The organism is Microbacterium sp. NPDC090014, from assembly GCF_044748285.1.
In the GTDB taxonomy this organism is placed as follows: Bacteria; Actinomycetota; Actinomycetes; order Actinomycetales; family Microbacteriaceae; genus Microbacterium.
In genome coordinates, this window is sequence record NZ_JBIVFS010000002.1 from 1 (window position 1) to 57671 (window position 57671).

Below are 57671 nucleotides of genomic sequence, written 5' to 3' on the forward strand. Positions count from 1 at the left end.
GTTTACATTCCGAACCCGGAAGCTAAGCCTCACAGCGCCGATGGTACTGCAGGGGGGACCCTGTGGGAGAGTAGGACACCGCCGGACTTCTTTTACACAGAAAAGCCACCCAATGTTGGGTGGCTTTTCTGCGTTAACGTGTGCGCAAGCGCAAGCGCAGTCGTCGACTGACCGGGCGCAGCAGAGAATGCGCAGCGTCAGCGCTTGAGCCGTGACTCGAGTACGGACGCCGTCTCGATCACGGCGTCCGCGAGGATACGCTCATCGAGCTCGCCGCCGGCCCAGGTCACTGCGACCGCGGCCACAGGCCAGCCCGCATGATCGCGGACGACGGCGCCGACGCTGCGCAGTCCGTCTGCCACCTCGCTGTCCTCGGTCGCATAGCCGCGTTCACGAACGGTGCGCAGCAGCTCGCGCAGTTCGCCCGGCTTCCTGGGGCCGCGTCCCGTACGGTCGGGGAACGCAGACGCGCTCGGATATAGCGCACGCACCTGCTCGCGGGGGAGCGCAGCCAGCATGGCCCGCCCCGAGGCGGTGAGGTGCGCAGGCAAGCGGACGCCGACATCCGTCACGAGAGCCTGCCGTCGGGGAGCGCGCTCCTCGACGATATAGAGCACGTCGCCGCCGCTCATCACCGCCAGGTGGGTGCTCTCCCCGAGACGATCTGAGAGGGCGGCCACAAGAGGCCGCCCGATGCGCGCGAGCGGCTGCTGCCGCGCGTATCCGCCGGCGAGTTCGAATGCCGAGGTGCCGAGGCCCCAGCGCCGGTCTTCCTTCATGTGCAGCACGAACCCGTGCGCAGCGAGGGTCGTGAGCAGGTGATAGATGGTCGACCGGGGCAGCTCGAGTTCGCGGGCGATCGCCGAGGCGGCGACGGGCGCGGGGCGTCCGGCCAGATAGCTCAGGATCCGCAGCGTGTTGTGGGCGGCGGGCACCTGCGCGGCGGCCTCCATGTTGTCTGGGATCACAGACACAGGATGTCACGATCGCCTGCCACGCGCGACCCGTCGGGTGTGGAATCGAGACATGACCGATCTTCCCGCCGTCCTCATCGGCGATGCACCCCTGAGCCCCGCCGACGTCGTCGCGGTGGCGCGCCATGGCGCGAGCGTCACGATCAGCTCCGCCGCTCTCGACCGGGTCGCGGGGACGCGGCGCGTGATCGACGGACTCGCGGCAGATCCGCACCCGCACTACGGCGTCTCGACGGGTTTCGGCGCGCTCGCGACGACGTTCATCGCCCCCGACCGCCGCCTTCAGCTGCAGGCGAGTCTCATCCGCTCGCACGCGGCCGGCACCGGCGCCGAGGTCGAACGCGAGGTCGTCCGCGGCCTGCAGCTGCTGCGCCTTCAGACGCTCTCCTCCGGCCGCACGGGTGTTCGCCCCGTCGTGGTCGAGACCTACGCTGCTCTGCTGAACGCGGGCATCACCCCGATCGTGCGCGAATACGGATCGCTGGGGTGTTCCGGTGACCTCGCCCCGCTCGCGCACATCGCACTCGCGGCGATGGGAGAGGGCGATGTGCGTGACGCCGAGGGCACGCTCATCCCGGCATCCGACGCGCTGGCCGCAGCCGACATCCACCCCCTCACTCTCGTCGAGAAGGAGGGCCTCGCGCTCATCAACGGCACCGACGGCATGCTCGGCATGCTCGTGCTGGCGCTGCACGACCTCGAGACGCTGCTCGTGACGGCCGACATGGCGGCGGCGATGTCGGTCGAGTCGCAGCTGGGCACGGATGCCGTCTTCGCGGCCGACCTCATGGCGCTGCGTCCCCAGTCCGGCCAGGCCGAGTCGGCGGCGAACCTGCGGGCCTTCCTGAACGATTCGCCGATCGTGCACAGCCACAAGGGACCGGAGGACGGGCGCGTGCAGGACGCATACTCCCTGCGCTGTTCGCCGCAGGTCCACGGCACCGCGCACGACACGATGGGCTACGCATCGACCATCGCCGAGCGCGAGCTCGCCAGCGTCATCGACAACCCGGTGATCACGGTCGATGGGCGCATCGAGTCGAACGGCAACTTCCACGGTGCACCGGTCGCAGCGGTGCTGGACTTCCTGGCCATCTCGGTGGCCGACGTGGCCTCCATCTCCGAGCGGCGCACCGACCGGGCGCTCGATCCGGCACGCAACCACGGGCTGCCTCCCTTCCTCGCCGACGAGGTCGGTGTCGACTCGGGGCTGATGATCGCGCAGTACGCGGCGGCCGGAATCGTCTCGGAGCTCAAGCGGCTCGCCGTTCCGGCATCCGTCGATTCCATCCCGTCCTCGGCGATGCAGGAGGACCACGTATCGATGGGGTGGGCTGCTGCTCGCAAGCTGCGCCGCGCGATCGACGGCCTCGGCCGTGTCATCGCGATCGAGGTGCTCACCGGTGCTCGTGCGCTGGATCTGCGCGCTCCGCTGCAGGCCGGCCCCGCGACCGGAGCGGTGCGCGACCTGGTGCGCACGGTCGCCGCGGGCCCCGGACCCGACCGATTCCTCTCACCCGACATGGAGGCCGTGACTGCACTCGTGCAGTCCGGCGCCATCGCCCGCATCGCAAAGGAGCACGCGAATGACTGACATCACGACGGATACGACTCCGACCACCGGGCCGCGCACGGTTCGCGCCGCCCGTGGCAACCAGCGCACCGCCAAGAGCTGGGGTGCGGAGGCGGCGAAGCGGATGCTGATGAACAACCTCGACGCCGAGGTCGCCGAGCACCCCGAAGACCTCGTCGTCTACGGCGGCACGGGCAAGGCGGCGCGCAGCTGGGAGGCGTACGACGCGATCGTCCGCACGCTCGATGAGCTCGAGCCGGACGAGACGCTGCTCGTGCAGTCGGGCAAGCCGGTCGGCGTCTTCCGCACGCACGAGTGGGCGCCGCGCGTGCTGATCGCCAACTCGAACCTCGTGGGCGACTGGGCCAACTGGCCCGAGTTCCGCAAGCTCGAAGAGCTCGGTCTGATCATGTACGGCCAGATGACCGCGGGGTCGTGGATCTACATCGGCACCCAGGGCATTCTGCAGGGCACGTACGAGACGTTCTCCGCGGTCGCCCGCTCGCTCGGCAAGGACTCGCTCAAGGGAACGCTGACGCTGACCGGCGGTGCGGGTGGCATGGGCGGCGCTCAGCCGCTCGCGGTGACGCTCAACGACGGCGCCGTGCTGATCGTCGACGTCGACGAGTCGCGTCTCGCCCGTCGTGTGCAGCACGGCTACCTCGACGAGTACACCACCGATCTCGATGCGGCGATCGCGCGGGTGGTCGCGGCGAAGGATGCGGGCGAAGCGCTCTCGGTGGGCGTGGTCGGCAACGCGGCCGAGGTCTTCCCCGAGCTGCTGCGCCGCGGGGTGCCGATCGACATCGTCACCGATCAGACCAGCGCGCACGACCCGCTCGCCTACCTGCCGGTCGGCATGGCCGTCGCCGACTGGAAGTCCGAGGCCGAGCGGGATGCGGAGGAGTTCACCCGCCGCTCGCGCGAGTCCATGGCTCAGCATGTCGCGGCCATGGTCGCGTTCCAGGATGCCGGGGCCGCGGTCTTCGACTACGGCAACTCGATCCGGGCCGAGGCGCAGCTCGGCGGATTCGATCGCGCCTTCGAGTTCCCGGGCTTCGTGCCGGCGTACATCCGCCCGCAGTTCGAAGAGGGTCGCGGACCCTTCCGCTGGGCGGCGCTCTCGGGCGACCCCGAGGACATCTACAAGACCGACCGTGCGATCGCCGAGCTGTTCCCCGAAGACAAGGCTCTCCACCGCTGGCTCGAGAAGGCCGGCGAGAAGGTGCACTTCGAAGGCCTGCCCGCGCGCATCTGCTGGCTCGGATACAAGGAGCGCCACCTCGCCGGCCTCAGGTTCAACGAGATGGTGGCCTCGGGGGAGCTGGCCGCGCCGATCGTGATCGGCCGCGACCACCTCGACTCCGGCTCCGTGGCGTCGCCGTATCGTGAGACGGAGGCCATGAAGGACGGCTCGGATGCGATCGCCGACTGGCCCCTGCTGAACGCGCTGCTCAACACGGCATCCGGTGCATCGTGGGTGTCGCTGCACCATGGCGGCGGAGTCGGCATCGGGCGCTCGATCCATGCAGGGCAGGTGAGCGTCGCCGACGGATCGGCGCTCGCCGCCGAGAAGCTCGAACGCGTGCTCACCAACGATCCGGGCACCGGCGTCATGCGCCATGTCGACGCCGGATACGAGCACGCTCGGGACATCGCCCGTGAGCGTGGACTCAAGGTGCCGATGCTGTGAGCACCTCGCTGATCACGCACATCGCCGAGCTGACGACCAACGTCGCCTCGCCCGACGGCGACCGCTTCGGCACGCTCGTCGACGCGGCCGTGCTCATCGACGGCGAGCGGATCGCATGGGTCGGGTCCGCCGCGGATGCGCCGGAGGCCGACGTCGTCCTCGACGCGGCGGGTCGCGCCGTCATCCCCGGTTTCGTCGACAGCCACAGCCACCTGGTCTTCGGAGGCGACCGCGCCGCGGAGTTCGAGGCCCGGATGGCGGGGCAGCGATACGCCGCCGGCGGCATCCGCTCGACCGTGGTCGCGACACGAGCGGCGAGCGACGACGAGCTGCGCGCGCGTCTGCGGGGATTCGTCGACGAGATGCTCGCCCAGGGCACCACGACGGTCGAGATCAAGAGCGGCTATGGCCTGAGCGTGCGAGACGAGGAGCGCCTGGTGCGCCTCGCGGCGGAAGTCACGCCCGAGGTCACCTTCCTCGGAGCGCACGTGGTGCCGGTGGAGTACGCCGACCGCGCGGACGAGTACGTCGACCTGGTGACAGGGCCGATGCTCGACGCGTGCGCTCCGCATGCGAAGTGGATCGACGTGTTCTGTGAGACGGGTGCGTTCTCGGTCGAGCAGTCGCGAAGGGTGCTCGAGGCGGGCATCGCACAGGGGCTCGTTCCCCGAGTGCACGCGAGTCAGCTCGGCCCGGGTGAGGGAGTACGCCTCGCCGTCGACCTCGGCGCGGCATCCGTCGACCACGGCACCTACCTGACCGACTCCGACATCGAGGCGCTGGCAGCATCCGACACGGTGCTCACGCTGCTCCCCGGGGTGGAGTTCTCGACGCGCCAGCCGTATCCCGACGCGCGACGACTCATCGACGCGGGCGTGACCGTGGCGATCGCCTGCGACACGAATCCGGGATCGAGCTTCACGTCGTCGATGCCGTTCTGCATCGCGCTCGCGGTGCGCGACATGGGCCTGACCCCCGCCGAAGCGGTGTGGGCGGCGACCGCCGGGGGCGCTCTGGCGCTGCGCCGCGACGATGTCGGCGTGATCACGCCGGGCGCGCGGGCGGACCTCGTGCTGCTGTCAGCGCCGACCCGCATCCATCTCGCCTATCGACCCGGAGTCCCGCTCGTCGAGCGGGTGTGGAAGGACGGCGTCGGGGTCTTCGCAGCATCCGGAACGGCAGAGGGGACGAATCATGGCACTGTCGCACGATGAGCTCTGGCCGCGCGCGGGCTCCTGGCCCGGGTTCGAGACAGGGGATGACGCGGATGCCGTGCTGCTCGGCGTGCCGACCTGGCGCACCTCGCTGTCACCGACCGGAGCACACGCGACGCCCGCCGCAATCCGCGAGGCGCTCACCCGGTACAGCGCGACGCTCATGGGGCCGCCCGTGGTCGATCTCGGGGCGGCACTCCGCGTGCTCGATGCCGGGGACGTCGACGAGCCGGACGGCGAGGACGGCATCGCGACCACCGTCCGGCGCGTGCGCGAGCTCGCTGACGCCACCCGTCTCGTCATCGCACTCGGGGGCGACAACGCCCTGACCTATCCGGTCGCGCGCGGTGCCGGGGCTACCGGACTCATCACCATCGACGCGCACTTCGATCTGCGTGACGGCATCTCGAACGGATCGCCCGTCCGTCGGCTGATCGAAGACGCGCCCGACGGCGAGAGGATCGACCCGACGAGGATCGTCCAGATCGGCATCGCGGACTTCGCGAACTCCGCCGCCTACGCGGCGCGTGCTGCCGGGTGGGGAATCCGCGTGATCACGCTCGACGAGGTTCGCCGCCGGGGCATCGAGGACGTCGTCGCGGAGGCGACGCGCATCGCCGGAGCGGGTGCCGCCGCCCGCATCCACCTCGACGTCGACGTCGACGCGGCCGACCGTTCCGCGGCGCCGGGCTGCCCGGCATCCGTTCCCGGCGGCTTCGCCGCGTGGGAGCTGCGCCACCTCGTGCGCGCGATCGTCGGCGACCCGCGTGTGGTCAGCGCCGACATCGCCGAGGTCGATGCGACCGCTGACACCGACGACCTGCGCACGGTGAGGCTCGCCGCGCTGTGCGTGCTCGAGATGCTCGCGGCGCTCGCGTCCCGCTGACACGGCGTCGGGAGAGCGCCACTCAGTTCAGCGCCGATGTCAGCCGGAACAGGCCGTCGAGGAAGGTCGACTTCGCAGGCTCGCGCAGCCACTCGTCGAGTGTCAGCTCCCGCCCGGCGGCGCGGTACTTCTGCTCGACCTGGCGCATCTGCGCGACAAAGGACCCGCCCCGCACCAGCAGCGACATCTCGGAGTTGAGGCTGAAGGAGCGGATGTCCATGTTGCTCGAGCCGATGACGGCGATGTCGTCGTCGATCGAGAAGTGCTTGGCGTGCAGGATGTACGGCGCGGGGTAGAGGAAGATGCGCACTCCGGCTCGCAGCAGCGTCTCGTAGTACGACCGCTGTGCGTGATAGACCATCGCCTGGTCGCCGAGCTCCGATACGAACAGCTGCACGTCGAGTCCGCGCTGGCATGCCGTGGTGATGGCATAGATCATCGCCTCGTCGGGCACGAAGTACGGGCTCGTCAGGATGACCTTCTCGGTCGCGCCGTGGATGAGCGAGAGGAACATCCGCAGGTTGTTCTCGGTGCCGTATGCCGGCCCGCTCGGCACCATCTGGCAGTGCAGATCGGCGGGTGGAGGTGCGGGGACGGCGGTGGCCGGTACGCGTTCGACCGCGGACAGGTCCTCGCCGGTCTCGATGAGCCAGTCCGACAGGAACACCGCATCGACCTGGGCGACGACCGGTCCGTCGACGCGGGACACCAGCTCCTGCCACATGAGGCCGCGTCTGATGTTCTTCTCCGAGTTGTAGTCGCGGGAGATGAGATTCTGCGAGCCGACGAAACCGACGTGGCCGTCGACGACGACGAGTTTGCGGTGGTTGCGCAGATCGGGGCGCTGGTACTCGCCCTTGAGCGGGCGAACCGGCAGCATCCATGCCCACGTCACGCCGACCCTGTCGAGCTCCGCGAAGGTCTCCTCCGACTTCGGGATCTTGCGCGAGGCGATGTAGTCGGCCAGCAGGCGCACCGTCACCCCGCGGGCGACGGCCCTCTCCATCGCGTCGAAGAAGCCGCGGGTCGTCTCGTCGCGCGCCGCGATGTAGAACTCCACGTGCACGTATCGCTCGGCGGAGTCGATGGCTGCGGCCATCGCGTCGATCGATGCCTGGTAGTCGTCGATCAGCTGCGCCGACGAGGCACCGACCATCGGCAGGCCGGTGAGGGCGTGATTCTGCTGCGCGACACGCTGCAGCCACCGCGGAGCCTCGGCATCCGGAAGGTCGAGGGCGCGCTCGGCGATCATCGCCGTGATGCGCTGCTGCTCGTCACGGCGCTTCTTCGGCAGCCGGAAGTCTCCGATCAGCAGGTAGAGCGCGATGCCGATGAAAGGAAGCAGGAACACGAGCAGCAGCCACGCCATCGCCGCGGTGGGCTTGCGATCGCGCGGGATGTAGATCAGCGCGAGCACGTTGATGCAGAACGCCGCGATCGCGAGCACCGACCAGACCAGGTTCGCGGAGAGCAGCGAGTCCATGACTCCTCCTTCGAGGGATGCCGGCATGCCAGAGGGGGTCCCCGTGCGACCTGCGCGAGTGAGGTGCACGCTAGCAGTGGCGCGGCCGCGCCTCCACAGGCCCTCACCCGGAGGGTGCGATGCCGTCCGCGCTGCTCAGACCCCGGGGATCAGCAGGTGCGCGATCGTGAAGATCGCCAGGCCCGCGAGCGCGCCGACGAACGTGCCGTTCAGACGGATGTACTGCAGGTCGCGGCCGACCATGAGCTCGATCTTCTCGGTCGTCTCGACCGGGTCCCACCGCTCGACGGTGTCGGTGATGATCGACGCGATGTCGTGGCGGTAGCGGTCGACGAGGAACACCGCGGCATCCGACACCCACGTGTCGACGCGGTGCTGCAGCGCGGCATCCGTCGTGAGCCTGTCGCCGATCTCCTGCAGTGCCTGCGCCGCGCGCACACGCAGACCGCTCTCGGGGTCGGCGAGGGCGGTGAGCAGTCCGTTCTTCGCCGTGTCCCAGGCCTCGGCGGCGAGGGCGCCCACGCGGGGGCTGTCGAACAGCGATGCCTTGGCGTTCTCGAGCTTGGCCCTCGTCGCGGGGTCGTTCTGCAGGCTGTCGGCGAGGCGGGCGAGGTAGCCGTCGACGGCGATGCGTGCCGGATGCTTCGGGTCGGCTTGCACGGCGCGGACGAACTTGACCGCCTCGTTGTAGGCGGTGTCGTCGACGAATCGGTGGGCGAGCTTCGGCACCCACCCGGGGAGCCTGCGCGAGATGAGTCCCGAGAACGACTCGGCGTTCGCATCCAGCCAGCGGCCGATGCTGTCGGCGGCGAGGTCGACCGCCCCGTGATGCGCATCGGCCTCGACGATCTTCTCGAGCCAGGCGCCGGCGGGCGGTCCCCACTCGGGAGAGACGAGGTGCTCGCGGGCGAGGTCGGTGATGAGGTCGCGCACGTCGTCGTCGCTGAGAGCGTTCAGGACGGCGGTCGCGATCGTCGCCCCCTCGGCCGCCACGCGTTCGGCGTGGGCGGGCTCACGCAGCCATTCACCGGCTCGCTTCGCGATCGCCGTGCTCGCGAGCTTGGTGCGCACGACGCTCGCCTCGAGGAAGTTCGTCTCGACGAACTCGCCCAGCGTGCGGCCGATCTCGTCTTTGCGGTTCGGGATGATCGCGGTGTGCGGAATGGGCAGCCCCAGCGGCCGACGGAAGAGCGCGGTCACGGCGAACCAGTCGGCGAGAGCACCCACCATGCCGCCCTCGGCGGCGGCGCGGACGTAGGCCAACCACGGCTGACGCTCCTGGAAGGCGAACGCGATCACGAACACGACGGCCATGAAGATCAGGGCGCCGAGAGCCACCGCCTTCATGCGTCGAAGAGCGCGAAGTCGTACCTGGTCTGCGGGCGACAGGAGCGCCATCGGGGTTCGCGGCATGACGTCATCCTTTCACGGGGAGTCCTCGCTGAGGTCGGCTTGCAGCGTCCGGTCCGTTCGCCCTTCACCGAGTCCACGCTGTGTAGTACTCTCACTACAGTTCGAAACGGGGTCCATCGTGTTCACCATGACCGCTCGAGAGTTCAACCAGTCCGTCGCGCGCGCTCAGCGCGTCGCCGACGGGCAGCCCGTGATGATCACGAGACGTGGCGAGCCCGCCTACGTACTGCTGAGCATCGGAGAGTACGAACGCCTCCGGCCCGCCGCTCTGACGGAGGACACGCGATGCTTCCTGGACGTCGTCCGGCCCCTCCCTGAGGGGGCGGATCCCGATGACGTCTTCGGTCAGATCATGGACGAGATCGCCGCCGACAGATCGCGTGACTTCGGACGAGAGATCGACCTGTGACACCGTTCCTGGTCGACACGAACGTGATCTCGGAGATCCGTCGGCCCAGGCCCGACCTCGGCGTGGCGCGGTGGTTCGGCGCGACGGCTCGGGAGTCCATGCACATCAGCGTGATCACCGGGCTCGAACTCGAGCGCGGCGTCCTCCTGGCGCGGAGACGGGATGCCGTCGCCGCCGCGTCTCTGGAACGGTGGCTGGACTCGGTCAGAAGCGGACTGGTGCACCCCGCTCTCGAGGTGACGCAGGCGATCGCTCAGATCACCGCAGCCATCCAAGTGCCGAACCGGCGTCCGCTCGGCGACTCGCTCATCGCGGCCACCGCGCTGCACCACGGACTGACGCTGGTCACCCGCAACGAGAGAGACTTCGACATCCCGGGACTCGCTGTCCTCAACCCGTTCTCGGGCCGACCGAGGCAGGATCCGAGTACCCTCGAATCGTGATCGAAGACATCAAGAAGCGTGCGCTGCACCGCACCAGCATCCTCGAGGGTCAGATGCGCGGAGTCGCGCGGATGATCGAGAGCGAGGAGTACTGCATGGACATCATCACGCAGTCCCGCGCGATCCAGCGCTCGCTCGAGTCCCTCAACCGCCTGCTGCTCGAGAACCATCTGCGCACGCACGTGACGCACATGTTCGACGAGGGCGGGGAGGAGCGCGACAAGGCCGTCGACGAGCTGCTCAAGGCGTTCGACTTCGACCGCAAGTAGCGCCGCGCTCCTCCCCCCCCCCGGGTCAGCGTCCGCCGCCGAACACCTCGCCCTCCATGGCGTCGTAGCCCTCGGCCTGCGGGTCGCCGTGCGAACCGCCTGACAGCGCGTACTCCTCTTCGGGCGAGAGCACGAGGCGGTGCCGGAAGAACAGGCCGAATCCGAGCAGGATGATCGCGTAGACGATCGCGATCGCGATGATCGCCGGGCCGAACGTCGGGTTGAGCAGGAAGCCCACGAAGATCAGTGCCGCGATCACCAGGGCGATCACCGCGCCGGGGATGCCCCACGGGCTGACGTACGGACGGTCGACGTTCGGGAACTTCTTGCGCAGGATGATGAACGACACGAGCTGCAGTCCATAGGCGACGACGGCTCCCCAGACGGCGATGTTCAGCACGATCGCGCCGGCGACCGTTCCGGCACCCTCCGAGTCGACGGCGGTGAGCACGTCGAGCACGATCAGGGCGACGAAGCCGACCGCCGCGCCGACAGTGAGCGCGACCCACGGGGTCTGCCGCTTTCCGGTGAGCGAGAGGAAGCGGGGGTAGTAGCCGGCGCGGGACAGTGAGTACATGTTGCGTCCGTAGGCGAACATGATTCCCTGCAGCGACGCGAGCAGGCCGATGAGGGCGAACAGCGCGAGCACGGCGGCGAGCTGGTCGCCGACGATCGCGCGGAAGCCGTCGAGCAGCGGCTCACCGGCGGTGCCGGTGGCCTCGGCGCCGATCACGCCGGTGTTCAGGAACAGCACCAGGAGTCCGGTGACGATCAGGGTGCCGCGGGCCCAGAATCCTGCCTTCGGGATGTCGCGGGTCGGGTTGTGCGACTCCTCGGCCGCGAGCGGGAGCTCCTCGATGCCGAGGAAGAACCACATCGCGAACGGCAGCGCGAACAGGATCGGCAGGACGCCGTGCGGAAGGAACGCGGTCTGGCCCTCGTCGGGGACGATGTCCCACAGGGCATCCCACGAGAACGCGCCGGAGAAGATCGCCATGGCGGAGAACACCAGGATGATGCCGATGGAGATCACGGAGACGACGATCGCGAAGCGGAACGAGATGGCGGCGCCCGCGGAGTTCAGGGCGATGAAGACGACGTAGAGGATGAGGTACCAGACCCAGCCTGGCAGTTCGAGGCCGAGCAGCTCGCTCGTGATGCCGTTGGCATACGACGCCGAGAAGTAGACGATCACCGCCGTGGTCGCGACGTACTCGATGGTCTCGGCGGCTCCGGTGACGAGACCGCCCCACGGACCCATGGCCGAGCGGGCGAAGGAGTACGCGCCGCCGGTATGCGGCATCGCGGCCGCCATCTCGCCGATCGCGAAGATCATGCCGTAGTACATCGCCACGAGGATGGCGAACGCGATCAGCATCCCGCCGAAACCCGCGAAGTCGATGCCGAAGTTCCAGCCGGAGAAGTCGCCCGAGATCACCGCGGCGACCGCCAGACCCCACAGGCCCCAGACGCCGGCCGACCTCTTCAGCGTCCGTTTCTCGAAGTAGTCACTCCCGGCACGTGTATAGGTCGCTCCGGCGACCTTGCGGGATTCATTGCTCTGCTGGGACATCCGCTCTCCGTTCGCATGCGTGCAGGCGCCGGGTGCACCTTGCGGATGATTGTGACAGTCAATGGTGGTTTCGTCTACCTTTAAACGACGAGTTGATCTACTCTGAGGGCGAAGCCGGTCGGCCGATCGCTTCACCGCACGAGAACGGAGCGTCAGATGTCGGGCAACCTGAGCATCGAACAGCTGGATGCCGGCATCGCCGCCGGTGAGATCGACACGGTGATCGTGGCCTTCGCGGATGCGCAGGGGCGACTGGTCGGCAAACGCGTGTCGGCGCGGCTGTTCCAGGAGGACATCCTGGCTCACGGGGCCGAGGCCTGCGACTACCTGCTGTCGGTCGACGTCGACATGAACACCGTCGACGGCTATGCGATGTCGGGGTGGGACCGCGGCTACGGAGACATGGTGCTGAAGCCCGACGTCGAGACCCTGCGCAACATCCCGTGGCTCGAGGGCACCGCGCTGGTCATGTCCGATCTCGTGTGGCAGAACGGCGAACCCGTCGGGCCCTCGCCCCGGGCGATCCTCGATCGCCAGCGCGACCGCCTCGCCGAGCGGGGCTGGACCGCGTACTCGGGCACCGAGCTCGAGTTCATCGTCTTCGACAACACCTACCGCGACGCCTGGGCGCGCAAGTACGACGGGCTGACACCCGCGACCGACTACAACGTCGACTACAACCTGCTCGCCTCGACCCGCATGGAGCCGCTGCTGCGCGACATCCGCAACAGCATGGATGGTGCCGGGCTCTATTGCGAGGGGGTCAAGGGCGAATGCAACTTCGGTCAGCAAGAGATCGCGTTCCGCTATGCGGAGGTGCGGGAGACCGCCGACCAGCACGCGATCTACAAGAACGGCGCGAAGGAGATCGCCGAGCAGCACGGCAAGGCGCTCACGTTCATGGCCAAGTTCAACGAGCGGGAGGGCAACAGCTGTCACATCCACCTGTCGCTCCGCGACGAGTCGGGTGCCCCGGTCATGGCAGGCGACGGCGAGCACGGCTTCAGTCCCGTCATGGAGCACTGGATCGCCGGCATCCTCGCCACTCTGCGCGAATTCACCCTGCTGCTCGCGCCCAACATCAACTCGTACAAGCGTTTCGCGAAGGGCAGCTTCGCGCCGACCGGTGTGGCATGGGGCATCGACAACCGCACCTGCGCTCTGCGGGTAGTCGGCCATGGATCGGGGCTGCGGGTCGAGAACCGGGTGCCCGGCGGAGATGTGAACCCGTACCTCGCGATCTCGGCGATCATCGCGGGCGGTCTGCACGGCATCGAGAACGAACTGCCGCTGCCCGAGCGCTTCACCGGCAACGCCTACGAGGATGCGGTCGACCACCTGCCGACCACCCTGCGCGAGGCGGCGAAGCTGTTCAGCGAATCGACCATCGCGCGGGCGGCGTTCGGCGACGACGTGGTCGAGCACTATCTGAACCAGGCCCGCATCGAGGTGGAAGCCTACGACGCGGCCGTCACCGACTGGGAGCGCATCCGTGGCTTCGAGCGCCTCTGACCCCGCGCCGCTGATCGGCGTCACGACCTATCTCGAGCGCGCGCAGCAGGGGGTGTGGGATGTCAAGGCCGCGTTCCTGCCGGAGCAGTACCTCACGAGCGTGACCTCCTCCGGCGGCATCGCCCTTCTTCTCCCGCCCCAGGATCCGGATGCCGCGGACGCGGCGATCTCGGGGATGGACGGACTCGTGCTCTCGGGTGGCGCGGACGTCGCCCCCGAGCTCTACGGCGAGGACCGGCATCCGCTCACCGACCCCGCGAGGGTGGACCGCGACGCGTGGGAGCTCGCGCTCTTCCAGGCGGCCGAGCGTCGTGGCATCCCGGTGCTCGCCATCTGCCGCGGTCTGCAGCTCGTGAACGTCGCCCGCGGCGGAACCCTGCAGCAGCACCTGCCCGAGTCGCTCGGCACCGAGAAGTACCGCATCGGCGGCGGTGTCTTCGCCGAGAACGACGTCGCGGTGTCGACCGACACCCCCCTCGCCGACATCATCGGCGAGACCGAGATGCGGGTGCACAGCTACCACCACCAGGGGGTCGACCGTCTCGGCGAGGGGCTCGTCGCCGCCGCGCATTCGGACGACGGCCTCGTGCAGGCCTTCGTCGACACGTCAGCCGGCCACATCGTCGGCGTCCAATGGCACCCCGAGGAGAACGCCGAGGATCGGCGGCTCTTCACCGATCTCGTCTCACAGGCCCGTGCGTTCGCCGCAGGGCGGAAGGAGGACGCCCGATGAGCGCGTTCACAGTCATCAACCCGTCGACCGGTGCCGCGATCCGTGAGATCGTGCGCGCCGACATCGGAGAGACGGATGCCGCGATCGCCCGCGCGGTCGCAGCGCAGCGCCGATGGGCCGCGCTCGCCCCGGTCGCGCGGGCTGACGCGCTGCGGTCCTTCGCTCGTGCGGTCGAGGCGGCCACGGAGGAGCTCGCACAGCTCGAGGTGCGGAACTCCGGGCATCCGATCGGCTCGGCCCGCTGGGAGGCCGGGCACGTCGCGCAGGTGCTCAACTACTACTCGGCCGATCCCGAGCGACTCTCGGGTCGGCAGATCCCGGTGGCCGGCGGACTCGACGTCACCTTCCACGACCCCTACGGCGTGGTCGGAGTCATCGTGCCGTGGAACTTCCCGATGACGATCGCGGCGTGGGCGTTCGCGCCGGCGCTCGCCGCAGGCAACGCCGTCGTCCTGAAGCCCGCGGAGCTCACGCCGTTGACAGCCATCCGACTCGGCGAGCTCGCCCGCGAGGCCGGGCTGCCCGCGGGACTCTTCGAGGTCGTCACCGGATCGGGTTCGGTCGTCGGGCAGCGGCTCGTCGAGCACCCCGACGTCCGCAAGGTCGTGTTCACCGGGTCGACCGAGGTCGGCATCGAGGTCGCCGCCGGATGCGCTCGCGCGCTCAAGCCCGTGACGCTCGAGCTCGGCGGCAAGAGCGCCAACATCGTCTTCGCCGACGCCGACCTCGAGAAGGCCGTCGCCGCGGTGCCCGGCTCGGTGTTCGACAACGCGGGCCAGGACTGCTGCGCCCGCAGCCGGCTGCTCGTGCAGCGATCGGTGTACGACCGGTTCCTCGAGATGCTCGAACCCGCGGTCAGGGCGTGGCGTGTGGGCGACCCGTCGAGTGCCGACACCGACATGGGGCCGCTCATCTCTGCCGCGCATCGCGACACCGTGTCGGGGTTCCTCGACGACGCGAACATCGCGTTCCGCGGCAGCGCTCCGAGCGGCGACGGATTCTGGTTCGCGCCCGCCGTGGTGCTCGCCGACCCGTCCGACCGGATCGCCCAGCAGGAGGTGTTCGGCCCGGTCGTCGCGGTGATGCCGTTCGAGGACGAGGCCGATGCGATCCGCCTGGCGAACGACACCGCCTACGGTCTCGCCGGGTCGATCTGGACCGAGAGCCTCGGACGGGCCGTGCGCGTCTCGCGCGGCGTGCAGAGCGGCGTGCTCTCGGTGAACTCGCACTCGTCGGTGCGCTACGCGACGCCGTTCGGCGGCATGAAGGCATCCGGACTCGGGCGCGAGCTCGGTCCCGACGCCGCAGAGCACTTCACCGAGACCAAGAACGTCTTCTTCGCGACAGACGAATCCTGACCAGCGACACCCGGCCCGACCATCCCCACCTGCAACGGAGAGCACACATGACCATCGATCTGACCCAGCGCCTCAAGGACCGCGTCGCGATCATCACCGGAGGGGCGAGCGGGATCGGCTTCGCCACCGCTCAGCGCTTCGCGGCCGAAGGCGCGTTCGTCGTCATCGCCGACGTCGACCCCGCCACGGGCGAGAAGGCGGCGGCCGAGGTGGGCGGTGCGTTCCGTCCCGTCGACGTGGCCGACGAGACCATGGTGAACACGCTCTTCGACGGCGTCGCCGCGGAGTTCGGCCGTATCGACATCGCCTTCAACAACGCCGGCATCTCGCCCGCCGACGACGACTCGATCGAGACGACCGAGCTGCCGGCCTGGGATCGCGTGCAGGACGTGAACCTGAAGAGCGTGTACCTGTGCAGCCGTGCGGCACTGCGCCACATGGTGCCGGCGGGTCGCGGATCGATCATCAACACCGCGTCGTTCGTCGCCCTGCTGGGGTCGGCGACCTCGCAGATCAGCTACACCGCGTCGAAGGGCGGTGTGCTGGCGATGTCGCGCGAGCTCGGCGTGCAGTTCGCGCGACAGGGCGTGCGGGTGAACGCGCTGTGCCCCGGGCCGGTGAACACGCCGCTGCTGCAGGAGCTGTTCGCCAAGGATCCCGAGCGTGCGCAGCGACGACTCGTGCACGTGCCGATGGGGCGCTTCGCCGAGCCGTCCGAGCTGGCCGCCGCTGTGGCCTTCCTCGCCTCGGACGACTCATCGTTCATCACCGCCAGCGCCTTCGTCGTCGACGGCGGCATCACGAACGCCTACGTCACCCCGCTGTGAAGCGGGACCATGTCACTGTGACAAGGTGAAAGCATGAGCGAGCACCCTTCCGACGGCGATCTCGTCGAGGTGCGCCGGGCGGTCTACCGGCCGCTTCGCCGAGGCAACGCCCTCGAGGATGCGGTGGCTCGCCTCGTGCAGACCATCCGCCTCGGCGTCGTCGCCCCGGGGGAGTCGCTGCCGCCGGAACGAGAGCTCGCCGCCTCGTTCGGCGTCAGTCGCGACACCGTGCGCGAGGCGATCCGCGAACTCGCCGACACCGGATACCTGGTGCCCAAGCGGGGGCGGTACGGCGGCACGTTCATCGCCGATCCGCTGCCCCAGCCCTCGGATGCCGGGGAGGTCACGGCGGACGAGATCGACGATGTGCTGGGGCTGCGGCGGGTGCTCGAGACGGGAGCAGTGCGGGCTGCGGCGAGCCGGACGCTGGATGCCGCGACCCGCGCCGACCTGTGGGCGCGACATGAGGCCGCGCTGCCCGCCGGGCCCGAGGAGTATCGGCGTCTCGACACGCTGCTGCACCTCGCGATCGCGGAGGCGGCCGGCATCCCCTCGCTCGTCGCGCTGGTCGCCGAGAACCGGGCCGACGTCAATGCGTGGCTCGACACGTTCCCGCTGATGCCGCGCAACATCCAGCACTCGGGTGAGCAGCATGAGCAGATCGTGACGGCGATCCTCGCCGGGCGGCCCGACGTCGCCGAGGCGGCGATGCGCGATCACCTCGCCGGTTCCGAAGCGCTGCTGCGCGGATTCCTGATCTGAACCCGCGCAGCAGCGGCTGCGCCTCACGGCACTGTCAGCTCGTGGCTGCCTCGTCGGCCACGGCGAGAGCCTCGTCGAGCACGGCCAGACCGCGCATGAGATCGTCCTCGCCGATCACGAGCGGCGGTGCCACGTGCATGCGGTTGAAGTGCGTGAACGGCCAGACACCCGCCTTCTTGGCGGCGGCGGCGAAGGCGGCGACGGGCGCGGCATCCGCTCCGCTGGCGTTGAACGGCACGAGCGGCTCGCGCGTCTCCTTGTCGCGCACCAGCTCGACGGCCCAGAAGAGCCCGCGGCCGCGCACCTCTCCGACGCTCGGATGGGTGTCGACCCAGCGGCGCAGGGTCGGCTCGACGATGCGCTCGCCGAGGTCGCGCACCCGCTCGAGGATGCCGTCGCGGCGGAACACCTCGAAGGTCGCGACGCCCGCGGCGCACGCGAGCGGATGCCCGGAGTACGTGAGCCCTCCCGCGAACGGCGTGGTGTCGAAGGCCTTCGCGATGCGCTCGGAGATGACGACGCCGCCGAGCGGCACGTACCCGGAGTTCACGCCTTTCGCGAAGGTGATCAGGTCGGGACGCCCGTCGTACGCGTCGATGCCGAACCACTCGCCAAGACGGCCGAAGCCGACCATGACCTCGTCCGCGATGTAGACGATGCCGTAGCGGTCGCACAGCTCGCGCACGCCCTGCAGGTAGCCGGGCGGCGGCACGAGCACGCCGTTCGTGCCGACGACGGTCTCGATGATGATCGCCGCGATCGTCGAGGGTCCTTCGAGCTGGATGGTCTGCTCGAGGTGGGCGAGGGCGCGCTCGGACTCCTGCTCCGGCGTCTCGGCGTGGAACGGCGAGCGGTAGAGGTAGGGCCCGAAGAAGCGCACGGCTCCGGAATCCGGTGTGCCGTTCGCCCACCGGCGAGGATCACCCGTCAGCGAGATCGCCGTGGAGGTCGACCCGTGATAGCTGCGGTACATCGACAGCACCTTGTGGCGGCCCGTCGACTGGCGCGCCATGCGCACGGCGTACTCGTTGGCCTCGGCGCCGCCGTTGGTGAAGAAGACCTTCTCGAAGCCCTCGGGCGCGACCTCGACGATGAGTCGGGCGAGCTCGCCCCGCACGTCGTTGGCCATCGCCGGCTGGATGGTCGAGAGGCGACCCGCCTGCTGCTGGATCGCGGCCACGAGGTCGGGATGCTGGTGCCCCAGGTTGAGGTTCACCAGCTGACTCGAGAAGTCGAGGTAGGCGTTGCCGGCGTAGTCCCAGAACGTCGAGCCCTCACCCGCGGCGACGGGCAGCGGATCGATGAGTCCCTGGGCGCTCCAGGAATGGAAGACGTGGCCGCGGTCGTCCGCCCGCACCTGCGCCTCGGCCTCGGGGGCGGGGAGCGGATGCGATGCGCCGTGGCGATCGATGAAGTTCGTCATGTCTCGTGTCTCGGTTCTCAGTGTCTGCTCGGGAGCTCAGTGGTTGCTCGGGAAGCCCAGGTCGATCTGCGAGGGCGTGTGGTCGGGCCAGCGCGTCGTGACCACCTTCGACCGAGTGTAGAAGTGCACCGACTCGGGTCCGTAGATGTGCGAGTCGCCGAAGAGCGAGTCCTTCCAGCCGCCGAACGAGTAGGCGCCGATCGGCACGGGGATCGGCACGTTGACGCCGACCATGCCGACCTCGATGTCGAACTCGTACTGACGGGCGGTGCCGCCGTCGCGGGTGAAGATCGCGGTGCCGTTGCCGTACGCGTTCGCGTTGACGAGCTCGACGGCCTCGGCATAGGTCTCGACGCGCACGACCGAGAGCACCGGGCCGAAGATCTCGTCGTCGTAGACCTTCATTCCGGGAGCGACCCGATCGATGAGGCTGACCCCGATGAAGAAGCCGTCGGAGTCGAACTCCTTCGTCGTGCCGTCGACCACGACGGTCGCACCCTCCGCGGTGGCGCCGGTCACGTAGGAGGCGACGCGGTCGCGGTGCTCGCGGGTGATGAGCGGGCCCATCTCGCTCGCGGCATCCGTGCCCGCGCCGATCGTGAGTCCGTCGATGCGCGAGGCGATCGCTGTGACCAGGTCGTCGGCGATGTCTCCCACCGCGACCAGCACCGAGACGGCCATGCAGCGCTCGCCGGCCGAGCCGTATGCGGCCGAGACCGCGGCGTCGGCCGCGGCGTCGATGTCGGCATCCGGCATCACGACCATGTGGTTCTTCGCGCCGCCCAGAGCCTGCACGCGCTTACCCGCGTTCGCCGCCCGCTGGTAGATGGAGCGGGCGATCGGGGTCGATCCGACAAAGCTGATCGCGTTCACCCGCGGCGACTCGAGCAGCGCGTCGACGGCCTCCTTGTCGCCGTTCACGACATTGAGCACGCCGTCGGGCAGTCCTGCCTCCTGGAAGAGCTTCGCGATCCAGATGGCCGCCGACGGGTCCTTCTCGCTCGGCTTGAGCACGACCGTGTTGCCGCAGGCGATCGCCGAGGCGACCATCCACAGCGGCACCATGACGGGGAAGTTGAACGGCGTGATCGCCGCGACGACCCCGACGGGCTGCTTGACCGAGTGCACGTCGACGCCGCGCGAGACCTGCTCGCTGCGCTCTCCCTTGAGCAGGTGCACGAGGCCGGCGGCGAACTCGACGTTCTCGATGCCGCGCGAGACCTCGCCGGCGGCGTCCGAGAGCACCTTGCCGTGCTCCGAGGTGACGATCGCCGCGAGCTCGGGTGTGCGCTCCTTGAGCAGCTGACGCAGGCGGAAGAAGACGTCGGCGCGCTTGATGAGGCTCGTCTCGCGCCAGGCGGGCAGAGCGGATGCCGCGGCGGCGATGGCCTGGTCGACCTCGGCGGTCGACGCGAAGGCGACCTGCTTCGACACCTGACCGGTGGCCGGGTCGAAGACCTGTCCCGTGCGCGCCGCGTCGGCGGTCTCTGCTCCATTGATGAGGTGACGGACGATGTCCACGGGGCTCCTTCGTGCTGCGTGATCCGTATCGAACACTCTGACCGAGCAGCGATACGCTGGGTTCTCTCCCATGATCACAGAGCACGAGAGGGCGAACAGGTGTCAGAACGTAGCGACTTCGAGCTGGGTCGGACAGAACGTCCGGACGGCAGCACGTTTCTCAGCGTCTCCGACGTGCTCTCCGAGCCCGCCGTGCAGCAGGGCGGCCCGTCGGTGCTCGTGGGGGGCGCCGCTCTCGATGTCGCCGTGCGGTGGGTGCATGTCTCCGACAGCCCGGACGTCGCGCGGCTTCTCGACGGCGGCGAGTTGCTGCTGACCACGGGAGCCGGGTGGCCGAGCGACGTCGAGCAGCTGCGGGACTTCGCGACCAGCCTGCACCGCGCGGGCATCGCCGGCATCGTGTTCGAGCTCGGCACAGCCCGGGAGGCGGTGCCCCAGCCGCTGGTCGACCTGTGCGCGACGGTCGGACTGGCGCTCATCGCGTTGACCCGAGAGGTCAAGTTCGTCGCGGTGACCGAGGCGGTGCATCATGCACTCATCGCCGCGCAGACGCACGCGCTGCACGAGCGTCAGCACCTGCACGAGCTCTTCACCGCGCTGAGCCTGCAGGGCGCGCCGGCCGATGTCGTGGTGTCCGAGACCGCGCGGGCGCTGCGCGCACCGGTGATCCTGGAGAACCTCGCAGGTGAGGTGATCGCGGCCGAGGGGCTCGACTCTCCGATCGCCGACGTCCTGAGCTCGCGTGGCGACGCCGAGCGGGTGCCGGTGCAGGCGCGGGGAGTGCGCTGGGGCACGCTGCTCGTCCAGCCGGGACCGGCTCACCCCGCCGGGCGGGTCACGGTGCTCGAACAGGGGGCGACGGCCCTCGCGTTCGGCTGCATCGCCGACGGCGGCGACACCGAATGGTCGCTGCTCGCGCAGCGCACGGTGATCGATGATCTGCTGGGGGCGCGCTTCGCGAAGGCCGACGACATCGACGCGCGGCTGCGTGCCGGCGGTTTCGCCCTCGCCGACCGGCAGTGCCACGGGATCGTCGCCCGAGGGTCGGCGTCGATCAGCGAGCTCGCGTATCGCGCACGGCAGGCGGGGTTCGCCGTCATGGCGGCCAGGGTCGAGGGCGACGACGTCGCTCTGCTGTCACTTCCGGCATCCGCAGTGCTGTCCGACGAGGTCGTGCTGCGCATCGCCGGTCCCGACCGCGCGGTGTTCGTCGGCCCGGTCGCCGATGACGTCGTCGGACTGCTCGGCTCGCTGCGCGCCGCGCGCGACCTCGCCGACAGCGACCGCGCCGAGGCGGGGGCCAGAGTGCGGCGGGTCGACGATCGCCCGCTCGAGAGGCTCGTCGCCACGCTGCGCGACGATCACCGGCTGCACGAGCACAGCGAGCGGATGCTGGCGCCGCTGATCCGTCACGACCGAGAGCGTCGCGGCGACCTGCTCGCCGTGCTCGCGGCTCTCGTCGCACACCCGGGCAACCGCTCGGCGGCGGCCGCCGCGAGTCACCTGTCGCGGTCGGTGTTCTATCAGCGCCTCACGCTGATCGGCGATCTGCTCGGTGCCGACCTCGACGACGGCGAGACGATCGCGGCGCTCCACCTCGCGCTCCTCGCGAGGCGGCGCACCGCGGTGACCGACTGAGTCAGAGCACCGACTGGGCGTCGGTGAGCACGCTCCGCAGGATCTGCTCGATCTGACGGAACTCCGCGGGTCCCACCGTCAGCGGCGGTGCGAGCTGGATCACGGGGTCGCCGCGGTCGTCGGCACGGCAGTAGAGCCCGGCCTCGAACAGGGCGGGGGAGAGGAAGCCGCGCAGCAGCCGCTCGGACTCGTCGTCGTCGAAGGTCTCCCGCGTCGCCTTGTCCTTCACGAGCTCGATGCCGAAGAAGTAGCCGTCTCCGCGCACATCGCCCACGATCGGGATGTCGAGGAGCTTCTCGAGCTCGGCGCGGAACAGGGGCGAGTTCTCGCGCACGTGCTCGTTGAGCCCCTCCTCGTCGAAGATCGCGAGGTTCTCGAGGGCCACGGCCGCCGAGACCGGATGCCCGCCGAACGTGTAGCCGTGCGGGAACGACACGTCGCCCTTCGAGAACGGCTCGTAGATCCGGTCGCTGATGACGGTCGCGCCGATGGGCGAGTAGCCGCTCGTCATGCCCTTGGCGCACGTGATCATGTCGGGCACGTAGCCGAGGCCCGTGCACGCGAAGGTGTGGCCCAGACGACCGAACGCGCAGATGACCTCGTCCGACACGAGCAGCACGTCGTGGCGGTCGCAGATCTCGCGCACTCTGGCGAAGTAACCGGGAGGAGGCGGGAAGCATCCGCCCGAGTTCTGCACCGGCTCGAGGAAGACCGCGGCGACCGTGTCGGCGCCCTCGAACAGGATCATCTCCTCGATGCGGTCGGCGGCCCAGCGACCGAAGGCCTCGAGGTCGTCGCTCGGGCCGCCCATCTCGGCCGCGCGGTAGAAGTTGGTGTTCGGCACGCGGAACCCACCCGGGGTGACGGGCTCGAACATGGACTTCATCGCCGGGATGCCGGTGATGGCCAGTGCGCCCTGAGGGGTGCCGTGATAGGCGACCGATCGCGAGATGACCTTGTGCTTGGTGGGCTTGCCCATCAGCTTCCAGTAGTGCTTCGCGAGCTTGAACGCGGTCTCGACCGCCTCGCCGCCGCCCGTCGAGAAGAACACCCGGTTCAGGTCGCCGGGCGCCTCGGCCGCGAGTCGGTCGGCGAGCTCGATGGCCGCCGGGTGCGCATACGACCACAGCGGGAAGAACGACAGCTCGGAAGCCTGCTTCGCCGCGGCCTCGGCGAGGCGACGGCGGCCGTGGCCGGCGTTGACGACGAAGAGTCCGGCGAGGCCGTCGAAGTACTCCTTGCCCTTCGAGTCCCAGATGCGGTGACCGTCGCCCTTGACGATGATCGGGACCCCGCTCTTCTCCATCGTGGACTGCCGTGTGAAGTGCATCCACAGGTGGTCCTTGGCCATGGTCTGGAGTTCGGCCTCGGACGGTGTCGGGCGTTGCGTGCTCATCTGGTCCCCCAGTTGTAGAGCTGCTTCTGCAGCTTGGCGTAGATGAAGGTCTCGGTCGACAGGACACCGTCGATCGGGCGGATGTGATCGTTGATGAGGGCGAGGAGGTCCTCGTCGTCCTCGCAGACGACCTCGGCGAGGATGTCGAACGAGCCGACGGTGATGACGACGTAGTCGATGGCGGCGATCTCGGCGATGGCCTCGGCCACGACCCTCGTGTCGCCCGAGACGCGGACGCCGATCATGGCCTGCCGGGGGAAGCCGAGCTGCATCGGATCGGTCACTGCGACGATCTGCATCACGCCGGACTCGGTGAGCCGCTGCACGCGCTGGCGGACGGCGGCTTCGCTGAGCCCCACCTCTCGCCCGATGTCGGAGTACGAGCGTCGCCCGTCCTCCTGCAGCAGTTCGATGATCGTCTTCGCGACATCGTCCAGTGGGGGGTGCTTCTTCGAGGACGCCATGATGCGATCCTCGCACCGCAGCGGCCGGTCTTCAACTGATTCCGCAGAATCGGCAGAGCCTCAGGGGTGAAACCGCAGAATATCGCGCTTATGCCTCGAGGGGTCCGAGCCAGGCGCTCGCCGCGGTGGAGTGCGCCGATTCGGGATCGGAGGGATGGAATGCGCCCGCGAGGACGTCCCGGTAGAGACGCGACAGCTCGTTCGACGAGAAGTACGAGCCGCCGCCGGCGACGAGCATCGCCTGATCGACGACGTGCTTCGACATCGTGATCGCCCGGTGCTTGACGCCCGACAGCAGGGTGAACCACCGAGCGCCGTTGTCGACCCTCTCATCGACATTGCGGGCGAGCACCGCGATCTGCGGTGGGAGCGCGTCGTACGCGAGGCCCATGTCGGCGATGCGCCAGCGGATGTCGGGATCCTGGCTGTACGTCGCGCCCGTCTTCTTCGAACGGCGCATCTGCGCGGTGAGCACCGCGAGGTCGAGGGCACGGCGTGCGATGCCCGTGTAGACGGAGGCGAGCAGGATCTCGAAGACGGAGAAGATCCCGAAGACGATGGGGTCGGGGTTCGGGCCCGGATCGATGCGACGCACCACGTGCGCGGCATCCGCCACGGCTCCGTCGAGACGCGTCGTGCGGCTCTGGGTGCCCCGCATGCCGAGGGTGTCCCAGTCGTCGCCCGTGACGACCGCGTCGGTGCGGTCGACGAAGGCGAAGACCAGCTTCGGAGCGTCGGTGCTCGTCGTGTCGAGGCCGTGCAGCCCGAGCCTCGTCCATACGGGCGCGAGTGAGGTGAAGATCTTCGTGCCGGTGAACGCGTAGCCTCCGTCGGCGGTGGGCGCGGCCTCGGTGTCGCTCCCGAACAGCACCAGGTCGTTGCCGCCCTCGCTGATTCCGAAGGCGAAGACCTCGCCCGCGACCGCGCCGTCCTGCACGAACTCGAGACCCGGCACGCCGCGGTCGGAGAAGACCTTCGCGACGCCGGTCCACACCAGGTGCATGTTGATCGCGAGCGCCGTGGCGGGAGCGGCGGTCGCGAGACGCTGCTGCAGGATCGCCGCCTCGGCGAGGCCGAGCCCCGCGCCCCCGCGTTCGGCGGGCACGAGGATCGACAGATATCCCGCGTCGCGGAGCTCATCGAGGTCCTGCTCGGGGAACGTGTTCTCGCGGTCGTGGATCGGGGCCCGCTCGCGGATGCGCTCGAGAAGGTCGTCGGGAAGGTAGGCGGTCGGATCGAAGGTGCTCACGCGAGTGCCTCTCTCAGCTGTCGGACGGTCTCTTCGGGCTTGTCGCGGTGCAGCGAGTGCCCGGCGCCCTCGACGACCGACATCGTGACGAGGGGGTTGGAGGCGAGGACGCCGGCCGCGACCTCGCCGGTGAAGATGCTGTAGACCGCGGGATCCGAGGCGATCACATGGGTGGGAACGGTCAGCCGGGCGGCATCCGCAGTGACGTCCCACGGAGTGTTCTGCGCACTCGTCTGCTCGACCGCCCAGGCGCTCGCGCGGTGCACCGCGTCGACCTTCAGCTCCCAGTCCTGCGGGTGCCAGTGCGGATGCTCCTGCTGCACCAGCTCCACCCTGTTGTCGGCGAAGGCGCGCTCCTGGCTCCTGCGGACGATCGCGGCATCCCGGCCGCCGACGAGGATCGCCGGATCGAGCAGCACGAGTCGGCGCGTCCACTCGGGAGCGGATGCCGCCGCCGCCGTGCTGGAGGCCCCGCCGAGCGAGTGGCCGACGACGGCATCCCAGGGTCCCCCTCCGTCGGGCGTCGTCGTGGCGAGGTCTGCCGCGTAGGCGGCGACCGAGTAGTCGAGGGCGCGCGGGGCGTCGCCGTGGCCACGCAGATCGACGGCGGTCGCGTGCCATCCGGCGTCGGCGAGGTCGGTGCCGACGCGCCACATGAGAGCCGCGGACGAGCCGAGCCCGTGCACGAGGAGAACGCGACGATCGGATGCCGGGTCGCCCCAGGAGATGCGGGGCAGCGTGAGCGGTGCGGGCATGCAGCAAGCCTACGACCGGCTCGCGGCGGTGAGGCCTGCGGAGTTCAGTCGAGGGGCGGCAGGTCGCCGTGCGTCGTCAGCACGCGGGCCGCTGCGGTGTGGCCCGCGGACAGCCGTGCCGACAGATCTGCGCCGTCGAGGGTCGCGGCGAGGAACCCGGCCGCGAACGCGTCTCCGGCGCCGACCGGCTCGACGACCTCGACACGGGGAGCGGGCACGAACACCGGCTCGTCGTCGCCGAGGAACGCGGTCGCCCCGACGTCGCCGTCCTTGACGATGAGCAGCCCGCAGTGCGGCAGACGGGTGCGGATCTCGGCGGCGGTCGCGGTGCCCCAGATGCGCTCGGCCTCGTCGCGTCCGACGAAGGCGATGTCGGCGGCGTCCGCGAGGCAGGCGAGGGTGTCGGCGGCATCCTGCATCGTCCACAGTGCGCGGCGATCATTGACGTCGAAGGACACGAGGGCGCCGGCGGCGCGTGCGTCGACGAACAGCTGATCGACCATCGCGCGGCAGGACGGCGAGAGCGCCGGGGTGATGCCCGTGGTGTGCACGATGCGGACGCCGGCGAGCTGAGCGACGTCGAGGAACCCCGGTGCCATCAGCGAGGCGGCCGAACCGCGCCGGTAGTAGTAGACCGACGACGACTCCACGCCGGGGTCCTTGAACATGACGCCGGTGGGAGCATCCGCATCCGTCGTCACCCAGAGGTCGACGCCGCGCCGCTCGAGCTCGGTCGAGATGCGCACGCCGATCGGGTCGTCACCGAGGCGTGAGGCCCACGCGGCGCGGTGCCCTGCCGACACGAGCCCGACCGCGACGTTGCCCTCGGCTCCCGCCAGACCGAGCGCAGCCGTCTCGGTCTCGGCGAGCGGGGCGCCGAGAGCGGTGACGAGTCCCATGGACTCGCCGATGCAGACGACCTCGGGGGCGGCGGATGCGGGGGAGGGGGCAGAGCTCATGAAGGGGTGACCGCCAGGGGTTCGGTGTCGGGGTGGGGACTCGCGTCGCGATGGCGCAGGTCGGGGAAGGAGCGGACGAAGACGATCGAGACGACGAGGCCGGCTGCGGCGAACAGCGTCGCGGCGAGGTAGGCGCCTCGCGGATCCGTCGCGTCGACCAGGAAGCCGGCGACCGCCGAGCCCGCCGCGGCACCGATGAGCTGTCCCGTGCCCGCCCAGCCGAACGCCTCGGCGGTCTCGCTGAACTTCACGCTCGCGGTCGTGATGGCGAACAGCACGGCGAGGGCCGGCGCGATGCCGATGCCGGCGAGGACCAGCGTGCCGCCGAGCCAGAACACGTTGAGGGAGAACATGGTGAGCGCCAGGCCGACGGTGACGATCGCGAGACGGCGGGCCATCGCCCAGGGGCCGATGGGGATGTGTCCGAACGCGAGTCCGCCGGCGAGGCTGCCGACCGAGAAGACGGCGAGCACGAGGCCGGCGGCGAGGCTGCCGTGCTCGAACGTGGCGACGACGCCGACCTCGACGGCGGAGCAGGCGCCGATGAGGAGGAACCCTATGACGGTGGCGAGCAGCACGGGCGGCTTGAGGACGACCTTGCCGAGGGCGTTGCGGCTGCGGGGGATGCGCACGCGACCGACCTCGGGCGAGAGGATGAACCACGCCCCGCCGCCCACCAGCACGACGGCGACGAGCAGGAGACCCTCGGCGGTGCCGACCTGGGTCGAGACGAGGGTGATCACGACGGGCGCGATGACCCAGATGATCTCCTGCAGCGAGGCATCGAGGGAGAACAGCGGAGTGAGCTGCTTCGAGTTCACGAGCTTCGGATAGATGGTGCGCACGGCGGCCTGCACAGGCGGGGTCGAGAGACCGGCGATCATGCCCAGGATCATGTAGCCGGGGATGCTGAGGGGGAGGAGCGCGAGCCCCAGCACGGCGACCACGCAGACGCTGAGCGTCAGGGTGAGCACGCGGCGCATGCCCCAGGCACCCATCCACCGACTAGTGATCGGGCCGGCGACGGCCTGCCCGACGCTCGTCGCGGCGAGCACGAGGCCCGCCGAGCCGTATGACCCGGTCTGCTGCTCGACGTGCAGCAGGATCGCGAGCGAGGTCATCCCGTTGGGGAAGCGAGCGGTCAGCTGTGCAGCGATCATGCGCGCCACTCCGGGCGTGCGAAGAAGGTCCCGATATCCCGCCACGGGTCAACGCTACCGGGAGGCGCGGACGCGGGTCCAAGCGGCTCCTCTGCGACACGCCGCGACACGCCCAAACCGAGTTTCCACAGAAAATCCGATGTCCGAGGTCGGCCGTATCGTCCCCCCTGTGGATGGATCTCTCACAGGTCGTTCCCAGCCGCGATTTCTCGCGGTTCGGAGGCACTGTCAAGGGGGCTGTGCCTGTGGAAGAAACGGTGGAGAACCTGTGTTGTAACAGTGGAGAGCGGTGGAAAACTACACGTATGTAACTACTACCCCTAGTGGTCACCCTGAATGTCCGTACCTATATGTAGTATTGAGATCCCGGTGAGGGTCTACCGGAAAACAGCCTGATTCAGATGCAGGCCAGAGATGTGAGGGGAAGCGAAAAGATGTCGATCACGGTCTACACGAAGCCGTCCTGCGTTCAGTGCAACGCCACCTACCGCGCGCTCGACGCCAAGGGCATCGAGTACGAGATCCTCGACCTGTCGGAGGACGCCACGGCGCTCGAGCAGGTCAAGGCGCTCGGCTACATGCAGGCACCCGTCGTCGTCACCGACGAGGGTCACTGGTCGGGCTTCCGCCCCGACAAGATCGACGAGCTCGCCTCGCGTCTGGCGTGATCCGCCATGAGCGCCGTCGCGACCGCCGCGCCGCTCCTGGTCTACTTCTCGAGCGCCTCGGGTAACACCGCGCGCTTCGTCGAGAAGCTCGGGCTCCCGGCCCGACGCATTCCCCTTCTCCGACAGCAGGAAGAACTCGTCGTCGACGAGCCCTTCGTGCTGGTCACCCCCACCTATGGCGGGGGTGAGGGGCGCGGCGTCGAACGAGGCGCGGTGCCCAAGCAGGTCATCCGGTTCCTCAACGACGAGCGCAACCGGCGTCACATCCGCGGAGTCATCTCGGCGGGCAACACCAACTTCGGCGACTCGTTCTGTCTCGCCGGTGACATCATCAGCCGCAAGTGCAACGTGCCTCACTTGTATCGGCTCGAGATCTTCGGCACACAAGACGATGTAGATCGCGTGAGCGACGGATTGGAGCGACGGTGGGTACCGCAGTTGACGAGCAGGCAGGAGCCGACTCAGTGACGGATACGGTGGCGTTCAAGATGAACCCGACCTACGAGGGCCTGGACTATCACGCCCTCAACGCGATGCTGAACCTGTACGACGCGAACGGCAAGATCCAGTTCGACGCCGACAAGCGGGCGGCGCGCGAGTACTTCCTGCAGCACGTCAACCAGAACACGGTGTTCTTCCACTCGCTCAAGGAGCGCCTCGACTACCTCGTCGAGAAGGAGTACTACGAGCCGGCCGTGATCGAGCAGTACTCGCTCGAGTTCATCCAGAAGCTCAATGACCTCGCCTACGGCAAGAAGTTCCGCTTCGAGACGTTCCTCGGCGCCTTCAAGTACTACACGAGCTACACGCTCAAGACGTTCGACGGCAAGCGCTACCTCGAGCGCTTCGAGGACCGCGTCGTGATGACGGCCCTCGGCCTCGCCGGCGGCGACGAGCAGCTCGCCGTCGCACTGGTCGAGGAGATCATCTCCGGCCGCTTCCAGCCCGCGACCCCGACCTTCCTCAACTCGGGCAAGGCCCAGCGCGGCGAGCTCGTCAGCTGCTTCCTGCTGCGCATCGAGGACAACATGGAGTCGATCGCCCGCGGCATCAACTCCGCCCTCCAGCTCTCCAAGCGCGGCGGCGGAGTGGCGCTGCTGCTCTCGAACATCCGTGAGGCCGGTGCGCCGATCAAGCAGATCGAGAACCAGTCCTCGGGCATCATCCCCGTGATGAAGCTCCTCGAAGACAGCTTCAGCTACGCCAACCAGCTCGGTGCGCGTCAGGGTGCCGGCGCGGTGTACCTCAACGCACACCACCCCGACATCATGCGCTTCCTCGACACCAAGCGTGAGAACGCCGACGAGAAGATCCGCATCAAGACGCTGTCGCTCGGCGTCGTCGTGCCCGACATCACGTTCGAGCTGGCGAAGAACGGCGAGGACATGTACCTCTTCTCGCCGTACGACGTCGAGAAGGTCTACGGCGTCCCCTTCGGCGACATCTCGGTCACCGAGAAGTACCGCGAGATGGTCGACGACCCGCGTATCAAGAAGACGAAGATCAACGCGCGCGAGTTCTTCCAGACGATCGCCGAGATCCAGTTCGAGTCGGGCTACCCGTACATCATGTTCGAGGACACGGTGAACAAGGCCAACCCGATCAAGGGCCGCATCAACATGTCCAACCTCTGCAGCGAGATCCTGCAGGTGAACACGCCGACCACGTACAACGACGACCTGTCGTACGACCAGATCGGCAAGGACATCTCCTGCAACCTCGGCTCGATGAACATCGCGCTGTCGATGGATGCCGATGACCTGGGCCAGACGGTCGAGACCGCGATCCGTGCGCTGAGCGCGGTGAGCGACCAGAGCCACATCCGCTCGGTCCGCTCGATCGAGGACGGCAACGACCGTTCGCACGCGATCGGCCTCGGCCAGATGAACCTGCACGGCTACCTCGCCCGCGAGCACGTGCACTACGGCTCCGAAGAGGGCATCGACTTCACGAACATCTACTTCTACACGGTGCTGTTCCACGCGCTGCGCGCCTCGAACAACATCGCGATCGAGCGCAAGCAGGCCTTCGACGGCTTCGAGGACTCGACCTACGCGTCGGGGGAGTTCTTCGACAAGTACATCGAGCGCGCCTGGGTTCCCGAGACCGAGAAGGTCAAGGAGCTCTTCGCGGGCAAGCACATCCCGACGCAGGAGGACTGGGTGGCGCTGAAGGCGTCGATCCAGGAGCACGGCATCTACAACCAGAACCTGCAGGCGGTGCCCCCGACCGGCTCGATCTCGTACATCAACAACTCGACGTCGTCGATCCACCCGATCGCGTCGAAGATCGAGATCCGCAAGGAAGGCAAGCTCGGCCGCGTCTACTACCCGGCGCCGTTCATGACGAACGACAACCTGGAGTACTACCAGGACGCGTACGAGATCGGCTACGAGAAGGTCATCGACACCTACGCCGCCGCCACCCAGCACGTCGACCAGGGCCTGTCGCTGACGCTGTTCTTCAAGGACACCGCCACGACGCGTGACATCAACAAGGCTCAGATCTACGCATGGCGCAAGGGCATCAAGACGATCTACTACATCCGTCTGCGTCAGATGGCGCTCGAGGGCACCGACATGGCGGAATGCGTCAGCTGCATGCTGTAATCGGCGAGAGATGATCATGCTGGAATTGAGGGATCGCGTAGGCGGATGGCCGATCATCGGTCTCGTCTACGCGGTCCGCCGCTACGATTCGCCTGAGTATCGGTATGTCGGCATGACAACGAAGTCCGTGGGAGTTCGCAGCAGGCAGCACCTGAAATCTGCGCGGGCGGGGAAGAGAACACCTTTTTACGACTGGATCCGTGCGCGCGATTCAGAGCAAGAAGAGGTGTATTTCGAACCCGTTGAGATAGTGATGGGCAGCCAACTTGAGGCTTTGGGTCTCGCCGAGCAGAGCTGGATTGCGAAGCTGCGAGCAGAGGGCCATCGGCTACTGAACCTTTCTGACGGCGGCCTGGGACCTCAAGGGCACGTCTGGACAGAGGCACAGCGTGAAGCCGCGGGTCAGCGATCGCGAGGAAGGAAACGACCGGATATAGGCTCCGGTCCGGATCATCCGAGCTGGGGGACTCGACGTTCCGAGGAGCAGCGAGCCAGTTGGTCCGCTCAGCGCAAAGGCATGAACGCTGGGGAGAGGAATCCGAACTTCGCGAAGTTCGGACCCGAGCATCCGAAGTTCGGACATCGGATGTCCGAGCAGGCAAAAGCGAGGCTCTCCGAGATGCGGAAAGGCGAGTTGAATCCCAACTTCGGAAAATCCGCGAGCGTCGAGACTCGACTCAAGATGTCGATGACCCGCGCAGGCAAGCCGATGCCATCCAGCAGGCGAAGCGCGCACACCAGGTATCACTCAAACAAAGGCGTGTTCAAGGACACGTGCGCATGCTGCGTCGATGACCGTCAGAATGCACAGGACGAAATGAGGAAAGACGAATGACAGGGCAGAAACTTCAGCTTGTCAATGAGGTTCAGGCGATCAACTGGAACCGCATCCAGGACGACAAGGACCTCGAGGTCTGGAACCGCCTGGTGAACAACTTCTGGCTGCCTGAGAAGGTGCCGCTGTCGAATGACGTCCAGTCGTGGAACACGCTCACGCCTGATGAGCAGCTGCTCACCATGCGCGTGTTCACCGGTCTGACGCTGCTCGACACGATCCAGGGCACCGTCGGCGCCGTCTCGCTGATCCCCGACGCGATCACGCCTCACGAAGAGGCCGTGTACACGAACATCGCGTTCATGGAGTCGGTGCATGCGAAGAGCTACTCCTCGATCTTCTCGACGCTCGCGTCGACGAAGGAGATCGATGAGGCGTTCCGCTGGTCCACCGAGAACCCGAACCTTCAGAAGAAGGCTCAGATCATCATGGACTACTACCAGGGCGACGACCCGCTCAAGCGCAAGGTCGCCTCGACGCTGCTCGAGTCGTTCCTGTTCTACTCGGGCTTCTACCTGCCGATCTACTGGTCGTCGAAGGCGAAGCTCACGAACACGGCCGACCTGATCCGCCTCATCATCCGTGACGAGGCCGTGCACGGGTACTACATCGGCTACAAGTTCCAGAAGGGTCTCGAGAAGGAGACCGAGGAGCGCCGCCAGGAGCTGAAGGACTACACCTTCAACCTGCTGTTCGAGCTCTACGACAACGAGGTGCAGTACACGCAGGACCTCTACGACGGCGTCGGCCTGACCGAGGACGTCAAGAAGTTCCTGCACTACAACGCCAACAAGGCGCTGATGAACCTCGGCTACGAAGCGATGTTCCCCTCGACCGTCACGAACGTGAACCCGGCGATCCTGTCGGCGCTCTCGCCGAACGCCGACGAGAACCACGACTTCTTCTCGGGCTCGGGATCGTCGTACGTCATCGGCAAGGCCGAGGCGACGGAAGACGACGACTGGGACTTCTGAGTCACCTGCTGAACATGACAAAGGGGGCGGATGCTGCGGCATCCGCCCCCTTCGCTATGCTCGGGCGCTCGTGGTCGCTGATGGCGAACAGGTGGTGCGCGACCGCCCCCAGCGCGAGAGACGCGAACGAGGAGGTACTCAGTTTGGTTCAATGGAACCAGCATCAGTCCGCGATGGTTGGCGGGCGCAGAAGTGTCGTCCAAGGCGAATCCAGCGGTGTTACCAACCGGCCGCAACAGCTTGATGCTGTCTAGCCTGCCGGGCCTACACCCGCTGACGGGCGAGAGTCACCTAAACGTCCTGAGACCAAGCGGAATCATCGAGTCCGAAATCTACTCGCAGTGAGACGACCGGGCCGGCAGCCCGCACGTCAGACCGAGCGGGCCCGGCTCCGCCAGAAAACCGCCACACGGTGGTCGCCCGATCGGTGACGAGTGAAGTGAGCAGAGCGCAAAGAGCAAACAGCTTCGGACCGAGGGGGATTATCGCGACACGAGCCTCGGGCCGCAGACCGTAGACCAGCGATTCAAGCCGCGTAAAAAGATCGAACGGGGCGAGAAGATCGTACGAAGCGTTGCGAACTACATAATCCGTCAAAAAGAAGGCGCGGTTAGCATCAGCCCCAAGTCGAACAAATTCGGGGTCTTCACCCTGGGGACTGAATGCATACACCGCTGAGACGTCCAGATGCTCCGCAACGCCGAGTGCGAGGTTCTCCTCAACACCGAGGCCAATGATCGCGGTCAGAGGCCAAAGAGGATCGTCGCTCCAAGAAGCGAAAGCAGGGTGTATGGGTTCCGCTACTTGTATGGGATTGCCATGCGTCTCCCAACCCGCGCTGCTGGCTGGAGCGTAGAAGAAGTCTACTGAGAAGCTATTCGAGGTATGGGACCGAAGGCAGTCGACAATCTGAGCCAAGTGGAATTTGGTAAAACTCGAAATATCGATGGCGACGCGTTGCGGTCGATCAACCAAGGACGAGAGCAGGGTATCAAAGTTCTCATTGAACATTTGATCTAAATGAAAAATGTCGAAACCGTTTGACTTCATGAAGTTCTCGTTCCTATCGAACGAGAACTGCCCGCGACTCTCGAACGAGAATGCAACTTTGCGTACCGCGCGCTCAGACAACCCCTTTGCGACGTGCAAGCTCCTTTCTTCATACCCCAAGGCGGCAACAAAGAGATCAAAGGACTCAGCCGGGGAACTGCTCCGAACTCGCACGCGATCAATCACGAAATAGCTCCAACGGTGTCTGGTTCGGAGTCTTGCTGAGGATCGCCCTCAGCGACCCGGCCCTCTCAAGGCGAAGAGGGAGCTGGTGTTTAGTGGCAAGAAGATAACTGAGCCGGAAACGTTTACCCTTCATCGAACTGAGGAGGCCCGCTCCCTTAGAATCGGGGACGTAGACGATCGCGCCGACATTCACCGCATTTCCTAGGGCTTCAATTAGCGCGGTCGAAGCGGTCTGATCGACTGTGAATGTCGCAACAGGGTCTGGATTGAAATCGTCGGCGATGATCGAGGCGCGGAAGGACTCGCCGATCAGATCCAGGAGCGAAAGGAGTCCGCGCCGCGTGTCGGAGGATTCGGGGACAGGAATTGTTGACAGCATGGCACGGAACCGATTGCGAGTGCGTGATATCTCCGCCGATTGCGCCGCAGGCGCCACTTTGCCGGGTCCGCCGTCCAGCAACGCAGACATCACGCCGATTATCCATCGAGGATTTCCCTCGAGGATCGCGGCGAGGGCCGTGGTTCCTGAGTATATGTGAGGATTCTTCCGTGTTCTGAACCTCCGCGCGCCCTTGGCAGCGTCGGAGTCGTCGGGCGTTCGAAAAGTCCCGCGAACAATAACTAGCGGGATGACTTTGCGTAGATTCTGTGAACGCTTCTGCCCGCTGCTTTGTAGTAGCCGTTCAAGGCTTCCCGAAACGCGCGTGACGTACTTTCGGAAACTGGCGTCACTGTAGTAGAGGTCTTCGACGTAGCCCTCCTGCGTTGAACTAACAACTTCGCTGCTGTCCTCATCGTCCGCATCGGGGAATATACCCTCCCCAAGCAATGACTCTAGTGACATATCTTGGCCGAAGCGATCCCGAACCATGGCTCGCATCAAATCGAAGCTAAACTTCTGCGCGTCCGCTTTTCGCTCGTAGGTCAACCAGATCTCATCGTGATCGTGACCGGGCATCGCAGCGACGGCTGAGACAAGCTCGGACAAATCTGACGAGTAGGGGGCGATGGCAAGCTTGAAAATAAGGCGTTCATCCACCGATCTCATCGACGACATCAGGGACTTTCTCGCCTCGGCGGGCGCCAACTCTAGTTCATCGAAAAGCAAGCACCATTTTTCGCCAACCAACTGAGGAACGAGCGCCTCGATCAGATCGAGGGCAAGCGTCAGCTGGGGGACCAGTGGACCTAGGAGCATCCCAGAATCGATATCGAGAGCGGTGCCTACTCGATGAAGGTTCGAGGCAAGCGCACCGAGTGCGACGATCCGCTCCGATGCGGCGGCACGAAGACCAAGCATGCTAGGCACCCGCAGATTCAGAGCCCAAAGCCCCGCCAATGCTTCGGCTACTGATGCCTCAAGGGCGGGCGTGATCTCGAGCTGAGGCACGTTCAGCCACGTCGCAGGAACGACTCGTGTAAATCTCTCATGTAGGGCCGCTGCGAAGTGCCGCAGAACCGATGTTGTGAAAGAGGCCTCGAAGAGCTCATTTGAAGTGGACTCTGGGAGGTTCCACTTGGAGAACATCTCCAGTTGCTTGCTCCAGGCAATATCAGAAGGGATAAATACGCCGGTGTAAGTTATTCCCGAATCGAGCCGGAAGCGTTTCAACTCGGAGGACTCTAAGAGCGCTTCGGGGGTCAACATTTTGAGGAGAGTTGTTTTTCCGCTACCCCTCGGGCCAACCATGACCGTGTGCGATGCTTTCGTGAGGCGGCGAAACTGTTCAGGTGGAATAAAACTCTGCGCGACGAGGCGGGGCGATCGGAATCGTGCGTTGGCTGTCGCGAACAGACTGGCATCTGTTTCAATCATGCCTTACTCCGTCCGATTTGGCTGGGCTGCTCTCGGTCATACAGCACCGAGAGGTTATGGGAGTTCTCGAGAACGTCGATGCACTGTTTCACATCGGAGGGCATGGAATATTTGAGATCGGGTAGTTCAGCGAGAATCGTCGAGTAAGGCAGATAGGGCTCTCCGTGCTGGGCGTACACTGCCGCGATTCTTGACGCCAGTTCTGCTCCGTTTAGCGTGCCCCCGAAGCCGCCGCGGTGAGGAAGCCCGGATCGCTCTCTCGCTGGAAGGAAGCCTTCGTCGATGATCCAATCCCACGCTCGGAACGTCCCTACAACGCGATGCCCCGGGTTGGTGTCGTCGATCTCCAATATGTAGAACTGATTTCGCGCCTTATCTTGCAGTTCATCCCAGAGTACTGCTGAAAAGCTACCGGCGGAGAAGACGACTGGCGCACCCTGGCTGCCGCTTGCTCTAGTCAGGCTTGGCCAATGACGGTGACCGTGAATTATAAGCCAACTCCCGTAATTGCCTGAATCCAAGATGTTTAGTAACGCCGGAGATTCTTTCATCGCGCTCATGTCTTCTAGATCGACTCCGCCATGAGCATAGAGGTGATGATGGGTGACTAGGACATTAATTCCAGGGTCCGGTGTGACGGTGAGAGCCTCTGTCAGATGCTGTCGCGTTCTCTGGGAGACCCGACCGTGCTTCCATTCATCTTGATATCCGTGGTACGCGGCGCTATTCAAGAGTACAGATCGGAACGTTCCATGTTGCTGGACGACGACGTTGTTCGCCCAATATTGGTTATTGAGTGCAACATCCGCGAATGGGTAGTTCTTCAAGCCCTGAAGTGCCCCGCGAGCGTCATATCCATTGAGCGCTCTAGAATCCATGTCATGATTTCCAGTCGCGGGAAGGAGTAGTTGAGCGCCTAGCGAAGACTGGAGCTTTCGCACCTCCGCCCAGGCGTAAGTAAGCGCCTGCGCCGAGCCTCGGTCGCCGAGGTCGCCCCCGGATATCAGGACATCGGCGCTCAGCTTCTCGCGCTCGATAAGGTGATGAACCGCGGCGAATGGGTTCACGGAAGGATTGTCGGGGTTTGAGATTTCCGCATGGGACGGGCGTGAGCCGCCCTCCTCTAGCTCAGCTTTCGAGTACGCGTGAACATCACTCAGGACGGCGATCCTAAGCAACCTTCGCCTCCTGACGGTAGTTGCGTGCCAAAATCTCTCCCCGCAGAGTAGTCCGGGAACCGGACTTTCCTGCGACTGAGCGGCGGCGCTCGATTCGCTCGATGTGCCAACCTTCCAGTGTGTCTCCGAGTTCGTGATCATCGTTGAATGAGAGCAGCACACGCGCTCCGAGGGAGTCGAGCCGTTTGAGCTCGGCGGCGAGCAGCTGAACGTCCTTGGCTGAGCCGAATGCGCCGTAGCCGTACTCGCCAAATGTCGGTCGAGTGTCATTTCTGTATGGAGGGTCTAGGTAGATGAAGTCCCCCGCAGTTGCTGGCTCCAGCGCCTCCCGCCAGTCGAGGCACCGGATTGATGTACCCGAAAGTTGCCGTGAAGCTTCTAGGAGCTCGCTAGACGACGGCAGCGCTCCGGTTCTCTTCCCTTGCGGCACGTTGAACTGACCCGCGCGATTTGTGCGATACACGCCGTTGAAGGCAAACCGATTCAAGTACAAGAATCGCGCCGCACGATCAGCAGGCGTCAGGGCTTCGCCACGCTGTGCTCTGACGTTGTAAAAGTCGCCGCCGAGGGGGTCGAGTTCCGCGAACGCGGTTGCGAGTGCCTCTACGTTCGATTGCAACTCATGGAAGAACTGGACCAGCTCATAGTTGAAATCGGATAGGGAGGCGGAGGTCGGGCCAGCGTCGAAGAAGACGCATGCTGAGCCCATGAAGGGCTCGAAGTAGTGGTCGACCTCCGTTGGCCATGCGGCGCGAATGTTGCTCATCAGACTGCGTTTGCTGCCTGCCCATCGAAGTGGCGAGTTGGCCATGTGTCTCCCGAAGTATAAGAAGGAAGCTACCAAACTCTATTGACTATCGGTCAATACTGAGCGTAGGCAAGGCAAGGCGGTTGCAGGTCGCCGCATCCGGTGAGAGCGCGGTGCTCGCAACAGCGAGGATTGAACGCTACCAGGCGATACAGTTTCGAGGAGCGATGGCGTCTGGCCCGGTCCGTGTGTTGACCTCGTGAACTGGTCGGCTTCAAGTCAGATGGTCGCGATACGTCGGGCCTCGCCGCGGGCGCAACGTCTAGCGGGAAGGGCGAAACTCTCGGATGCCGTCCCGCGTGCAGCACGCGCACGCCTCGGCGGTCGGGGTTGTGACGAGATCTCCTCCAGCTGCTCATCGGTGCAGGCCCTGAGGTCCCGGGGTTTGGTTCCGGTTTTGTCCGGGTGAGGGACGCGCTCACGAGCTATCGAGGATCCGCCCCGACCGGGGGGTGAAAACCAGGGGTGAATTCGGCTCATTCGGGCGGGGGTGAATCTGCCGGCACGGCAGTCTTTCGGAGGCCCGGTTCGAGCGCGAGGTCGATCGACAGCGCTCCGGGATGCCGCCGAAGGGGGTGGCGGGCCCCGTGTGCGCGAGTGCGCACCGGATGCGACAAGGGGAGACAGTCGTGATTATTCGTGGTGCGCGAAAGCGCCATCAACCGACCGAGACACAGCAGGCGACGCCACGCTGGGGGAGGACGGCGCGCAAGCTCGTCAGCGGTCTCGTCACCACAGCGGTCGTCGCGTCGTCGATGGTCTTGATCGGCGGTACGGTCACGGCCGCCCCCGCTGCGGCCGCCGACCCGTTCCTCTGCACGCCCGGGGCGGTCTTCGTGCAGAGCACGACGGAGATCCGCGAGTTCGCGGTGAACGAGCAGGGCGGCGCGCCCGGTGACGGCGGCGCCCTCGGCACGATCAGCTTCGGCACCGGCCACTCCGACAACGGTCTCGGCATCTCTGCCGGTGGCCGCTACGCCTACACGGTGACGAACACGTCGTCGAACAAGGTGCTGGCGAAGCACGACCGGGTCACCGATCAGACCACGCGCACCCCGTTCACGCTCAGCTCCGCCGTGCTGCGTGGGGCAGTGAACCCGGTGACCGGGGTCTACTACTTCGCGAGCGGCACTGCCGGCAACGCGATCAACATCTACGCCTGGAACGAGGGCGTCACCCCGCAGACCTACGTGCAGGTCGGCACGCTGCGTCCCACCGCAGGCAGCAGCGCCTTCGGTGCGAACGGCGACATGGCCTTCAGCGCCTCCGGCCAGCTCGTGCTCGTCGCAGATCAGGACATCTACGCCGCCGACCTGCCCACTGAACTCGTGTCGAGCACCGCCACCATCGACGCCAAGCAGGTGCATGACCTCGGCGACGGTGTGCAGGGCAACGGCATCGCCTTCGGCAACCTCGGCCACATCTTCGTCTCGGTCTCGAGCGGTGGCAACCGCATCATCGAGGTCGACCTTCCGCGAGGCGAGACGGTCAACACGACACTCCTCGGCAGCTTCTCGCCGACCGACATGTCGAGCTGCACCTTCCCGAACACCCTCACGCTCAAGAAGGACCTGCCGGAGGGGCGCCACGCGCCGACCGACCAGTTCGCGCTCAGCATCCAGTCGCCCGTCGGATACAGCGTCGCGCAGACCTCGGCCACGACGACCGGTGATGAGCCGGGCGTCCAGCGTGACTACGCCGGTCCGGTGTTCACGAATCAGGGCGACATGTTCGACCTCGCAGAGGCGGCCGCGGGCTCGGCCGACCCGACAGGCTACGACTCCTCTCTGGTCTGCGAGCAGATCAACGGAGACGGCTCGACCACACCCGTCGCCGTGAGCGACTCGGGACAGGTCACCCAGCCGGCTGGTCCTCTCGGCACCGACGTCACCTGCGTCTACTCCAACGTCCTCCTCACGCCCGGGCTCGACCTGCGCAAGACCTCTGACCCGGCAGACGGCACCGCCGTCCAGGCAGGGCAGCGGATCACCTACCAGGTCGCGGTGGAGAACACCGGAAACACGGTGCTGGATGACGTCGAGGTCGCCGACGACCTGAGCGGCGTCTTCTCGTTCGCCGAGTATCAGGATGACCTCGCGACGACCGTCGACGGCATCGATCTCGTCGACAGTGGAGCCGCCATCGCCGACGACATGCTGACGTGGACGGGCGCCCTCGAACCGGGGCAGATCATGACGTTCACCTATTCGGTGATCGTCGACGACGGCGTCGAGGGTGAGACCATCGCCAACAGCGTGACCGCCTCGGGCACGCCTCCCGGTGGCGACCCGATCGTCCCGCCTGCTGTCACGACCGAGCACCCGGTCGCGGGCTTCACCATCACCAAGACCGCCGACCCCGCCTCAGGCACCGTCGTGCAGCCGGGCCAGGTCATCGACTACACCGTGACCGGCGCCAACACCGGCGCGACCACTCTCGCCCCGGCATCCATCGCCGACGATCGCGCCGAGGTGCTCGCGCACGCGGACTACAACGCCGACATCGCGACCGCGATCGACGGCATCCCGGTGCTCACCGGGGGAGCCACCCTCACCGGCACCGACCTCGCCTGGAGCGGCACGCTGCAGGCCGGTCAGATCGTGACGATCACCTACTCGGTGACCGTCGCTGAAGACGCCTCCGGCCAGGTTCTCAGCAACGGCGCCTCAGGCACCGCCACCCCGACGACGCCGAATCCCGCAGACCCGACCGGCCCGCAGATCCCCGGCGAGCCCATCGTCCCTCCGACGGCGGTGACCCAGCATCCCGTGCTCGGGTCGGGCTTCACGATCAGCAAGACCGCCGACCCGGCATCGGGCACCGCGGTCTCGGCCGGCGACACGATCGAGTACACGGTCACCGGAACCAACACCGGCGACACCGACCTCTCTCCGGTGGCCATCACCGACGACCTCACGGCCGTGCTCGATGACGCCGCGTACAACGACGATGTGACTGCCGATCGCGGCAGCGCGATCGCGGCAGACGGCATGCTCACCTGGACGGGCTCGATCCCGCAGGGCGAATCCGTCACGATCCGGTACTCGGTCACCGTCGACGCCGGCGTCGAGAGCGCCCTGCTCCGCAACGTCGCGAACGGTGTGGCGACCCCGCGGATCCCCGCCGACCCGAGCGACCCCGAGGGTCCGTCGACTCCCGGCACGCCGATCACGCCGCCGCAGGTCGAGACCACGCATCCCGTCGTCGACACCGGCTTCGAGGTCATCAAGACCGCTGACCCGGCATCGGGCACGGCCGTGAGCCCTGGCGACACCGTCGAGTACACGGTCACGGGAACGAACACGGGCACCACCGTGCTCGACCCCGCGGCGATCACCGACGACCTGTCGGCCGTTCTCGCGAGCGCCGCCTACAACGGCGACGTGTCGGCGACGACAGGCACGGTCGACGTGACCGGATCCCAGCTCAGCTGGACGGGCGCGCTCGGTGCCGGCGATGACGTCGTGATCACCTACACGGTGACCGTGGATGACGACGCGACCGGTGTGCTGGTGCGCAACGTCGCCGAGGGTGCGGCCACGCCGCTGATCCCGTCGGACCCGACCGACCCGGAGAGCCCGACCACCCCGGGCACTCCGGTGTCGCCGCCGCCCGCGTCGACCCAGCACCCGGTCGTGAACCCCGGATTCGAGGTCAGCAAGACCGCCGATCCGGCATCGGGAACGGACGTCGACCCCGGCAGCGTGATCGAGTACACCGTGACCGGCACGAACACCGGCGACACCACGCTCGATCCAGCAGAGATCTCGGACGACCTCGCCGGTGTGCTGGTGAACGCCTCGTACAACGACGATGTGGATGCCACGCGCGGCACCGCCACGGTGGCCGACAGCGCCCTCGCCTGGACCGGTTCGCTCGAGCCGGGTGAGAACGTCGTGATCACGTACTCGGTGACCGTCGACGGCGACGCCGGTGGCGAGACCATCACGAACACGGTGACGGGCGAGGCGACCCCGCTGGTGCCGACCGATCCGAGTGACCCCGAGAGCCCGACGACACTGGGCACGCCGATCGTCCCGCCGACCGTGATCACCGAGCACCCGGTCAACGTGCCCGGCTTCGAGTTCTCGAAGACGGCCGATCCGGCATCCGGAACCGCGGTGGACCCGGGCGCCGTGATCACCTATGTGCTGACCGGAGTGAACACCGGCGAGACGGCGCTCGACAGCGTCGAGATCGTCGACGACCTCTCGAGCGTCCTGGATCACGCCTCGCTCGACGCCGATCCCGTCGCGACGATCATCGGCGGCGTGGAGACGCCTGTCGCGGTCGTCGACGGCGAGCTCTCGTGGACGGGTGCGCTCGCCGTCGGACAGACGGTCACCATCACCTATTCGGTGACGGTCGGACCGGATGCCGCCGGCGAACTGATCGAGAACTCGGCGACCGCCATCGCGACGCCTCCGGGCGGCGAGGAGATCACACCGCCCCCGGCCACGACGACGAACCCGGTCAACGAGCCCGGCTTCTCGGTGTCGAAGAGCGCCGCTCCCGCTTCGGGCACGGCCATCGACCCCGGTGCCGTCGTCACCTACACGGTGACCGGCGTGAACACCGGCGAGACCGTGCTCGACCCCGTCGACATCCGCGATGACCTCTCGGACGTGCTCGACGACGCCGGGTTCAACGACGACGCGATCGCCCTGGTGGACGGTTCACCGGCTTCTGCTCCGCAACTCGTGGGCGAGACGCTCTCGTGGACGGGCGCACTCGGGATCGGAGAGACCGTCACGATCACCTACTCGGTGACAGTGAACGCGGATGCCGGTGGCGGGACGCTCGAGAACTCGGTGACGGGCGGCGCGACTCCTCCCGGAGGGGTGCCTTCGATCGAGACGCCCCCGGCGGTCACGGTGAACCCGATCAACGAGCCCGGATTCGAGCTCGTGAAGACCGCCGACCCGGCCTCGGGGACGCGGGTCGACCCGGGAAGCATCATCACCTACACCGTGACGGGCATCAACACGGGTGAGACTGCGCTCGACCCGGTCGCCATCGGTGACGACCTCTCGAACGTCCTCGCCCACGCCGAATACAACGGCGATGTGTCGGCCGCTGTCGACGGCACGCCCGTCGCAGCGCCGATCGTGCAGGGCGATGAGCTCTCGTGGCACGGTGTCCTCGCGATCGGCGAGCGGGTCGTCATCACGTACTCCGTCACGGTGGATGGCGACGCGGGAGGGGACGCGATCTCGAACATCGCCGACGGCACCGCCACCGCCCCCGGCGGCGCCGAGCTCACGCCTCCTTCGGCATCGACGGAGCACCGTGTCGGCGCTCCGGGCTTCACGTTCGCGAAGACCGCGAACGTGGGTTCCGGGACGGCAGTGGCCGTGGGCAGCGTGGTCACCTACACGCTCACCGGCGTCAACACCGGGGAGACCGACCTCGACGAGGTCGTCGTCAGCGACGATCTCTCCAAGGTGCTGGACCACGCGGCACTGACCGGTGTCGTCACCGCGACCGTCGGCGATCACGAGGTCGCCGCACCCGTGGTCACGGACAGCGGGCTGCACTGGGTCGGCGCCCTCGCCGAGGGTGAGACGGTGACGGTCACGTACTCGGTGACCGTGGATGCGGGTGCCGCGGGGGCCACGCTGGAGAACGTGGCCACGGCGCTGGCGACGAGCCCGGGGGATGCGCCTCTCCCGGTCGTCGAGAGCGCGACCGTTCATCCGGTCCAGCCGCCTCTGGCGATCACGGGCGGTCAGCTCGCACCCTGGGTGCTGGTGCTCGCGCTGACCCTGCTCCTGGGGGGAGCAGCGCTCCTGATCCTGCGCCGCCGCGCATCGATCGACTGAGCGACCCGCACGAAGAGCGGCCCTCGGCACCTGCCCCCCCAGGTGCCGAGGGCCGTTCGGTGTCGTGATCCGACTCTGCTGTCCTGCCTCGACTCTGCTGCCGTCGAGGCTCAGCGGTCGGTGAGCAGGTCGTGCTTCGCGGCCTGCTCGATCGCGTCGGCGCGGTTGCGAGCATCGAGCTTGCGGTAGATGCTCCGCAGCTGCGTCTTGAGGGTGTTCTGCGACACGCTCAGGTCGGCCGCGATCGACGGCAGCGACGCACCCGAGGTGAGTGCGCGCAGCACGACGAGCTCGCGGGCCGAGAGACGCGGGCGATCGGATGTCGCGGGAAGCACCGCGGTCACCGGCCGCCCGGGGGCGTGGGTCGCCAGAGCGTCCTGCAGCAGCTCGACGTCGTCGGGGGCGAACAGGGTGGCCGGCGTCGTCAGCTCACGATCATCCAGTTGGATTCCCAGGGCGACCGCAGCCTTCGCGGCCGCGGTCGCGCCCGCCGTGCGGCGCAGGGCGACGACCTGGATCGCGGCCGCCTCGGCGCGCTGACGCGAGGTCTGCGGGATCTCCCGCTTCGGAGCCAGCAGCCGAGCCGCCTCGGAGGCGTCGCCCTCGACCACCGCGAGGCGTGCGCGTTCGATGGTCGTGCCGAACTCGTCGGGCCTCGCATCGTGCCGCAGCGTCGCTCGAGCCGCGGCCACGTCGCCGACGGCGAGATGCAGCAGGGTCCGGGCGCGGCTGAGCACGTGCCGTGCGTGGGTGCTCCCTGTCTCGCGCCGTCGCAGCCGTCGCAGAGACTCCAGCTGCTCGAGTCCGGCTGCGGCTCTGCCCTCGTGCAGAGCGACCCAGGCCTCAGCGAGCCCCATCGTCGCCCAGTGCTCGCTGGTCGGGCGGTGAGGTCCGAACACGCCCACATGCTCGCGAGCCGCGGCCACGTCGCCGTCCTCGACCGCGAGCAGCGCCTCCGCGACGCGATAGAAGGTGCCGCGGTAGCCGTCGCGCTGCTGCTGCTCCCACGAGCTCTCGCGGATCAGCTCGGCGTAGTGGCGTGCCTCTGGCATATCGCCGTTCAGCGCGTGGATGCCGCTGAGCAGCGCGATGCTGTGGAAGGCCTTGCTCAGGTCACGCGACGCCGCCATCGCCGCCGCGTTCTCGAAGCACTCGATCGCGTCATCCTCGCGCCCGCCGTAGTAGAGGGAGATGCCGAGATGCGTGCAGAGCAGCGGCATCTCCAGGGCGTACGGCTGCCACACCGATTCCGGCGTCTCGCGGTAGAGGCTCAGTGCTCGGGCAGCGACCTGAGCGGCGCGCTCCGACATCCCGATGACTCGCAGGGCCGCGCTCTCGGCAGCCCAGATGAAGACGCGCTCGGTCGTGGCCACATCAGTGCGGCGGGAGTTCGCTGCCGAGATCGCCACGCGCATCAGCTGCAGGCCGCGCAGACGCCTCAGCTTGCTGGCGTTGTAGCAGATGGCGAGCAGCATGGCGATGAGTGGCTGGTCCTTCAATCGGGACACCGGAAGCCTGCGCAGCAGGCGCACTGCGGCGGGCCCGTGGTGGTCGAGCAGCTGGCTCCACCCCGACATGATCACGTGCGATGCGAGCGGAAGATCGTCGTACTCCATCGCGAGCTGCAACGCCTCCAAGGGCGCTCGCCGCTGGAGCGCGCCCTCGACGGCCAGGTTCATGAGGCGCGGGAGCTCGTCCGCGTGCGACCTCACGAGTTCGCGGCGCAGCAGCGTCCGCACGACCGGAGCGAAGAGGAACAGGCGGTCGGTCGACCAGCTTCCGAGACCGAACGCCTCCGCGTCGTCGAGGGGACTCTCGATCTCGTCGACGCCCGACAGCGCGCGCGCCGAGGCGAGGTCGACGGCATCCGCGACACTGATGCGCACCAGCGCCTCGAGGACGTCGGGGTCGATGCCCGAGGCTTCGAGGCGTGACTGCATGTACTCCTCGACTGCGGGCGAGGCGGCCTCGATCGCCGCCGCCGGATCGTCGCCGAGTGCAGACCGCTTCGAGGCCGCGTGAATGAGTGCGGGGTATCCGCCCGTCGCCTGGAGCACGTCCGCCGCGTCCGACTCGTCGACCCGCAGGGCACGGGAGATCTCCTCGATGTCGAAGAGAAGGTCGTCCGGTCCTATCACCGTTCGATCGATCACCAGGCTCAACCCGTCGCGATCGAACGCGCTGCGCCGGTTCGTCGCTGCGATCGCGCGCGCTCGGGGCGCTGCGGCCACCGTCCGACACAGGTCGAAGATGCTGTCCGGCGACAGGGTGGCAGCGTCGTCGAGTACGAGGACGAGTTCATCCGTGGTTTCGCTGAGACACTGCGCGACGGCGCTCCACGGATGCAGACGGTCGTCGCCGGTCGGCGAGGTGAGTCCCGCACGGGACAGCGCGCGCAGAGCGGCGCGGGCGAGTTCGGTGCTGCTGGATCTCGTCGGATCGACAGTGACCCAGACGGTCGTCGACGCGGTGACGCGCGCCCATTCCGCGAGCGCGACCGTCTTCCCGAGTCCCGACGCGCCGCGGAGCACCGTCAGCGGACTGCGGTTCTCCAGCGCGGCCACCAGTCTCGGGCGCGAGGTGACATCGCTCGGCAGGCGGGGGACGTCCACATGCGCGAGCGCGGCAGAAGCTGGCATCGTCTCCTCCCCGGATGGTGTGCGTCTCTACGATATTCCGAAACATCGTCGGGGAGGCGCGTCAGGGTCTTCCTGCGACAGAGGGACGTCGGTCACGGATCCGCGCTGCAGTTGCACGGATCTAGGCTGGAGGGATGCATGAGGCCCGACTCCGAACCGTGAGGCGGGTGCCGACGAGCGCGCTGCTCATCAGCGCGGCATTCGCGGCGGTTCAGGCGCTGGTGTTCGTGATGGTCGTGCCCATCACCTCGTTGCTCGCCGTGTCGTCTCCGCCCGCGTACGCGCTCGTCGCCGCCGTGCACACCGCGATGCCGCTGCTCGCCCGTGTGGTCACCCGCGTGCCGGGCATGGCCACGTTCACCGCTGCGGTCACAGGGGTGCTGACGTCGGTGATCTCCCCGATCGGTCCGATCGCGGCGGTGCCGATGGTCTGCGCCGCCATCGCGCTCGATCTGGTCCTGCCGCTCCAGCGGGGAACGACAGCGAGCGCACGCCGCATCCTCCTTGCCGCTGCGGTCGCCGGCGTCGTGCTGTTCCTCGTCGCCTTGCCGGTGTTCTCCCCCGAGCACTTGGTGCCCGGCGTGCTGACGGCGACGTTCGGCGCGCGCATCGTCGGCGAACTGGCGGTGGCGGCAGGCGTGATCGGAGTGCGGCGGTTGCTCGTGCGGGCCGGGACGATTCGCTGAACGCCCTGTCAGACCGCCCCCTTCGTCGTTCCCGCGCGCTCAGGCCGGGGTGTCGTTCGGGTCCAGCGTGCGCAGGGTGTCCTGCTCGACCTCATTGTCGGCCGTCAGCTGGTCTTCGGTGTTCTCGTCGCCGCCGATGGCCGCGTCGCGGTCGGGGCTGGCGTCGCCCTGGATGGCGCCGCGGGGTGATTCGCCGTGCGAGCTGTCGCCCTGGATGGCGCCGCCCTGGGCAGCGCCCTGTGCGTTCTCCTCGTCGGCGTCGCCCTGGATGGCACCGCGCGGCGAGTCGCCGTGTGAGCTGTCGCCCTGGATGGCGCCGCCCTGAGTGGAGCCCTGGGCGTTTCCGTCGAGCTCGTCGGGCTGACGCCCGGCGTCTGCCGTCGACTGGCCGTCAGGAGCGGTGTTGTGCTCGGGGATCACGTCGGGGGAGCCTTCTGCGGGCTGCTCGGGGTGCGGGGTGCGTCCTGTGTTCTGGTCCATGACGTGACGGTACGTCCACCCCGCCTGCGCGTGGAGGGCATTGACAAACCGGTCTCACGCGTTCCGCCCGCGATGCCCGGTCAGAACGCGGTCAGTCCTTCTTCGAGGTGCGGATCGGCGTGGTGACGGCTGCCTCGTCGCTGAACTCGACCGGTTCGGCCTTCTTCTCGAGGATCTCGGCCTCGTCGACGATGTTCAGCGGTCGCGTCTCGTCGAGCGTCATGAGGAATCGGCTGCCCTCGGAGCGGTGCAGTCGTCCGGAGGTGAAGACCCAGATCGCGCCGATCGCGCACGCGACGAAACCGGCGGTGCCGCCGAGCATGATCGCCGTGCGCGGCCCGAAGGTGTCGGCCACCCACCCGGCGATCGGGGCGCCGACCGGCGTCGAGCCCATGATCACGGCCATGTACAGCGCGAGCACACGGCCGCGCAGGGCAGGCGCGGTGGTCATCTGCACGTAGCCGTTGGCGGTCGTCAGCAGCGTCACGATCATGAACCCGGTGAACGTCAGCGTGATCGCGTAGGTCAGATATGTGGGCATGGATGCGGAGACGAACGCCGCGACGCCGAATCCCCCGGCAGCCAAGATCACGACACGCACCCTGGCTCGGTCACGCCGGGCAGCCAGGAGCGCACCGGCGAGCGAGCCGATCGCGAGCACCGAGCTCAGCACTCCGTACCCGTCGGCGCCCGCCCCGAACTCGATCGCCATGGTCGAGGCGAAGATGGGGAAGTTCATGCCGAAGGCGCCGATCAGGAACACCGTCACGAACACGACGCGTAGATCGCTGCGCCCCCACACATAGCGGAAGCCCTCGGCGAGTCCGCCGGGGCGGCGGTTCTTCAGGCGCGGCGCGAGCTGGCCGGTGCGCAGCATCAGCAGCGCGACGAGCATCGCCAGGAACGTCACGGCGTTCGCGATGAACACCCATCCCGAGCCGATCGCGACGATCAGCAGGCCGCCGACGGCCGGGCCGATCATGCGGGCCAGGTTGAAGGATGCCGAGTTGAGGGCGACCGCGTTGGACGTGTCGCCGGCGGAGACCATGTCGGAGACGAACGCCTGCCGCGCGGGGGCGTCGAAGGCGTTGACGACACCGAACGCCGCAGCGAAGCAGAACATCATCGGCAGCGTCATCACGCCGTTGAGCAGCAGCACGCCGACGGCGATCGCGAGCATCAACAGGGCGCTCTGGGTGGCGAGCAGGATGCGGCGGCGCTCGAAGCGATCGGCGACCCATCCGGTGAGGCTCACGAGCACGAGCGGCGGACCGAACTGCAGCGCCATCGTGACGCCCATGGCCGCGGCGTCGTTGTCGGTGAGCTCGGTGAGCACGACCCAGTCCTGGGCGGTCGCCTGCATCCACCCGCCGATGTTCGAGACGAGGGCGCCGGCGAACCAGATGCGGTAGTTGATGTTCGAGAAGGAACGGAACATCGCGCTCATCGGTCGACCACCCTTCGCATCAGGGCGCTCGCTGCGCGCAGCGTCGCCAGTTCATCCTCCGTGAAGTCCAGTTCGCCGAGCATCTCGGCGAGCAGCTCGTCTCTTCGTCGGATGGTCTGCTCCACGATCTCGGTGCCTGCCTCGGTGATGTCGACCTGCACGCGGCGGCGATCTTCGGCATCCGGAGTGCGGAGCACGAATCCCTGCTCTTCGAGCCCGTTGATCATGTTCGTCATCGACGGCGCGGTGACCCGCTCGCGCTCGGCCAGGGCGCTGATGGTGCGGCGGCCGTGCATGCGCAGCGTCGCGAGCACCGCGAGCTGCGCGTCGCTCATCGCGTCGACGGCGCGAGCGCATCGCAGGCGCCGTGCGAGCCGGAACGTCGCCATGCGCAGGTCTGTCGCGGTGAGGTGGAGGGAATCATCAGGCGCAGACATTACTTAGACAGTCTAAGTAATTTGGGCCCGGATCGGAAGTCGGTGGCAGGATGCACCCGCCGCACAGGTCACAATGGACGGGTGACCCGAACCCCCGCGATCGAAATCGCCGTCCAGGATCCCGCCGGAGTGCGCATCGCCGGAGCCGTCGGCGCCGCGCGCGTCGAGCTGGCCCAGGCCCTCTCGCTCGGCGGCCTCACTCCGTCGCCGGCGACCCTCGACCTGTCGATCGACGCCGCGCATGCCGTCGGTGTCGAGGTGCACGTGCTCGTCCGGCCTCGGGCGGGCGGCTTCCGCTACTCCGCCGACGAGATCGCGATCGCCGAGAACGATGTCCGACGTGCGATCGAGGCGGGAGCCGACGGTGTCGTGATCGGCGCCCTCGACGACGAGGGGCTGCTCGACATCCCCGCCATGCGGCGTCTGCGCGACGCCGCCGGGGCGGCATCCGTCACCCTGCATCGCGCGATCGACGTGACCCCCGACCCCGTCGCCACGCTCGTCGCCGCTCGCTCGCTGGGCCTGCGCCGCGTGCTGACCTCGGGCGGCGCCTCGGTCGCGATCGCCGGCATCGACACGCTCCGGGCGCTCGTCGCCGAGGCCGCCGGCGAGATCGAGATCATGGCGGGCAGCGGAGTGGATGCCGCCAGCGCCGCCGCCCTCGCCGCCGCCGGTGTCGACGCCCTGCACTTCTCCGCGAAGCGCACGGTGAGCGAAGACGGCGGCGTGCGCATGGGCTCCGCCGCGGACGGCGTCGGAGGATACGAGGTCACCGATCTCGAGATCGCCCAGGGCGTCATCGCCGCGCTGTCGAGCTGACGCGTCCGACGCGGTCGGCCTGACGCATGTCGCGCACTCTCAGTAGGGTGGGGGCGTGACCGATACGCGCGAATTCACGGATGCCGACGGCATCGCCATCGTCTACGACGTGCACCCGGCGGTCGGTGATGCGCGGGGAGTCGTGCAGCTGCTGCACGGGGTGGGCGAGCACGCCGGTCGGTACGGCGCGCTGATCGCCGCGCTCACCGAGGCCGGATTCATCGTCTACGCCGACGATCATCGGGGGCACGGGCGCACCGGCATCCGTCAGCACGGCGGACCCGAGAAGCTCGGTCGACTCGGCAAGGGCGGTCTGCGTGCGGCGGAGGCGGCGATCTGGCAGCTCACCGGCATCATCAAGGACGAGCACCCCGACCTGCCCCTCGTGCTGCTGGGGCACTCGTGGGGATCATTCCTCGCGCAGATGCTCGTGAACGACCACCCCGAGGCATGGGATGCGGTGATCCTCTCGGGCTCGGCTCTGCGTACGCCCGGATCGCTCAACGCTGCACCGCTCAACGCCCGCTGGGCCGCCGACGACGCCACGGGCCTCGAGTGGCTGAGCCGCGATCCGGCGGTGTGGACGGCGTTCGACGAGGATCCGCTCACCACGAACCAGCCGCTGCTGAAGCTGTTCGGCCCCGTCGAGGCGGCCAAGCTCTACGGCCGTCCGCGCAAGGACCTCGGCCGCGACATCCCGCTGTTGCTGCTCGTCGGTCGCGACGATCCGGTCGGCGGTCCGCGCAGCGTGCACAAGCTCGCCGACGAGTACCGCACCCGATCGGGACTCACCGACATCACGACGCTGGTCTACCCCGATGCGCGTCACGAGATCTTCAACGAGCTGCAGCAGGACGAGGTGCGCGCAGACATCCTGTCGTGGCTCGACACCCGCATTCCCGCTCGCTGACCGTCGCCTCGATCCGGGCGAGCCGCGCCATCATCCGGTCGGCTCGCGCGTCGGCGTGTTACGCCCCGTGAACGGACGTTACAGCGGGTGAATCCGCGTGACGTCATCCCGGCATATCGGCCTCTCCTCCGCATAGATTCACGGCGAGAGGGAGGTGCGGGGTGGGATTCGAAGACGAGTGGCGTGCATGGCACGACGCGCGGGAGCGCTATGCCGGCGCGGAGTACGGCCCGGCCGCGCTCGAGTCGACGAACTGGCTCATCACCGAACCCGCCGCCGTGGAGGGGGTCCCGGGTCTCTGGGCGCTCACGGGAGACGGAGGGATCCGCGGCAGCGATCTCGGCACGGCCGGGTCGGTCGTCACGCTGAGGGGCCGTGAGACGCTGCGGCTCGGACGCCGCGAGCTGCGTGTGTTCGACCGGCGCGGCGAGGTCGCGCTGCGGGTGTTCAACCCCCGACGCCCCGAGCGCGAGCGGTTCAGCGCGATCGACGCGTATCCGCCTCGGGAGGGATGGCGGATCCCGGCGGTGTTCGAGCCCACGCCGGGCGAGACGATCACCGTGACCTCGATCGACGGGCGCTCGCACGACACCGACCTCGCCGGACGGCTGCGGTTCACGCTCGACGGTGTCGCGGTGGCGCTGGCCGCGACGCGTGCGCCGCAGGGCGGCCTGAGCGCCGTCTTCGCCGACGGGACCAACGGCACCGAGACCTATCGGTTCCGCTTCCTGCCGGTCGAGGAACCGGCATCAGACGGCTCGGTGGTCATCGACTTCAACCGCGCCTACCTGCCGCCGTGCGCCTTCTCGGACCAGTACGTGTGTCCTCAGCCGCCGCCGGGCAACCGCTTCTCGGCGCCGATCCGCGCCGGAGAGCGCGCGGTGGTGCACGGGCGCTGATTCCGCGGCGTACCGCGCCGACCTGACGGCCCCGCCTTAAGCTGTAACCGTGCACGGTGAATACAAGGTTCCAGGAGGAAAGCTCGTCGTCGTCGACCTCGAGGTCGAAGACGGCAGGATCGCCCGTTTCCGGCTCGCCGGCGACTTCTTCCTCGAACCCGACACGGCGCTCGACGACATCGACCGGGCGGTCACCGGGCTGCCCGTCGAGACGGACGCCACGGCCATCGCCGCCGCGGTGCGCGGTGCGCTCCCCGAGGGCGCGCAGCTGCTGGGCTTCACGCCCGAAGCCGTCGGCACCGCCGTGCGCCGCGCCCTGGTCACGGCTCCCGGCTGGAACGATTTCGACTGGGAGATCGTGCACGAGAAGGCGGTCTCGCCGCGCATGAACCTCGCGCTCGACGAGGTGCTCACCTCTCGGGTCGGCGAGGGGCGCCGTCGCCCGACGCTGCGCATCTGGGAGTGGGACCAGTCGGCCGTCGTCATCGGCTCATTCCAGTCGTACCGCAATGAGGTCGACCCCGAGGGCGCCGCCCGGCACGGCTTCGACGTCGTGCGCCGCATCTCCGGCGGTGGCGCGATGCTCATGGCCGCAGGGCAGATCATCACCTATTCGCTCTACGTGCCGGCATCCCTCGTGCAGGGCATGACCTTCGCCGACTCCTATGCGTTCCTCGACGACTGGGTGCTGCAGGCGCTGCGCTCGCTGGGGATCGATGCGATCTATCAGCCGCTCAACGACATCGCGAGCTCGTCGGGCAAGATCGGCGGAGCCGCGCAGAAGCGCCTCGCCAACGGGGGAGTGCTGCACCACGCCACCCTGTCGTACGACATCGACGGCCAGACCATGACCGAGGTGCTGCGCATCGGCCGCGAGAAGCTCAGCGACAAGGGGACGACGTCGGCCGCGAAGCGAGTGGATCCGCTGCGCAGCCAGACCGGCCTTGCGCGGGCCGAGATCATCGAGCGCTTCAAGGACACCTTCCGCTCGCTCACCTCGGCGGAGGACGGCACGATCAGCGCCGACGAGTACGCGGATGCCGAGGCTCTGGTGGAGTCGAAGTTCGCCACCGACACGTGGCTGCACCGGGTTCCGTGACCGACCCCGCGCCTGACCCCTCGTCTGATCCCGGGGCGGTGGATCCCGCTCCTGTCGTCCGCGGTGACGTCTCGATCATCCAGGGCGACAACCTCGCCGTCGCGGCGACCCTGCCGTCGGCGTCGTTCACGCTCGTCTACCTCGACCCGCCGTTCAACACGGGCCGGACGCAGGAGCGACAGGTGGTCACCGCCCGTCGCACGTTCACGACTCAGCACGAACCGGGTGCTCCCGGAGTCGGACTCCCGGAATCCCGCGGGTCGGATGCGGCGGTCACGCCGATCGTGCTGAGTTCTGAACCGGCGGCGCCGCCGGCCGAGGTGCGGCACGGTTTCCACGGCCACGCCTATGAGCGGGTGCGCGGGATGCTCCGCACCTACGACGACCGCTTCGACGACTACGGCGCCTTCCTGATGCCGCGACTCGAGGAGGCGTGGCGACTGCTGGCCGACGACGGCACCCTCTATCTGCACCTCGACTACCGCGAGGCGCACTACGCGAAGGTGATGCTCGATGCGGTCTTCGGCCGCGACTGCTTCCTGAACGAGCTCATCTGGGCCTATGACTACGGTGCGAAGTCCCGCCGTCGCTGGCCCACCAAGCACGACACGATCCTCGTCTACGTGAAGAACCCCCGCGAGTACGTGTTCAACTCCGACGACATCGATCGCGAGCCGTACATGGCTCCCGGCCTCGTCACGGCAGAGAAGGCCGCCCGAGGCAAGCTGCCCACCGACGTGTGGTGGCACACGATCGTGCCGACGACCGGCCGCGAGAAGACCGGATATCCGACGCAGAAACCCGAGGGCATCCTGCGGCGCATCGTGCGGGCGTCCAGCCGTCCGGGCGACCGTGTGCTCGACCTCTTCGCCGGCAGCGGCACCGCCGGGGCCGTCGCCTCGGCTCTCGGGCGCGACGCGGTGCTCGTCGACGACAACCCCGAGGCCGTGCGCGTCATGACCGAGCGGATGCCCGATGCCGTGGTGACCCGCGTCGGGGAGTAGCCCCGCACGCGGAGCACTCTCAGCAAGGATGCTCGCCTGCCGCAACAGGCGTCAGCGTGGTGCGTGGGTTCTCGTGTGCGCGTGGCAACGCGCGAGCAGGTCGGCGCGGCGTCTGATGGCGGCTTGTGCGCTCTCGGTGACGCTGCGTCCCACGCTGCTCGGGGTGGTCACATCGAGACCGGGGCGGGCGAACAGGACGTCGTAGAACGGAGCGAGAGTCTCGTCGGAGAACTTGAGCGTGCGACTGAGCGTCTGCAGCGGCGTGCCCCACCGACTGCCGCTGTCGGCATTGATATCCGCACCTTCATCGATCAGGCGGGCGAGCAGAGGCGCTTCGGCGGTGAAATCGTGTGCTGTCGCGCTCAGCAACACGTGCAGAGCGTTCACGTGGCTCTCGGTCGCTGCGGCGGCATCAGCGCCGTCGTCGAGCAGTCGCGTGGCGATCGCGACCCGGCTGGCGGGATCGGCGTTGCGGAGGGCTCGCATCAGCAGGGTCGATCCGTCCTCGTCTGCCCATCGTGCGAGCGAGGGCTCGTAGTCGGCGAGAAACTCGGCCTCGTTCGTGATCGCGGAGAAGTAGGCGCGGGGGTAGACCATGACGTCGACACTAGGCGACGGGCGCGGTCCGTGGCGGGAACATACGGGACGAGGATCGGCCGACGGGACACATCCCGGGCTGCCGTTCGGCGGGAGAGAGTCTCGGCGTGAGAGTGTGAGAGTCATGACCGAGTACGTCGAGGTGCAGACCGCCGCGGGGCGGGTTCGCGGGCGCTGGCGCCCGACCACCGGAGGCAGGGGCGCACCGCGGTCGGCGGCCTTCCTCGGCATCCCGTTCGCGGAGGCGCCGGTCGGTGACCTGCGGTTCCAGGCGCCGGTGCCGAAGGCGCCCTGGGACGGCATGCTCGACGCCCTCGAGTTCGCTGCGACCGCCCAGCGCGGCGATCCCGGGGTGACACTGATCCCCGAGCCGAGTGTCGAGGGCGACTCGACTCTGAACGTCAATGTCTTCACGCCCGATCCCACGGCGGCGGGTCTTCCCGTGCTGGTGTGGATCCACGGCGGCGGATACTTCGCGGGCTCTCCGGCGAGCCCCTGGTACGACGGCCGGAACTTCAACCGCGACGGCGTCGTCACCGTGTCGATCTCCTACCGGCTCGGCTTCGACGGATTCGGCTGGATCGAGGACGCCCCGTCGAACCGTGGCGTGCGCGACTGGCTGCTCGCTCTCGAATGGGTGCGGCAGAACATCGCCGCATTCGGCGGAGACCCCGAGCGGGTGACGATCGCCGGGCAGTCCGCGGGCGGCGGCGCCGTGCTGACCCTGCTCGGCATGGAGAAGGCGCAGCACCTGTTCCACGGCGTCTATGCGATCTCGGGAGCGCTCGGCGATGTCGCGGCGCCGCGAGCCGAGGCATTCGGGCGGGCGCTCGCTGCGGCGGCGAGCGTCGACCCCACCGTGGCCGGATTCTCATCGGTCGCGGAGGAGCGTCTGCTCGCCCTGCAGAAGAAGGCCACCCAGCTCGGTCCGTCGTCGATGACCAGCATGATCGATGAGGGGCTTCCGCTCGGTCCCGCGATCGACGGCGACCTTCTCGTACGTCCGACCCCTGACTCTCTGCGTGCCGGCGTCGGTGCCGACAAGCCGCTCGTGATCGGCGCAGCCGACGACGAGTTCACCATGGCGTTCACGGGCAGCGCCGCGAGGGCGCTGCGCTGGGTGCCGCAGGGCGTCCTCTTGACCCGGCTGGGCCTGCGCAAGACGATCCGCGCGGACTATCTCGCCGCGAACGCCGACGTCGCTCGTCTCGGCAAGGCCCGCCTCGCCGGTCGCGTCCTCACCGATCGGATGTTCCGCAGCGGAGTTCCCCGCATCGCAGCCGCCCGGGGCGACGCGCCCACCTGGCTCTACCGGTTCTCGTGGCCGTCGGGGCATTTCGGCTTCGCGGAGCACTGCCTCGATGTGCCGTTCTTCTTCGACTGCCTCGACGGCCCCTCGATGGAGGCGCTCGCCGGACCGAATCCGCCGCAGGAACTCGCCGACGAGCTGCACGGTGCCGCCGTCGCGTTCCTCGCCACGGGTGATCCCGGCTGGCCGGAGCACCAGGGGGATGCCGGGATCGTGCGGGTGTACGACCTGCCCACCCGCGACGTCGCCGATGCGTACGCGTCGGTGCGTGCGCTGGTCTGACACGCCTCGACGGGCCCGAGCCGGGCCCGTGCGCGGCTGCGGGGCTCAGCTCACCCGGTAGGCGCGGTAGCGCACGGCATCCGCCTGCCTCCGAGCGGCAGAGAGGAACAGGGTTCGCTGCAGGTGGGCGAGTGCCGGCGCGGCCGTCTCGATCTGCACGGTCGTGCGGAAGTAGTACGCGCCCGGGTCGACGTCCTCACCGCGTCGGAGCTGCTCGAGCACGTCGGGAGTGCCTGTGCGGAGTCCTTTCGCGTGCAGCAGCAGCAGGTCGCCTCCGTCGGTCCGTGCCGAGTAGCGGCCGTCGATCTCGATCGTCCCGTCGGGTCGCACGATCTGCCAGTCCGCTCCGCCGGCCAGGATCTCGGCCTCGACGGCGCCCGTGATGCGCCCGCCGAGGATCGGCACGACACGGCGATGACCGACGCTGGTGGCGTGGTGATCTTCGAGCGGGCCGAGGTCGACGGTGACGTCGAAGGCGAACTCGAGGTCGGGTCGGGGGAGTTCATCGTGCGAGGTCATCGGGTCTCCTCATGGTCGGCGGCGAGCAGGTCGCAGAGTCTCTCCAGCACGGGAACCGCGGCCGCGAGCGCGGTTCGCTCCTCGTCGTCGAGCCGACTCGTCGCCTGTGCGACGAGAGCGGAGTTCGCGGCGTCGAACCGGTCGAACAGGTCGAGCGCCTTCGCTGATGCCTGCACCATGACCCGACGGCCGTCGGAGGGCGCCGGGCGTCGTTCGATGAGGCCCTCGCCCTCCATCGCCCCGAGGAGATTGCTCACGGTCGATCGGCTGAGTCGCAGCCGTGCGGCGATCTCCGCCGGACCCTTCGAGGTGCCGCGTGGCAGGGCCCGGATCACGTCGATCTGGGCATCCGACAGCTCGGGAAGCCCAGCCTCCGCCCGCGTCGCGGCGAGGAGCGCGCGCCGCAGGGGGGAGATGACGCCGGCGAGTCGAGCCGCATCGAAACCGCTCATCGACCCACCGCCGACGCCGGGGTGAGCGAGGGGCGCTCGTTGAGGATCTCGGGAAGGAAACCGGCCGCCTTCTTGTAGTCGGCGGCGATCCGCTCGCGCTCGTCAGAGGGGATCACGTCGTCGATGTCGGCGAAGCCCTGCGGCGCGCGCTCGCGAGCCAGCTGCATCACGCGCTCCGGCCCCGTGGCGCGAGTGCCGGCGAGCAGAGCGGTCATCGCGGGGCGGCGGTCCTGCTCGTATGCGGCGAGACCCTCGTCGATGCTCGGGGCTGTCGCGAGGTGGAAGGCCAGCGTGCGCGCATCGAGGATCGCCTGGGATCCGCCGTTCGATCCGTTCGGGTACATCGCGTGCGCGGCATCACCCAGCAGCGTGGTGCGACCGAACGTCCACTGCGGCAGTGCGTCTCGGTCGACCATGGGGTACTCGAGGATCTCGTCGGCGGCGGCTATCGCGGCCGGC

50 protein-coding genes and 1 rRNA gene (1 of these 51 running past the window's edge) are annotated in these 57671 nt (G+C 67.9%); 27 read left to right on the forward strand and 24 right to left on the reverse strand.

Going from position 1 to position 57671, the window contains the following annotated elements; translation table 11 throughout:
* Nucleotides 1–87 (forward strand): 5S ribosomal RNA (rrf, locus tag ACIPV5_RS13410); the annotation flags it as partial.
* 110 nt (nt 88–197) lie between these two features.
* Here rrf and ACIPV5_RS13415 read toward each other — a convergent pair.
* Complete coding sequence (locus ACIPV5_RS13415; protein WP_400342147.1) at nt 198–953, reverse strand: IclR family transcriptional regulator; 756 nt, start codon at nt 951–953, stop codon at nt 198–200.
* A 73-nt stretch (nt 954–1026) separates the two neighbouring features.
* On the opposite strand from ACIPV5_RS13415, the gene hutH reads away from it, so the two are divergent.
* From hutH to ACIPV5_RS13435, 4 genes are read left to right on the forward strand one after another with little or no spacing between them, the layout of a single operon-like run.
* Nucleotides 1027–2568 (forward strand): histidine ammonia-lyase, encoded by a 1542-nt coding sequence (gene hutH / locus ACIPV5_RS13420; protein WP_400341295.1) that lies wholly within the window; start codon nt 1027–1029, stop codon nt 2566–2568.
* A complete protein-coding gene (gene hutU, locus ACIPV5_RS13425) occupies nt 2561–4240 on the forward strand; it encodes a urocanate hydratase (protein ID WP_400341297.1) in 1680 nt (559 codons plus the stop codon). Before hutH ends, hutU begins: the two co-directional genes overlap by 8 nt.
* Nucleotides 4237–5454, forward strand: coding sequence for an imidazolonepropionase (hutI, locus tag ACIPV5_RS13430; protein ID WP_400341298.1), 1218 nt, complete (start codon nt 4237–4239; stop codon nt 5452–5454). Before hutU ends, hutI begins: the two co-directional genes overlap by 4 nt.
* A complete protein-coding gene (locus ACIPV5_RS13435; protein WP_053097818.1) occupies nt 5435–6340 on the forward strand; it encodes an arginase family protein in 906 nt (301 codons plus the stop codon). The genes hutI and ACIPV5_RS13435 overlap by 20 nt, the downstream gene beginning before the upstream one ends.
* A gap of 22 nt (nt 6341–6362) precedes the next feature.
* Here the strand turns inward: ACIPV5_RS13435 and cls are convergent, their stop codons facing one another.
* Together cls and ACIPV5_RS13445 are read right to left on the reverse strand one after the other, a co-directional pair.
* Nucleotides 6363–7823, reverse strand: coding sequence for a cardiolipin synthase (gene cls / locus ACIPV5_RS13440; protein WP_187250717.1), 1461 nt, complete (start codon nt 7821–7823; stop codon nt 6363–6365).
* Between the two features lie 135 nt (nt 7824–7958).
* Nucleotides 7959–9236 carry a DUF445 domain-containing protein gene (locus tag ACIPV5_RS13445; protein ID WP_053097814.1) on the reverse strand — a complete coding sequence of 426 codons (1278 nt, stop codon included), beginning with the start codon at nt 9234–9236 and terminating at the stop codon, nt 7959–7961.
* A gap of 127 nt (nt 9237–9363) precedes the next feature.
* On the opposite strand from ACIPV5_RS13445, the gene ACIPV5_RS13450 reads away from it, so the two are divergent.
* The 3 genes from ACIPV5_RS13450 to ACIPV5_RS13460 are packed head-to-tail and all read left to right on the forward strand — an operon-like array spanning nt 9364 to nt 10357.
* Nucleotides 9364–9645 (forward strand): type II toxin-antitoxin system prevent-host-death family antitoxin, encoded by a 282-nt coding sequence (locus ACIPV5_RS13450; RefSeq protein WP_400341301.1) that lies wholly within the window; start codon nt 9364–9366, stop codon nt 9643–9645.
* Nucleotides 9642–10088, forward strand: coding sequence for a type II toxin-antitoxin system VapC family toxin (locus ACIPV5_RS13455; RefSeq protein ID WP_400341303.1), 447 nt, complete (start codon nt 9642–9644; stop codon nt 10086–10088). Before ACIPV5_RS13450 ends, ACIPV5_RS13455 begins: the two co-directional genes overlap by 4 nt.
* Complete coding sequence (locus ACIPV5_RS13460; RefSeq protein ID WP_053097810.1) at nt 10085–10357, forward strand: metal-sensitive transcriptional regulator; 273 nt, start codon at nt 10085–10087, stop codon at nt 10355–10357. Before ACIPV5_RS13455 ends, ACIPV5_RS13460 begins: the two co-directional genes overlap by 4 nt.
* A 25-nt stretch (nt 10358–10382) precedes the next feature.
* Here the strand turns inward: ACIPV5_RS13460 and ACIPV5_RS13465 are convergent, their stop codons facing one another.
* Nucleotides 10383–11930, reverse strand: a complete 1548-nt coding sequence (locus tag ACIPV5_RS13465; protein ID WP_053097808.1) for an amino acid permease — start codon at nt 11928–11930, stop codon at nt 10383–10385.
* A 156-nt stretch (nt 11931–12086) separates the two neighbouring features.
* Between ACIPV5_RS13465 and ACIPV5_RS13470 the strand changes: the two genes are divergently transcribed.
* The 5 genes from ACIPV5_RS13470 to ACIPV5_RS13490 are packed head-to-tail and all read left to right on the forward strand — an operon-like array spanning nt 12087 to nt 17122.
* Nucleotides 12087–13442, forward strand: coding sequence for a glutamine synthetase family protein (locus ACIPV5_RS13470; RefSeq protein WP_053097806.1), 1356 nt, complete (start codon nt 12087–12089; stop codon nt 13440–13442).
* Nucleotides 13423–14175, forward strand: a complete 753-nt coding sequence (locus tag ACIPV5_RS13475; RefSeq protein WP_400341305.1) for a gamma-glutamyl-gamma-aminobutyrate hydrolase family protein — start codon at nt 13423–13425, stop codon at nt 14173–14175. Before ACIPV5_RS13470 ends, ACIPV5_RS13475 begins: the two co-directional genes overlap by 20 nt.
* Nucleotides 14172–15533, forward strand: coding sequence for an aldehyde dehydrogenase family protein (locus ACIPV5_RS13480; protein WP_400341307.1), 1362 nt, complete (start codon nt 14172–14174; stop codon nt 15531–15533). The genes ACIPV5_RS13475 and ACIPV5_RS13480 overlap by 4 nt, the downstream gene beginning before the upstream one ends.
* Before the next feature lie 47 nt (nt 15534–15580).
* Nucleotides 15581–16360 (forward strand): 3-oxoacyl-ACP reductase, encoded by a 780-nt coding sequence (locus ACIPV5_RS13485; protein ID WP_053097800.1) that lies wholly within the window; start codon nt 15581–15583, stop codon nt 16358–16360.
* Between the two features lie 33 nt (nt 16361–16393).
* On the forward strand, nt 16394–17122 hold the full coding sequence (locus tag ACIPV5_RS13490) for a FadR/GntR family transcriptional regulator (RefSeq protein WP_072591934.1): 729 nt from the start codon (nt 16394–16396) through the stop codon (nt 17120–17122).
* A gap of 34 nt (nt 17123–17156) precedes the next feature.
* Here ACIPV5_RS13490 and ACIPV5_RS13495 read toward each other — a convergent pair whose 3' ends face one another.
* Both ACIPV5_RS13495 and ACIPV5_RS13500 read right to left on the reverse strand, forming a co-directional pair.
* Complete coding sequence (locus tag ACIPV5_RS13495) at nt 17157–18545, reverse strand: aspartate aminotransferase family protein (protein WP_400341310.1); 1389 nt, start codon at nt 18543–18545, stop codon at nt 17157–17159.
* A gap of 36 nt (nt 18546–18581) precedes the next feature.
* Complete coding sequence (locus ACIPV5_RS13500) at nt 18582–20066, reverse strand: CoA-acylating methylmalonate-semialdehyde dehydrogenase (protein WP_072591932.1); 1485 nt, start codon at nt 20064–20066, stop codon at nt 18582–18584.
* A gap of 99 nt (nt 20067–20165) precedes the next feature.
* On the opposite strand from ACIPV5_RS13500, the gene ACIPV5_RS13505 reads away from it, so the two are divergent.
* Nucleotides 20166–21704, forward strand: a complete 1539-nt coding sequence (locus ACIPV5_RS13505; RefSeq protein ID WP_400341312.1) for a PucR family transcriptional regulator ligand-binding domain-containing protein — start codon at nt 20166–20168, stop codon at nt 21702–21704.
* A 1-nt stretch (nt 21705) separates the two neighbouring features.
* On the opposite strand, the gene ACIPV5_RS13510 is transcribed toward ACIPV5_RS13505, so the two are convergent.
* From ACIPV5_RS13510 to ACIPV5_RS13535, 6 genes are all read right to left on the reverse strand, one after another.
* Nucleotides 21706–23100 (reverse strand): aspartate aminotransferase family protein, encoded by a 1395-nt coding sequence (locus tag ACIPV5_RS13510; RefSeq protein WP_053097794.1) that lies wholly within the window; start codon nt 23098–23100, stop codon nt 21706–21708.
* On the reverse strand, nt 23097–23564 hold the full coding sequence (locus ACIPV5_RS13515; RefSeq protein ID WP_053097793.1) for an Lrp/AsnC family transcriptional regulator: 468 nt from the start codon (nt 23562–23564) through the stop codon (nt 23097–23099). The genes ACIPV5_RS13510 and ACIPV5_RS13515 overlap by 4 nt, the downstream gene beginning before the upstream one ends.
* A gap of 88 nt (nt 23565–23652) precedes the next feature.
* Nucleotides 23653–24813, reverse strand: a complete 1161-nt coding sequence (locus tag ACIPV5_RS13520) for an acyl-CoA dehydrogenase family protein (RefSeq protein ID WP_400341314.1) — start codon at nt 24811–24813, stop codon at nt 23653–23655.
* On the reverse strand, nt 24810–25568 hold the full coding sequence (locus tag ACIPV5_RS13525) for an alpha/beta fold hydrolase (RefSeq protein WP_187250724.1): 759 nt from the start codon (nt 25566–25568) through the stop codon (nt 24810–24812). The genes ACIPV5_RS13520 and ACIPV5_RS13525 overlap by 4 nt, the downstream gene beginning before the upstream one ends.
* Nucleotides 25569–25612: 44 nt before the next feature.
* Nucleotides 25613–26527 (reverse strand): sugar kinase, encoded by a 915-nt coding sequence (locus ACIPV5_RS13530; protein ID WP_400341317.1) that lies wholly within the window; start codon nt 26525–26527, stop codon nt 25613–25615.
* Nucleotides 26524–27732, reverse strand: coding sequence for an MFS transporter (locus ACIPV5_RS13535; protein ID WP_187250725.1), 1209 nt, complete (start codon nt 27730–27732; stop codon nt 26524–26526). The genes ACIPV5_RS13530 and ACIPV5_RS13535 overlap by 4 nt, the downstream gene beginning before the upstream one ends.
* A gap of 389 nt (nt 27733–28121) precedes the next feature.
* On the opposite strand from ACIPV5_RS13535, the gene nrdH reads away from it, so the two are divergent.
* From nrdH to nrdF, 5 genes are read left to right on the forward strand one after another with little or no spacing between them, the layout of a single operon-like run.
* Nucleotides 28122–28355 carry a glutaredoxin-like protein NrdH gene (gene nrdH / locus ACIPV5_RS13540; protein ID WP_042537838.1) on the forward strand — a complete coding sequence of 78 codons (234 nt, stop codon included), beginning with the start codon at nt 28122–28124 and terminating at the stop codon, nt 28353–28355.
* Nucleotides 28356–28361: 6 nt separating this feature from the next.
* The gene (gene nrdI / locus ACIPV5_RS13545) at nt 28362–28823 is read left to right on the forward strand and encodes a class Ib ribonucleoside-diphosphate reductase assembly flavoprotein NrdI (protein ID WP_053097788.1); all 462 of its coding nucleotides are present in this window, start codon (nt 28362–28364) and stop codon (nt 28821–28823) included.
* A gap of 20 nt (nt 28824–28843) precedes the next feature.
* The gene (gene nrdE / locus ACIPV5_RS13550) at nt 28844–30964 is read left to right on the forward strand and encodes a class 1b ribonucleoside-diphosphate reductase subunit alpha (protein WP_053099256.1); all 2121 of its coding nucleotides are present in this window, start codon (nt 28844–28846) and stop codon (nt 30962–30964) included.
* Nucleotides 30965–30974: 10 nt separating this feature from the next.
* Nucleotides 30975–31799: an NUMOD3 domain-containing DNA-binding protein gene (locus ACIPV5_RS13555; protein WP_400341320.1), complete on the forward strand. Its 825-nt coding sequence runs from the start codon at nt 30975–30977 to the stop codon at nt 31797–31799.
* Nucleotides 31796–32773, forward strand: coding sequence for a class 1b ribonucleoside-diphosphate reductase subunit beta (gene nrdF / locus ACIPV5_RS13560; protein ID WP_053097786.1), 978 nt, complete (start codon nt 31796–31798; stop codon nt 32771–32773). Before ACIPV5_RS13555 ends, nrdF begins: the two co-directional genes overlap by 4 nt.
* Nucleotides 32774–33064: 291 nt before the next feature.
* On the opposite strand, the gene ACIPV5_RS13565 is transcribed toward nrdF, so the two are convergent.
* Genes ACIPV5_RS13565 through ACIPV5_RS13580 form a run of 4 tightly spaced genes read right to left on the reverse strand, consistent with a single transcriptional unit; the run spans nt 33065 to nt 37814 of the window.
* Nucleotides 33065–34009 (reverse strand): hypothetical protein, encoded by a 945-nt coding sequence (locus ACIPV5_RS13565; protein ID WP_400341322.1) that lies wholly within the window; start codon nt 34007–34009, stop codon nt 33065–33067.
* A complete protein-coding gene (locus ACIPV5_RS13570) occupies nt 34002–35825 on the reverse strand; it encodes a hypothetical protein (protein ID WP_400341324.1) in 1824 nt (607 codons plus the stop codon). The genes ACIPV5_RS13565 and ACIPV5_RS13570 overlap by 8 nt, the downstream gene beginning before the upstream one ends.
* Nucleotides 35822–37003, reverse strand: a complete 1182-nt coding sequence (locus tag ACIPV5_RS13575; RefSeq protein ID WP_400341326.1) for a metallophosphoesterase family protein — start codon at nt 37001–37003, stop codon at nt 35822–35824. The genes ACIPV5_RS13570 and ACIPV5_RS13575 overlap by 4 nt, the downstream gene beginning before the upstream one ends.
* Nucleotides 36996–37814: a DNA adenine methylase gene (locus ACIPV5_RS13580; RefSeq protein WP_400341328.1), complete on the reverse strand. Its 819-nt coding sequence runs from the start codon at nt 37812–37814 to the stop codon at nt 36996–36998. Before ACIPV5_RS13580 ends, ACIPV5_RS13575 begins: the two co-directional genes overlap by 8 nt.
* A gap of 626 nt (nt 37815–38440) precedes the next feature.
* On the opposite strand from ACIPV5_RS13580, the gene ACIPV5_RS13585 reads away from it, so the two are divergent.
* Complete coding sequence (locus ACIPV5_RS13585; protein ID WP_400341330.1) at nt 38441–43633, forward strand: isopeptide-forming domain-containing fimbrial protein; 5193 nt, start codon at nt 38441–38443, stop codon at nt 43631–43633.
* A gap of 110 nt (nt 43634–43743) precedes the next feature.
* On the opposite strand, the gene ACIPV5_RS13590 is transcribed toward ACIPV5_RS13585, so the two are convergent.
* Nucleotides 43744–46272, reverse strand: a complete 2529-nt coding sequence (locus ACIPV5_RS13590; RefSeq protein WP_400341332.1) for a LuxR C-terminal-related transcriptional regulator — start codon at nt 46270–46272, stop codon at nt 43744–43746.
* A gap of 134 nt (nt 46273–46406) precedes the next feature.
* On the opposite strand from ACIPV5_RS13590, the gene ACIPV5_RS13595 reads away from it, so the two are divergent.
* Entirely contained in the window at nt 46407–46958 is a 552-nt protein-coding gene (locus ACIPV5_RS13595) for a hypothetical protein (protein ID WP_400341333.1), read from the forward strand.
* 39 nt (nt 46959–46997) lie between these two features.
* Here ACIPV5_RS13595 and ACIPV5_RS13600 read toward each other — a convergent pair whose 3' ends face one another.
* The 3 genes from ACIPV5_RS13600 to ACIPV5_RS13610 all read right to left on the reverse strand — a co-directional run bounded on the left by ACIPV5_RS13600 (nt 46998) and on the right by ACIPV5_RS13610 (nt 49322).
* Nucleotides 46998–47438 carry a hypothetical protein gene (locus ACIPV5_RS13600; protein WP_056279180.1) on the reverse strand — a complete coding sequence of 147 codons (441 nt, stop codon included), beginning with the start codon at nt 47436–47438 and terminating at the stop codon, nt 46998–47000.
* 91 nt (nt 47439–47529) lie between these two features.
* Nucleotides 47530–48876 (reverse strand): MFS transporter, encoded by a 1347-nt coding sequence (locus tag ACIPV5_RS13605; protein WP_082298048.1) that lies wholly within the window; start codon nt 48874–48876, stop codon nt 47530–47532.
* 5 nt (nt 48877–48881) lie between these two features.
* Nucleotides 48882–49322 carry a MarR family transcriptional regulator gene (locus tag ACIPV5_RS13610; RefSeq protein WP_400341335.1) on the reverse strand — a complete coding sequence of 147 codons (441 nt, stop codon included), beginning with the start codon at nt 49320–49322 and terminating at the stop codon, nt 48882–48884.
* Between the two features lie 81 nt (nt 49323–49403).
* Here ACIPV5_RS13610 and ACIPV5_RS13615 point away from each other — a divergent pair, with 81 nt between their 5' ends.
* The 5 genes from ACIPV5_RS13615 to ACIPV5_RS13635 all read left to right on the forward strand — a co-directional run bounded on the left by ACIPV5_RS13615 (nt 49404) and on the right by ACIPV5_RS13635 (nt 54053).
* The gene (locus ACIPV5_RS13615) at nt 49404–50141 is read left to right on the forward strand and encodes a copper homeostasis protein CutC (protein WP_400341337.1); all 738 of its coding nucleotides are present in this window, start codon (nt 49404–49406) and stop codon (nt 50139–50141) included.
* A gap of 55 nt (nt 50142–50196) precedes the next feature.
* Nucleotides 50197–51051, forward strand: a complete 855-nt coding sequence (locus ACIPV5_RS13620) for an alpha/beta fold hydrolase (RefSeq protein WP_053097778.1) — start codon at nt 50197–50199, stop codon at nt 51049–51051.
* A 161-nt stretch (nt 51052–51212) separates the two neighbouring features.
* On the forward strand, nt 51213–51950 hold the full coding sequence (locus ACIPV5_RS13625) for a DUF1684 domain-containing protein (RefSeq protein ID WP_053097777.1): 738 nt from the start codon (nt 51213–51215) through the stop codon (nt 51948–51950).
* A gap of 49 nt (nt 51951–51999) precedes the next feature.
* Nucleotides 52000–53049: a biotin/lipoate A/B protein ligase family protein gene (locus ACIPV5_RS13630; protein WP_053097776.1), complete on the forward strand. Its 1050-nt coding sequence runs from the start codon at nt 52000–52002 to the stop codon at nt 53047–53049.
* A gap of 38 nt (nt 53050–53087) precedes the next feature.
* A complete protein-coding gene (locus ACIPV5_RS13635; protein ID WP_400341340.1) occupies nt 53088–54053 on the forward strand; it encodes a DNA-methyltransferase in 966 nt (321 codons plus the stop codon).
* Between the two features lie 51 nt (nt 54054–54104).
* On the opposite strand, the gene ACIPV5_RS13640 is transcribed toward ACIPV5_RS13635, so the two are convergent.
* Nucleotides 54105–54650 carry a hypothetical protein gene (locus ACIPV5_RS13640; RefSeq protein ID WP_053097774.1) on the reverse strand — a complete coding sequence of 182 codons (546 nt, stop codon included), beginning with the start codon at nt 54648–54650 and terminating at the stop codon, nt 54105–54107.
* Between the two features lie 124 nt (nt 54651–54774).
* On the opposite strand from ACIPV5_RS13640, the gene ACIPV5_RS13645 reads away from it, so the two are divergent.
* Nucleotides 54775–56241: a carboxylesterase/lipase family protein gene (locus ACIPV5_RS13645; protein ID WP_400341342.1), complete on the forward strand. Its 1467-nt coding sequence runs from the start codon at nt 54775–54777 to the stop codon at nt 56239–56241.
* A 45-nt stretch (nt 56242–56286) separates the two neighbouring features.
* Here ACIPV5_RS13645 and ACIPV5_RS13650 read toward each other — a convergent pair whose 3' ends face one another.
* The 3 genes in view from ACIPV5_RS13650 to ACIPV5_RS13660 are tightly spaced (each overlapping or abutting the next) and all read right to left on the reverse strand, a layout consistent with a single transcriptional unit that may run on beyond the window.
* A complete protein-coding gene (locus tag ACIPV5_RS13650; RefSeq protein ID WP_053097772.1) occupies nt 56287–56760 on the reverse strand; it encodes a DUF3237 domain-containing protein in 474 nt (157 codons plus the stop codon).
* On the reverse strand, nt 56757–57212 hold the full coding sequence (locus ACIPV5_RS13655; protein ID WP_072591914.1) for a MarR family winged helix-turn-helix transcriptional regulator: 456 nt from the start codon (nt 57210–57212) through the stop codon (nt 56757–56759). Before ACIPV5_RS13655 ends, ACIPV5_RS13650 begins: the two co-directional genes overlap by 4 nt.
* Nucleotides 57209–57671: the final stretch of a flavin-dependent oxidoreductase gene (locus ACIPV5_RS13660; RefSeq protein ID WP_072591913.1), read on the reverse strand. Its footprint extends 800 nt past the window's final position; 463 of the gene's 1263 nt are visible here — the last part of the coding sequence; the start codon falls outside the window, past its right edge; it ends in the stop codon at nt 57209–57211. The genes ACIPV5_RS13655 and ACIPV5_RS13660 overlap by 4 nt, the downstream gene beginning before the upstream one ends.

Coding starts and splice junctions, on each gene's coding strand:
- ACIPV5_RS13600 (WP_056279180.1), bottom strand. CDS start 47,438: ATGGACCAGAACACAGGACGCACCCCGCACCCCGAGCAGCCCGCAGAA.
- ACIPV5_RS13555 (WP_400341320.1), top strand. CDS start 30,975: ATGATCATGCTGGAATTGAGGGATCGCGTAGGCGGATGGCCGATCATC.
- ACIPV5_RS13590 (WP_400341332.1), bottom strand. CDS start 46,272: ATGCCAGCTTCTGCCGCGCTCGCGCATGTGGACGTCCCCCGCCTGCCG.
- ACIPV5_RS13610 (WP_400341335.1), bottom strand. CDS start 49,322: ATGTCTGCGCCTGATGATTCCCTCCACCTCACCGCGACAGACCTGCGC.
- ACIPV5_RS13480 (WP_400341307.1), top strand. CDS start 14,172: ATGAGCGCGTTCACAGTCATCAACCCGTCGACCGGTGCCGCGATCCGT.
- nrdI (WP_053097788.1), top strand. CDS start 28,362: ATGAGCGCCGTCGCGACCGCCGCGCCGCTCCTGGTCTACTTCTCGAGC.
- nrdE (WP_053099256.1), top strand. CDS start 28,844: ATGAACCCGACCTACGAGGGCCTGGACTATCACGCCCTCAACGCGATG.
- nrdH (WP_042537838.1), top strand. CDS start 28,122: ATGTCGATCACGGTCTACACGAAGCCGTCCTGCGTTCAGTGCAACGCC.
- ACIPV5_RS13495 (WP_400341310.1), bottom strand. CDS start 18,545: ATGACGAACTTCATCGATCGCCACGGCGCATCGCATCCGCTCCCCGCC.
- hutH (WP_400341295.1), top strand. CDS start 1,027: ATGACCGATCTTCCCGCCGTCCTCATCGGCGATGCACCCCTGAGCCCC.
- ACIPV5_RS13580 (WP_400341328.1), bottom strand. CDS start 37,814: ATGGCCAACTCGCCACTTCGATGGGCAGGCAGCAAACGCAGTCTGATG.
- ACIPV5_RS13470 (WP_053097806.1), top strand. CDS start 12,087: ATGTCGGGCAACCTGAGCATCGAACAGCTGGATGCCGGCATCGCCGCC.
- ACIPV5_RS13570 (WP_400341324.1), bottom strand. CDS start 35,825: ATGATTGAAACAGATGCCAGTCTGTTCGCGACAGCCAACGCACGATTC.
- nrdF (WP_053097786.1), top strand. CDS start 31,796: ATGACAGGGCAGAAACTTCAGCTTGTCAATGAGGTTCAGGCGATCAAC.
- ACIPV5_RS13465 (WP_053097808.1), bottom strand. CDS start 11,930: ATGTCCCAGCAGAGCAATGAATCCCGCAAGGTCGCCGGAGCGACCTAT.
- hutU (WP_400341297.1), top strand. CDS start 2,561: ATGACTGACATCACGACGGATACGACTCCGACCACCGGGCCGCGCACG.
- ACIPV5_RS13530 (WP_400341317.1), bottom strand. CDS start 26,527: ATGAGCTCTGCCCCCTCCCCCGCATCCGCCGCCCCCGAGGTCGTCTGC.
- ACIPV5_RS13435 (WP_053097818.1), top strand. CDS start 5,435: ATGGCACTGTCGCACGATGAGCTCTGGCCGCGCGCGGGCTCCTGGCCC.
- ACIPV5_RS13415 (WP_400342147.1), bottom strand. CDS start 953: ATGGAGGCCGCCGCGCAGGTGCCCGCCGCCCACAACACGCTGCGGATC.
- ACIPV5_RS13645 (WP_400341342.1), top strand. CDS start 54,775: ATGACCGAGTACGTCGAGGTGCAGACCGCCGCGGGGCGGGTTCGCGGG.
- ACIPV5_RS13450 (WP_400341301.1), top strand. CDS start 9,364: ATGACCGCTCGAGAGTTCAACCAGTCCGTCGCGCGCGCTCAGCGCGTC.
- ACIPV5_RS13655 (WP_072591914.1), bottom strand. CDS start 57,212: ATGAGCGGTTTCGATGCGGCTCGACTCGCCGGCGTCATCTCCCCCCTG.
- ACIPV5_RS13445 (WP_053097814.1), bottom strand. CDS start 9,236: ATGCCGCGAACCCCGATGGCGCTCCTGTCGCCCGCAGACCAGGTACGA.
- ACIPV5_RS13595 (WP_400341333.1), top strand. CDS start 46,407: ATGCATGAGGCCCGACTCCGAACCGTGAGGCGGGTGCCGACGAGCGCG.
- ACIPV5_RS13525 (WP_187250724.1), bottom strand. CDS start 25,568: ATGCCCGCACCGCTCACGCTGCCCCGCATCTCCTGGGGCGACCCGGCA.
- ACIPV5_RS13650 (WP_053097772.1), bottom strand. CDS start 56,760: ATGACCTCGCACGATGAACTCCCCCGACCCGACCTCGAGTTCGCCTTC.
- ACIPV5_RS13485 (WP_053097800.1), top strand. CDS start 15,581: ATGACCATCGATCTGACCCAGCGCCTCAAGGACCGCGTCGCGATCATC.
- cls (WP_187250717.1), bottom strand. CDS start 7,823: ATGGACTCGCTGCTCTCCGCGAACCTGGTCTGGTCGGTGCTCGCGATC.
- ACIPV5_RS13510 (WP_053097794.1), bottom strand. CDS start 23,100: ATGAGCACGCAACGCCCGACACCGTCCGAGGCCGAACTCCAGACCATG.
- ACIPV5_RS13640 (WP_053097774.1), bottom strand. CDS start 54,650: ATGGTCTACCCCCGCGCCTACTTCTCCGCGATCACGAACGAGGCCGAG.
- ACIPV5_RS13605 (WP_082298048.1), bottom strand. CDS start 48,876: ATGTTCCGTTCCTTCTCGAACATCAACTACCGCATCTGGTTCGCCGGC.
- ACIPV5_RS13490 (WP_072591934.1), top strand. CDS start 16,394: ATGAGCGAGCACCCTTCCGACGGCGATCTCGTCGAGGTGCGCCGGGCG.
- ACIPV5_RS13515 (WP_053097793.1), bottom strand. CDS start 23,564: ATGGCGTCCTCGAAGAAGCACCCCCCACTGGACGATGTCGCGAAGACG.